The 48,636-nt window shown below is 67.4% G+C and carries 39 protein-coding genes and 2 pseudogenes; 25 read left to right on the top strand and 16 right to left on the bottom strand.

Translation table 11 applies throughout. The features are described 5' to 3' along the window. The 6 genes from recG to ubiA form a co-directional block, all read left to right on the top strand. A partial coding sequence (gene recG / locus BSIN_RS13850; RefSeq protein WP_256583794.1) for an ATP-dependent DNA helicase RecG occupies positions 1 to 2,316 on the top strand: 2,316 nt, incomplete at its 5' end. A 115-nt stretch (positions 2,317 to 2,431) separates the two neighbouring features. Continuing rightward, complete coding sequence (locus tag BSIN_RS13845; RefSeq protein WP_089340942.1) at positions 2,432 to 3,391, top strand: hydrogen peroxide-inducible genes activator; 960 nt, start codon at positions 2,432 to 2,434, stop codon at positions 3,389 to 3,391. 314 nt (positions 3,392 to 3,705) lie between these two features. Continuing rightward, the gene (locus tag BSIN_RS25835; protein WP_159935979.1) at positions 3,706 to 3,867 is read left to right on the top strand and encodes a hypothetical protein; all 162 of its coding nucleotides are present in this window, start codon (positions 3,706 to 3,708) and stop codon (positions 3,865 to 3,867) included. 147 nt (positions 3,868 to 4,014) lie between these two features. Further along, complete coding sequence (gene dpsA, locus BSIN_RS13835; protein ID WP_059516036.1) at positions 4,015 to 4,503, top strand: non-specific DNA-binding protein DpsA; 489 nt, start codon at positions 4,015 to 4,017, stop codon at positions 4,501 to 4,503. 142 nt (positions 4,504 to 4,645) lie between these two features. Then, positions 4,646 to 5,101 (top strand): winged helix-turn-helix transcriptional regulator, encoded by a 456-nt coding sequence (locus BSIN_RS13830; protein ID WP_059516038.1) that lies wholly within the window; start codon positions 4,646 to 4,648, stop codon positions 5,099 to 5,101. Positions 5,102 to 5,280: 179 nt separating this feature from the next. Then, entirely contained in the window at positions 5,281 to 6,144 is an 864-nt protein-coding gene (gene ubiA, locus BSIN_RS13825; protein WP_059516139.1) for a 4-hydroxybenzoate octaprenyltransferase, read from the top strand. Positions 6,145 to 6,187: 43 nt separating this feature from the next. On the opposite strand, the pseudogene BSIN_RS13820 reads toward ubiA, so the two are convergent. From BSIN_RS13820 to phnF, 3 genes and pseudogenes are all read right to left on the bottom strand, one after another. Further along, positions 6,188 to 6,334 (bottom strand): annotated as a pseudogene (locus BSIN_RS13820) (phosphonate metabolism protein/1,5-bisphosphokinase (PRPP-forming) PhnN); the annotation flags it as partial. A 1-nt stretch (position 6,335) separates the two neighbouring features. Then, positions 6,336 to 7,109 (bottom strand): DUF1045 domain-containing protein, encoded by a 774-nt coding sequence (locus BSIN_RS13815; protein ID WP_089340941.1) that lies wholly within the window; start codon positions 7,107 to 7,109, stop codon positions 6,336 to 6,338. After that, on the bottom strand, positions 7,099 to 7,875 hold the full coding sequence (gene phnF / locus BSIN_RS13810) for a phosphonate metabolism transcriptional regulator PhnF (protein WP_069233817.1): 777 nt from the start codon (positions 7,873 to 7,875) through the stop codon (positions 7,099 to 7,101). The genes BSIN_RS13815 and phnF overlap by 11 nt, the downstream gene beginning before the upstream one ends. Positions 7,876 to 8,087: 212 nt before the next feature. On the opposite strand from phnF, the gene phnG reads away from it, so the two are divergent. The 8 genes from phnG (at position 8,088) to BSIN_RS13770 (ending at position 15,042) form a co-directional block, all read left to right on the top strand. Beyond that, positions 8,088 to 8,570 (top strand): phosphonate C-P lyase system protein PhnG, encoded by a 483-nt coding sequence (phnG, locus tag BSIN_RS13805; protein ID WP_089340940.1) that lies wholly within the window; start codon positions 8,088 to 8,090, stop codon positions 8,568 to 8,570. A gap of 2 nt (positions 8,571 to 8,572) precedes the next feature. Then, a complete protein-coding gene (gene phnH, locus BSIN_RS13800) occupies positions 8,573 to 9,187 on the top strand; it encodes a phosphonate C-P lyase system protein PhnH (protein WP_089340939.1) in 615 nt (204 codons plus the stop codon). After that, positions 9,187 to 10,467: a carbon-phosphorus lyase complex subunit gene (locus BSIN_RS13795; protein ID WP_089340945.1), complete on the top strand. Its 1,281-nt coding sequence runs from the start codon at positions 9,187 to 9,189 to the stop codon at positions 10,465 to 10,467. The genes phnH and BSIN_RS13795 overlap by 1 nt, the downstream gene beginning before the upstream one ends. Beyond that, positions 10,464 to 11,468 (top strand): alpha-D-ribose 1-methylphosphonate 5-phosphate C-P-lyase PhnJ, encoded by a 1,005-nt coding sequence (locus tag BSIN_RS13790; protein WP_173678684.1) that lies wholly within the window; start codon positions 10,464 to 10,466, stop codon positions 11,466 to 11,468. The genes BSIN_RS13795 and BSIN_RS13790 overlap by 4 nt, the downstream gene beginning before the upstream one ends. Continuing rightward, complete coding sequence (gene phnK, locus BSIN_RS13785; RefSeq protein WP_089340937.1) at positions 11,465 to 12,235, top strand: phosphonate C-P lyase system protein PhnK; 771 nt, start codon at positions 11,465 to 11,467, stop codon at positions 12,233 to 12,235. Before BSIN_RS13790 ends, phnK begins: the two co-directional genes overlap by 4 nt. Further along, the gene (gene phnL, locus BSIN_RS13780) at positions 12,232 to 13,002 is read left to right on the top strand and encodes a phosphonate C-P lyase system protein PhnL (protein WP_089340936.1); all 771 of its coding nucleotides are present in this window, start codon (positions 12,232 to 12,234) and stop codon (positions 13,000 to 13,002) included. The genes phnK and phnL overlap by 4 nt, the downstream gene beginning before the upstream one ends. A 38-nt stretch (positions 13,003 to 13,040) precedes the next feature. Then, on the top strand, positions 13,041 to 14,174 hold the full coding sequence (locus tag BSIN_RS13775; RefSeq protein ID WP_089340944.1) for an alpha-D-ribose 1-methylphosphonate 5-triphosphate diphosphatase: 1,134 nt from the start codon (positions 13,041 to 13,043) through the stop codon (positions 14,172 to 14,174). Positions 14,175 to 14,505: 331 nt separating this feature from the next. After that, entirely contained in the window at positions 14,506 to 15,042 is a 537-nt protein-coding gene (locus BSIN_RS13770; protein WP_069233823.1) for an RNA-binding protein, read from the top strand. Between the two features lie 209 nt (positions 15,043 to 15,251). On the opposite strand, the gene proC is transcribed toward BSIN_RS13770, so the two are convergent. From proC to BSIN_RS13740, 6 genes are all read right to left on the bottom strand, one after another. Beyond that, entirely contained in the window at positions 15,252 to 16,064 is an 813-nt protein-coding gene (gene proC / locus BSIN_RS13765) for a pyrroline-5-carboxylate reductase (protein WP_089340935.1), read from the bottom strand. Positions 16,065 to 16,105: 41 nt separating this feature from the next. Then, positions 16,106 to 16,804: a YggS family pyridoxal phosphate-dependent enzyme gene (locus tag BSIN_RS13760; protein ID WP_089340934.1), complete on the bottom strand. Its 699-nt coding sequence runs from the start codon at positions 16,802 to 16,804 to the stop codon at positions 16,106 to 16,108. A 248-nt stretch (positions 16,805 to 17,052) separates the two neighbouring features. Next, positions 17,053 to 18,279 (bottom strand): glycolate oxidase subunit GlcF, encoded by a 1,227-nt coding sequence (glcF, locus tag BSIN_RS13755; RefSeq protein WP_059512936.1) that lies wholly within the window; start codon positions 18,277 to 18,279, stop codon positions 17,053 to 17,055. A gap of 7 nt (positions 18,280 to 18,286) precedes the next feature. Further along, on the bottom strand, positions 18,287 to 19,375 hold the full coding sequence (gene glcE, locus BSIN_RS13750; RefSeq protein ID WP_089340933.1) for a glycolate oxidase subunit GlcE: 1,089 nt from the start codon (positions 19,373 to 19,375) through the stop codon (positions 18,287 to 18,289). A 300-nt stretch (positions 19,376 to 19,675) separates the two neighbouring features. After that, the gene (locus BSIN_RS13745) at positions 19,676 to 21,169 is read right to left on the bottom strand and encodes an FAD-linked oxidase C-terminal domain-containing protein (RefSeq protein ID WP_069233827.1); all 1,494 of its coding nucleotides are present in this window, start codon (positions 21,167 to 21,169) and stop codon (positions 19,676 to 19,678) included. Positions 21,170 to 21,224: 55 nt separating this feature from the next. Further along, positions 21,225 to 22,634: an FAD-binding oxidoreductase gene (locus BSIN_RS13740; protein WP_089340932.1), complete on the bottom strand. Its 1,410-nt coding sequence runs from the start codon at positions 22,632 to 22,634 to the stop codon at positions 21,225 to 21,227. A 176-nt stretch (positions 22,635 to 22,810) separates the two neighbouring features. Here BSIN_RS13740 and BSIN_RS13735 point away from each other — a divergent pair, with 176 nt between their 5' ends. Both BSIN_RS13735 and hmpA read left to right on the top strand, forming a co-directional pair. After that, positions 22,811 to 23,362, top strand: coding sequence for a cob(I)yrinic acid a,c-diamide adenosyltransferase (locus BSIN_RS13735; RefSeq protein ID WP_089340931.1), 552 nt, complete (start codon positions 22,811 to 22,813; stop codon positions 23,360 to 23,362). A 138-nt stretch (positions 23,363 to 23,500) separates the two neighbouring features. Continuing rightward, positions 23,501 to 24,709: an NO-inducible flavohemoprotein gene (gene hmpA / locus BSIN_RS13730; protein ID WP_089340930.1), complete on the top strand. Its 1,209-nt coding sequence runs from the start codon at positions 23,501 to 23,503 to the stop codon at positions 24,707 to 24,709. A gap of 109 nt (positions 24,710 to 24,818) precedes the next feature. Here the strand turns inward: hmpA and aroG are convergent, their stop codons facing one another. The 5 genes and pseudogenes from aroG to BSIN_RS13705 form a co-directional block, all read right to left on the bottom strand. Then, positions 24,819 to 25,892, bottom strand: coding sequence for a 3-deoxy-7-phosphoheptulonate synthase AroG (aroG, locus tag BSIN_RS13725; protein WP_059512915.1), 1,074 nt, complete (start codon positions 25,890 to 25,892; stop codon positions 24,819 to 24,821). Positions 25,893 to 26,050: 158 nt separating this feature from the next. Beyond that, positions 26,051 to 26,281, bottom strand: a pseudogene (locus BSIN_RS26775) (hypothetical protein). Beyond that, a complete protein-coding gene (tldD, locus tag BSIN_RS13715; RefSeq protein WP_059569133.1) occupies positions 26,281 to 27,750 on the bottom strand; it encodes a metalloprotease TldD in 1,470 nt (489 codons plus the stop codon). Before tldD ends, BSIN_RS26775 begins: the two are co-directional and overlap by 1 nt. 93 nt (positions 27,751 to 27,843) lie before the next feature. Beyond that, positions 27,844 to 28,671, bottom strand: a complete 828-nt coding sequence (locus tag BSIN_RS13710; RefSeq protein ID WP_069233832.1) for a carbon-nitrogen hydrolase family protein — start codon at positions 28,669 to 28,671, stop codon at positions 27,844 to 27,846. Between the two features lie 61 nt (positions 28,672 to 28,732). Continuing rightward, entirely contained in the window at positions 28,733 to 32,944 is a 4,212-nt protein-coding gene (locus BSIN_RS13705) for a YhdP family protein (RefSeq protein ID WP_089340929.1), read from the bottom strand. Positions 32,945 to 33,086: 142 nt separating this feature from the next. Here BSIN_RS13705 and glnE point away from each other — a divergent pair, with 142 nt between their 5' ends. After that, positions 33,087 to 35,861 carry a bifunctional [glutamate--ammonia ligase]-adenylyl-L-tyrosine phosphorylase/[glutamate--ammonia-ligase] adenylyltransferase gene (gene glnE / locus BSIN_RS13700; protein ID WP_089340928.1) on the top strand — a complete coding sequence of 925 codons (2,775 nt, stop codon included), beginning with the start codon at positions 33,087 to 33,089 and terminating at the stop codon, positions 35,859 to 35,861. A 91-nt stretch (positions 35,862 to 35,952) separates the two neighbouring features. Here the strand turns inward: glnE and recN are convergent, their stop codons facing one another. Next, positions 35,953 to 37,602: a DNA repair protein RecN gene (gene recN / locus BSIN_RS13695; RefSeq protein ID WP_089340927.1), complete on the bottom strand. Its 1,650-nt coding sequence runs from the start codon at positions 37,600 to 37,602 to the stop codon at positions 35,953 to 35,955. Between the two features lie 25 nt (positions 37,603 to 37,627). After that, positions 37,628 to 38,548, bottom strand: coding sequence for an NAD kinase (locus tag BSIN_RS13690; RefSeq protein WP_059512895.1), 921 nt, complete (start codon positions 38,546 to 38,548; stop codon positions 37,628 to 37,630). A 136-nt stretch (positions 38,549 to 38,684) separates the two neighbouring features. Between BSIN_RS13690 and hrcA the strand changes: the two genes are divergently transcribed. From hrcA to BSIN_RS13650, 8 genes are all read left to right on the top strand, one after another. Beyond that, positions 38,685 to 39,707: a heat-inducible transcriptional repressor HrcA gene (gene hrcA, locus BSIN_RS13685; protein WP_059512940.1), complete on the top strand. Its 1,023-nt coding sequence runs from the start codon at positions 38,685 to 38,687 to the stop codon at positions 39,705 to 39,707. A 203-nt stretch (positions 39,708 to 39,910) separates the two neighbouring features. After that, a complete protein-coding gene (hemH, locus tag BSIN_RS13680) occupies positions 39,911 to 40,975 on the top strand; it encodes a ferrochelatase (RefSeq protein WP_173678682.1) in 1,065 nt (354 codons plus the stop codon). Positions 40,976 to 40,991: 16 nt separating this feature from the next. Next, positions 40,992 to 41,399 (top strand): RNA-binding S4 domain-containing protein, encoded by a 408-nt coding sequence (locus BSIN_RS13675; RefSeq protein WP_089340925.1) that lies wholly within the window; start codon positions 40,992 to 40,994, stop codon positions 41,397 to 41,399. Positions 41,400 to 41,920: 521 nt separating this feature from the next. Beyond that, entirely contained in the window at positions 41,921 to 42,538 is a 618-nt protein-coding gene (gene grpE / locus BSIN_RS13670) for a nucleotide exchange factor GrpE (protein WP_089340924.1), read from the top strand. Positions 42,539 to 42,556: 18 nt separating this feature from the next. Continuing rightward, a complete protein-coding gene (locus BSIN_RS13665; protein ID WP_089340923.1) occupies positions 42,557 to 42,961 on the top strand; it encodes a thioredoxin family protein in 405 nt (134 codons plus the stop codon). A 144-nt stretch (positions 42,962 to 43,105) separates the two neighbouring features. Then, positions 43,106 to 45,052 carry a molecular chaperone DnaK gene (dnaK, locus tag BSIN_RS13660; RefSeq protein ID WP_089340922.1) on the top strand — a complete coding sequence of 649 codons (1,947 nt, stop codon included), beginning with the start codon at positions 43,106 to 43,108 and terminating at the stop codon, positions 45,050 to 45,052. 148 nt (positions 45,053 to 45,200) lie between these two features. After that, positions 45,201 to 46,331, top strand: coding sequence for a molecular chaperone DnaJ (gene dnaJ, locus BSIN_RS13655; protein ID WP_059512885.1), 1,131 nt, complete (start codon positions 45,201 to 45,203; stop codon positions 46,329 to 46,331). A gap of 45 nt (positions 46,332 to 46,376) precedes the next feature. Continuing rightward, positions 46,377 to 48,554: a chorismate-binding protein gene (locus BSIN_RS13650; protein WP_089340921.1), complete on the top strand. Its 2,178-nt coding sequence runs from the start codon at positions 46,377 to 46,379 to the stop codon at positions 48,552 to 48,554. The last annotated feature ends 82 nt before the right edge of the window (positions 48,555 to 48,636 follow it).

Genomic DNA, 48,636 nt, shown 5'->3' with positions numbered 1-48,636 from the left:
GGCGGGCAGGGCGGCGCGGCAGACTCGCCCGCGACGCCGGGCCGCAGGCGGGCGGCCCAATCCGCATCGAAGCCGGCCGCGGCATCGCCGGCTTCGGCTTTACCCGTCGCCGCTGCTGGCGTCACCGACGACGGCGTCGCCAGCACCACCGTTGGCGTCACCGCTGCCACCACCGCCACTGACGCGTCCACCGCGTCCACCGCGTCCACCGCGAAAGCGGCCGCCAAAACCGCATCGAAACCGCTCAAGACCGCCGACAAGCTCGCGAAGCTCGGCCTCACGCGCTCGATCGACCTCGTGCTGCATCTGCCGATGCGCTACGAGGACGAAACGGCCCTCACGCCGATCGGCGAGTTGTTGCCTGGAGAAACCGCGCAGACCGAAGGCGTCGTGTTCGACAACGAAGTCACTTACCGGCCGCGCCGCCAACTCGTCGTGAAGCTGCGCGACGACGACGGCGCGCAGCTCGTGCTGCGCTTTCTGAACTTTTACGGCTCGCAGGCGAGCCAGATGGCGACCGGGCGCCGGCTGCGCGTGCGCGGCGACGTGCGCGGCGGCTTCTTCGGCCTGGAGATGGTGCATCCGGCGGTGAAGGTCGTCGATGCCGACACGCCGCTGCCGCAGGCGCTGACACCCGTTTATCCGAGCACGGCAGGCGTGTCGCAGGCGTATCTGCGCAAGGCGATCGACAACGCGCTCGAGCGCACGCCGTTGCCGGAAATCTTGCCGCCCGAGATCGAGCGCGAGTATCTGAGGCCGCTTGGCGTGCCGTCGCTCGCGAACGCCGTGAAAATCCTGCATCATCCGCGCGCCGATTCGGACGAAGCCGCGCTGATGGACGGCTCGCATCCCGCGTGGACCCGCATCAAGTTCGACGAACTGCTCGCGCAGCAGTTGTCGCTCAAGCGCGCGCACGAGGAGCGCCGCACGCGCGCCGCACCCTCGATGCCGCGTCGCGCGCGCGACGCTTCGACCCCGGATGCGGCGTCGCTGTCCGCGCGTCTGTACGCGACGCTGCCGTTCGCGCTGACGGCGGCGCAGGAGCGCGTCGTCGCCGAGATCGCGCGCGATCTGACCGAGCCGCACCCGATGCAGCGGCTGCTGCAAGGCGATGTCGGCAGCGGCAAGACGGTGGTCGCGGCGCTTGCCGCCGCGCAGGCGATCGACGCCGGCTATCAAGCCGCGCTGATGGCGCCGACCGAGATTCTCGCCGAGCAGCACGCGCGCAAGCTGCGCGGCTGGCTCGAGCCGCTCGGCGTGTCGGTCGCGTGGCTCGCGGGCAGCCTGAAGGCGAAGGACAAACGCGCGGCGATCGAGGCGGCCGCGCTCGGCACTGCGCAGCTCGTGATCGGCACGCACGCGATTATCCAGGATACGGTCGAGTTCGCGCGGCTCGGCCTCGTGATCGTCGACGAACAGCATCGCTTCGGCGTCGAGCAGCGGCTCGCGCTGCGTGCGAAGGCGGCCAATGCGGCAGACGGCGCGACGGGCTTCCAGCCGCATCAGCTGATGATGTCGGCCACGCCGATTCCGCGCACGCTCGCGATGACGTATTACGCGGATCTCGACGTGTCGACGATCGACGAACTGCCGCCCGGGCGCACGCCCGTTCTCACGCGGCTCGTCTCCGATGCGCGGCGCGACGAAGTGATCGGCCGCGTGCGCGAGGCGGCGCTCGCGGGGCGGCAGGTGTACTGGGTGTGTCCGCTGATCGAGGAGAGCGAGACGCTGCAGTTGCAAACGGCAGTCGAAACCTACGAAACGCTCGCCGCCGCGCTGCCCGAGTTGAAGGTGGGCCTGGTCCACGGCCGTCTGCCGCCCGCCGACAAGGCGGCCGTGATGGACGCGTTCTCGCGCAACGACGTGCAGCTGCTCGTCGCGACCACGGTGATCGAGGTCGGCGTCGACGTGCCGAACGCGTCGCTCATGGTCATCGAGCACGCGGAGCGCTTCGGGCTTGCGCAGTTGCATCAGTTGCGCGGGCGGGTCGGGCGCGGCACGGCGGCTTCGGTGTGCGTGCTGATGTACAGCGGGCCGCTGTCGATCGCGGGCCGCGCGCGGCTCAAGACGATGCGCGAGACGACCGACGGCTTCGAGATCGCCCGCCGCGATCTCGAGATCCGCGGGCCTGGCGAGTTTCTCGGCGCGCGCCAGTCGGGCGCGGCGATGCTGCGCTTTGCCGATCTGGAGCACGACGGCTGGCTGATCGAACCGGCGCGGGAAGTGGCGGCGCGGCTCATCGCGGGCTATCCGGACGTCGTCGCGCAGCATCTCGCGCGCTGGCTCGGCGCGCGCGAGCAGTATCTGAAAGCCTGAGCGCGCGGGCGAAGCGGCGCGATGCGGCAGCGTGTCTTATGCACAGAGGTTGGCGAATCGGCCCAATCGGTGTATAAATTTAATCTATCGTCACGAAACAATTGATTAACTCACGATGACGCTTACCGAATTGAAATACATCGTCGCGGTCGCCCGCGAACGGCATTTTGGCCGGGCTGCCGAAGCGTGCTTTGTCAGCCAGCCGACGTTGTCGGTGGCGATCAAGAAGCTCGAGGACGAATTGAACGTGCAAATCTTCGAGCGCGGCGCGAGCGAAGTGAGCGTGACGCCGGTTGGCGACCAGATCGTCACGCAGGCGCAGCGCGTGCTCGAACAGACGTTCGCGATCAAGGAAATCGCCAAGCAGGGCAAAGACCCGCTCGTCGGGCCGTTCAGGCTCGGCGTGATCTATACGATCGGGCCGTACCTGCTGCCGACGCTCGTCAAGCAGATGATCCGCAGCGTCCCGCAGATGCCGCTGATGCTGCAGGAGAACTACACGCTGAAGCTGCTCGAACTGTTGAAGCAGGGCGAGATCGATGCGGCGATCATGGCGTTGCCGTTTCCCGAGACGGGCCTGACGGTGCGGCCGTTGTACGACGAGCCGTTCGTCGTCGCGCTGCCGGCGGGGCACCCGTGGGAGAAGCGCCGCAAGATCGACCCGGCCGATCTGAAGCAGGAGACGATGCTGCTGCTCGGCAGCGGCCATTGCTTTCGCGACCACGTGCTCGGCGTGTGTCCGGAGCTGATGCACTTCTCGCAGACGGCCGACGGTATCCAGAAGACCTTCGAGGGCTCGTCGCTCGAAACGATCCGCCACATGGTGGCAAGCGGCGTGGGGATCACGGTGTTGCCGCGGATGTCGGTCGCGCAGCTCGGCCCTCATGGCAGCGGCGCGGACGCCGATCTGTTGTCCTATGTGCCGTTCGACGAACCGGTTCCTGACCGGCGCGTCGTGCTCGCGTGGCGCAAGAGTTTCACGCGGATGCCGGCGATCGACGCGATCAGCGATGCGATCAGCGCGTGCGCGTTGCCCGGCGTGGCAAAGCTCGACATTCCGGCGACGGTCAACTGAGCGCCGTTATAGCGGCCGGCGAACCGGGGCGTGCCCCGGTTTAGTTTTGTCTATTAAATAGATAAATTTAATCAAAACAAAAAATCGATAGATAAATATAAAATCAGTCCGTAGGCTGTCCGGGCCGACGGGCGCTGACGCGCCGCGGCCGAAGCCGCTCGGCATGCGCTTAGGCCGTTGCCGACACACCGGCGCGGCCGAGGTCGGATTTGCCGCTCTCGCGACTCGCCGCGGCGGCGCAGGCAGCCGGATCGAACGATGCGCGCCGGCATGCGCCAACGCGGGACATCGTTCCGTATGCGAAGGAGATGAATATGAACCCATCGACGCTCGACTGGCGGGCAGTAGTCCGTCGCCCGCCTGCGATTCAATCCCGTGCGCTTGCCGCCGCCGTGGTGCGCCGCCTGATCGGTTTCGCGATTGCGGGCAGCGGCGCGGCCGCATTGATCGCGCAGCTCGCCCGGCATTTCGGCTGACGCCCGCCACGCCGGTTTTGCGCAATGGCGCGGGACCGGTTCTACGTTAAACTCGGCGGGACAGCGTGCTTCAGGCGCGCGGCGCGCTCGAGCCGCCGCTGCCGCGTGCCGTGCCGGTTCCATTCACATCGACAAGGAGTCAGCGATATGGTCAAGAAAGGAAACGCTACCCAGATCAACATCGGCATCAGCGACAAGGATCGCAAGAAGATCGCGGAAGGGCTCTCGCGCCTGCTCGCCGATACCTACACGCTGTATCTGAAGACGCACAATTTCCACTGGAACGTAACCGGCCCGATGTTCAACACGCTGCATCTGATGTTCGAGGAGCAGTACAACGAACTATGGCTTGCCGTCGATCTCGTCGCCGAGCGGATTCGCACGCTCGGCGTCGTCGCGCCCGGCACGTATCGCGAGTTCGCGAAGCTGTCGTCGATTCCGGAGGCTGACGGAGTGCCGGCCGCCGACGAGATGATCCGCCAGCTCGTCGAAGGGCATGAGGCCGTGGTGCGCACCGCGCGTGCAATCTTCCCGGCCGCCGAGGCCGCGAGCGACGAGCCGACCGCCGATCTGCTGACTCAACGCCTGCAGACGCATGAAAAGACCGCGTGGATGCTGCGTTCGCTGCTTGCGTGACAGCCGGCCGGGGTTGAGTGCGCGAGCCCGCTTTCGATCGATTCGGTGCGGTCGTTGCCCGGCAAAGTTTTAGAATGCAACACATCGATCACGATGCGCGCGGCCCGGTGCCGCGTATTTCGGTCCCCATTTCTTCGACAGCATGGCCCGACGTAAAGATATGAGTGCCGACGCGTGCCCCGTCGCGCGCGCGGTGGACGCGATCGGCGACCGTTGGTCGCTGATGATCGTGCGTGACGCGTTCGACGGCATGCGCCGCTTCGGCGAATTCCAGCGCAATCTCGGCATCGCCCGCAACATGCTGGCCGACCGGCTGAAGATGCTGGTCGACGAGGGCGTGCTCGAATCGGCGCCTGCGTCCGACGGCTCCGCGTATCAGGAATACGTGCTGACGGACAAGGGGCGGGCGCTTTTTCCGGTGGTTGTCGCATTGCGGCAATGGGGCGAATCGCATCTGTACGGGGCCCATGAGACGCATTCGCAGCTTGTCGACCGGCGCAGCGGCCGGCCGGTCGCGGTGATGACGCCACGCACGCAAGGCGGCCGCGTGCTGCGGCCGGAGGATGCGATCGTCGATCACGAGGCGGCGGCGCGTTAGCCGGCGGGGCGGTTTCGCGCGTGCCGCCGAGCGTCAGCCGCCACGCGCGGGTTCGCTTTTGAGCTTCGCCTATCCTGGCGCGTCCATCCGGCTGCGCCGGCAGCCGCGTTTTTGCGGCAAATCCCGCCCGGTTCTACAATGCCGGAGTTATGTTCGACAGCGCCCCGCGCGCTTGCCCGATGCTTGCCCGTTTTCCCCTTTATTTGCGGCTGATCCGGATGGACAAGCCGATCGGCAGCCTGTTGCTGCTGTGGCCGACGCTCAACGCGCTGTGGATCGCGTCGGACGGCCGCCCGTCGCCATCGCTCGTCGTGATCTTCGTGATCGGTACGATCCTGATGCGCTCGGCCGGCTGCGCGATCAACGATTATGCTGACCGCGATTTCGATCGCCACGTGAAGCGCACCGCCGAGCGGCCGCTCACGTCGGGCAAGATCCATGCATGGGAAGCCGTGGCGATCGCCGTGGGCCTGGCACTCGTATCGTTCCTGCTGATCCTGCCGCTCAATGCGCTGACGAAAGAGCTATCGGTCGTGGCCGTGTTCGTGGCGGCGACCTATCCGTTCATGAAGCGTTTCTTCGCGATTCCGCAGGCTTATCTCGGCATCGCGTTCGGCTTCGGTATTCCGATGGCGTTCGCGGCCGTGCTGGACGAGGTGCCGGCCATCGCGTGGGTGATGCTGGCCGCGAACGTGTTCTGGGCGGTCGCATATGACACGGCTTACGCGATGGTCGATCGCGACGACGACATCAAGATCGGCATGCGCACGTCGGCGATCACGTTCGGCCGCTTCGACGTGCTGGCGATCATGCTGTGCTATGCGGCGATGCTCGGCATCTACGCGTGGCTCGGCGCTGCGCTGCGCCTGGGGGCGTTCTACTGGGCGGGGTGGGCGGCGGCGGCCGGCTGCGCGGCCTATCACTACACGCTGATCAAGGACCGCGAGCGGATGTCGTGCTTCGCGGCGTTCAGGCACAACAACTGGCTGGGCGGCGCGCTGTTCGCCGGGATTGCCGCGCATTACGCGGCGGCCGCGCTGTGACGGCCGGCCTCGTCTGACGCACTCGCCGGCGCCGCGCGGCGCGTCAGGCTAGGCTGCGCAACAGCTCGATCAGCGCGGTGCCGGCAGCCTCGAGCGGGCCGGAATTGTCGATCGCCGTGAGCGCGGTGCCGGCCGGCACCGTCCATTCGACGCTGCGCGCGAGCCGCGCGTCGATCTCGTCGGCCGTTCGCTCATGCTTGTGTCTCGTCGCGACCGGCAGCCGGTTCGGGCTGCCCGCCGAACGGCACGCGCTTGTACAGCACGAACGGCGCGCCCGGCTCAGGCTCGACGAACAGCGCGGCGTGATCGACGGGCAACGGCCCGAGCGGCGCGGCCGCCGCGCGCCACCAGTCGATCAGCGCGTCGCGCTCGGCGGGGTCGGCGAGCGAATCGGACAGGGTCATATGAAACCGGTATTCGTCGAGCACGTAAGGATATCCCCAGGCGTCCAGCAGCGCGCGCTGGCGCGCGCTCAGCGGCGCGGCGCGGCGTTTTTCGCGCTCCGCATCGGATGGCGGGCGGCGCAGCGGCGCGAACGCATGGAGCGCGCTCGCCGCGAGTGCTCGCAGCTTCGCGTCGCCGTGTTCGGTCGCGGGCCGCAGCGCGACGAACGAGCCGAGCGCCGCGATGTCGACTGCGACGCAGAACGGCGCGCAGTCGCGCGCCCAGCGGGCGGCCGCGGCGACGAGACCGTCGGGCGTGACGCCGGTTCGCAACGCGAATGGCGCGACGAGCGTTGCGTGCCAGCCATAGCGGCGCGGCGCGAGCGTCAGCGCCTCGACGCGCCGCGCGAGCGCGGTCGGTTGCGGCGGCGTGAGCGCCGTGCCGTCCTCGGGGTCGCGGCCGAGCCATGCGCAGCCTGCTTGCCACCATGCGGATGTGCGCGGCGGCGCATAGTAGATCGCAAAGCGCGCGTGTTCGGACCATGCGCGAGCGTGCGCATGGCCGGCGGGCTCAACGCGCATGGCCGGGCGCCGTGTCGTTTTCGACCAGCAATTGCACGCGGTCCGCGGCGAAATAGGTCGTGCCGTATTTGATCGGCGTGCCGTCGAGATCGACGTCGACGTTTTCGACCCACAGCACGGGCTGCTGCTTGTTGACGTTCAGACGCCGCGCGATCGACGCGTCGGGCAGCACGCTGCCGATGCGGCTCCATTTGCGCAGATAGTCGGTGACGCCGTATTCGGCGAGCGCGTCGGTGATGCGCTCGTGCCGATCGAGCACGGCGGGCAGCTCCGCGAAGCGGGCGGCCGGGTAGACGCTTTTCGCGTAGGTGAGCGCGACGCCATCCGCTTCGTGTATCGACTCGATCCGGTACACGTAAGCGGCCGCGCGCAGGCCGAGCGCGCGCGCGGCCGCTGGATCGGCCTTCACGCGCTCGGCCGACAGCATGCGGCCGGTTGCCGATTGGTGATGGCGGTTCAGGTTCTCGGTAAAGCGCGTGCGGCGGCCGATCGTGTAATCGATCGCACCCGGCTGGACGAACGTGCCGCGGCCCTGTTCGACGCTGACGAGCCCGGATGCGGCCAGGCCGAGCATCGCGCGCCGCACCGTATGCCGGTTGACGTCGAAACGCTTCGCAAGCTCGCCCTCGCTCGGCAGCCGTCCGTTTTCGCCGAAGCCGTTCGCGGCGATTTCCGCGGCGAGAATCTGCTCGATCTGCCGCCAGACCGAGACGCCGCTGCCGCGCTCGAGCGGCGAATCCTGGACGGAAGGGTCGGCGGATGTCATGGTGCTGTCATTCCTTTGCGTTCCAATTACTGTCTTCGCCGCATTGTAGTGCGCGGCCGACGGCAATTCGATGAATCATGCCGGCTAATTTGCATCGCCTCGTTTTACATCAAGACGTCTAGACGTTTAGACAAATAGATGGTTAAATCAGGCAACCGATTCGCCGACATCAAGCATTGATGCATTGAGCAGCCGATCACGACGGAGCTTCGATGACGACATCCTCCGCTTCTCCTTCGTTCGCCGCGCGGCGCGATTGGCTCGCGTTGCTGGCGGGCATGCCCCGCGACGAACTCGAGCGCTCGCTCGAGCAGGCGCTTGCCGGTGCGCCGGCGCCTGGATACGACTGGCTGCGCCCGCCCGAGACCGGGCTTGCGATGGTGCGCGGCCGCATCGGTGGCACGGGCGATCCGTTCAATCTCGGCGAGGCGAGCGTCACGCGCGCGGTGCTGCGGCTCGCGCACGACGGCGCGCCCATGGTGCTCGGCATCGCGTATCAGTTGGGCCGCGACAAGCGCCGCGCGGAACTGGCCGCGCTTGCCGATGCGCTGCTGCAATTGCCGGCGTACCGCGCGCGCGTCGAAGCGCAGGTGATTGCGCCATATCGCGCGCGGCTGGCTCAACGGCGCGCAGCCCGCGCGCGCGACGCCGCGGCCACGCGCGTCGAATTTTTCACGATGGTGCGGGGCGATTGAAGATGGCCGATATGCCGATTTCCCTGACCGACGTTGCGCCGGGTTTCGCCGATCCGGTGCACGACACGCAGCGTGCGTTCCGTGCGCTGCTCGACGCGCTCGCGCGACCAGGTACGACGGGCCGCATCGCGCCCGCGCGCGCCGATGCGTCGCGGCCGGTACGCGCGGCGCCTGCGGCATTCGCGGCATTGCTCGCACTGTGCGATTACTCGACGCCGGTTTTTCTCGGCACGCCGGACGCCGCACTCGCGTCGGCCCTGCGCTTTCATACCGGCGCGCCGATCATCGACGATCCATACGCCGCGCAGTTCGCGTATATCGACGATCCCGCCGCGCTGCTGCCGCTGCATCGCTTTTCGAGCGGTGTCGCGCAGGCGCCCGAGCAGGCGGTCACCCTGTTCGTGCGCGCTGCGTCGCTGACGGGCGGCACGCCGCTGACGCTGCGCGGACCAGGCATCCGGCATGCGTGCACGATCGCGCCCGCAGGCCTGCCTGCCGCGTTCTGGCGCGAGCGCGCCGAATTCGCGCCGCATTTTCCTTGTGGCATCGATTGTTATCTCGTGTGCGGCGACACGTGCATCGGCCTGCCGCGCACGACGCACGTGGAGGCGCACTGATGTATGTCGCGGTGAAAGGCGGCGAACGTGCGATCGAGGCATCGTGGCGTTTGCTGGACAAAGCGCGGCGCGGCGATCCGGCGGTGCCGGAGCTGAGCGTCACGCAGATTCGCGAGCAGCAGCGTCTTGCGGTCGCGCGCGTGATGACGGAAGGCGCGCTGTACGACGAAACGCTGGCGGCGCTCGCGATCAAGCAGGCGGCGGGCGATCTCGTCGAGGCGATATTTCTGCTGCGCGCGTACCGCACGACGCTGCCGCGCTTCGGCTATACGTTGCCGATCGATACGGGCGCGATGCGGCTCGACCGACGGATTTCCGCCACGTTCAAGGACGTGCCGGGCGGACAGCTGCTCGGCCCGACTTATGACTACACGCAACGCTTGCTCGACTTCGCGCTGCTCGCCGAATACGCCGAATACGCCGAATACGCCGAACACGCCGAACACGCCGAACACGCCGAACACGCCGAACACGCCGAACACGCCGAACACGCCGAACACGCCGAACACGCCGAACACGCCGAGACGCCCGCGCCCGGCGCACGAACGGCATGCGCTGAAACCCCGCAGTCGCTCGGCGTCACGCAGCCGGCGCCGCGCATCGTCACGCTGCTGAACGACGAGGGGCTGATCGAGCAGGAGCGGCCGACGCCCGGCGCGCCGGAGCCGGGCGATCTGTCGCGCGAGCCGCTCGCGTTTCCCGCGGATCGCGCCACGCGGTTGCAGAATCTCGCGCGTGGCGACGAAGGCTTCCTGCTGGCGATGGGCTATGCGACGCAGCGAGGCTATGGCAACACGCATCCGTTTGCGGGCGAGCTGCGCTATGGGACAGTCGCCGTCGAGATGCCGCTCGACGAATTGGGTGGCGAGGCGATCGAAATCGGCGAGATCGACGTGACCGAATGCCAGATGATCAATCAATTCGCAGGCGGCGACGGCGAACCGCCGCGCTTCACGCAGGGCTACGGCCTCGCGTTCGGTCACGCCGAGCGCAAGGCGATCGCGATGGCGCTGATCGATCGCGCGCTGCGCGCGCCCGAGCTTGGCGAAGGCGTGACGCAGCCGCCGCAGGATCAGGAGTTCGTGCTGGCGCATAGCGATAACGTCGAAGCGTCCGGCTTCGTCCAGCATCTGAAGCTGCCGCACTATGTCGATTTTCAGTCCGAGCTGGAGCTCGTGCGCCGGATGCGTGCGCAACATGCGACGCATGCGGCGCGTGCGAACGGAAATGAACCGCACGCCGCCGCGCCGCGTGCGGCGCAGGAGGACTCATCGCGATGAACGCACCTGATCCGGCTTGCACGGGCATGTCGAACACGATGAACGCGGCACACGACGCAGGCGCGGACGCCGCCTCCGGCTACAACTTCGCGTACCTCGACGAACAGACCAAGCGAATGATCCGCCGCGCGCTGCTCAAGGCCGTCGCGGTGCCCGGTTATCAAGTGCCGTTCGCATCGCGCGAGATGCCGCTGCCGTTCGGCTGGGGCACGGGCGGCATCCAGGTGACGGCCGCGCTGATCGGCACGGGCGATACACTGAAAGTCATCGATCAGGGCTGCGACGCGACGACGAACGCGGTCAACATCCGCCGCTTCTTCGCGCGCTGCGCGGGCGTGGCGACGACAACCAGAACGGCCGACGCGTCGATCATCCAGACGCGTCACCGCATACCGGAAACGCCGTTGACCGAGCGGCAGATCCTGGTCTACCAAGTGCCGATGCCCGAGCCGCTCTTCAGGCTCGAGCCGCGCACGACCGAGTGCGCGAAGCTGCACGCGTTCGCCGATTACGGGCTGATGCATGTGCGGCTGTACGAAGACCTCGTGCGCCACGGCCGCATCGCGACGACATACAACTATCCGGTGATCGTCAACGACCGCTATCTGATGTCGCCGTCGCCGATTCCGAAATTCGACAACCCCAAGCTGCACATGAACCCTGCGCTGCAACTGTTCGGCGCGGGGCGCGAGCGGCGCATCTACGCGATCGCGCCGTATACGAAAGTCGTGAGTCTCGATTTCGACGATCATCCGTTCGAAATCCAACGCTGGGACGCCGCATGCGCGCTGTGCGGCTCGCGCGAAAGCTTTCTCGACGAAATGATCGTCGACGATCACGGCACGCGCCGTTTCGTCTGCTCGGACAGCGACTACTGCGAAAGCCGGCGTGGCGGCGATGCGGCGCAATCCGTCGACGCCGGCGCTGGCGGCATCGGCGGTGCCGATAAGCGGCCGCCGCCGCGCGCCGGCATCGGGCAGCCGGCCGGAGATACAGCATGACGCCGCTATTGAGCGCGCGCGGTCTGACGAAACGTTTTGGTGGACGCAACGGTTTCGTGAACGCGAGCTTCGAACTGTGTCCGGGCGAGGTGCTGTGCATCGTCGGCGAATCGGGATCGGGCAAGACGACGCTGCTGAACGTGCTGTCGCTGCGAACCGCCGCGGATGCGGGCACGCTGCATTACACGGGCCGCGACGGTGCGCGCGTCGATCTGTTCGCGCTCGCCGAGCCGCAGCGGCGGCATCTGATGCGCACCGAGTGGGGCTTCGTCACGCAGAATCCGCGCGACGGGCTGCGCGCCGACGTCTCGGCCGGCGCGAACATCGGCGAGCCGCTGATGGCGCTCGGCGCACGCCATTACGGGCGGCTGCGCGCGAGCGCCGCCGATTGGATGGCGCGCGTCGAGCTGCAAGCGCAGCGCCTCGACGATCTGCCGTCGACGTTCTCGGGCGGCATGCAGCAGCGTTTGCAGATCGCACGCAATCTCGTGACGCAGCCGCGCCTCGTGTTCATGGACGAGCCGACGGCGGGCCTGGACGTATCGGTGCAGGCGAGGCTGCTCGACTTGCTGCGCACGCTGACGTCGACATTGTCGCTGTCGATGCTGATCGTCACGCACGACATCGGCGTCGCGCGGCTGCTCGCGCATCGGCTGATGGTGATGCAGCGCGGCGAGATCGTCGAAGCGGGGCTGACCGATCAGGTGCTCGACGATCCGCAACATCCTTATACGCAGATGCTCGTCTCGTCCGTGTTACCGGTATGAGGTTCGCCATGCCAATGATCGAATCGTTTGCGCCCGCGCGCGCATTCGCCGGCAATGCCGCGCTGATGTTGCACGCACACGGCGTGTCCAAGATTTTTACGCTGCACGGGCAGGGCGGCATGACGATCGACGCGCTGTCACAAGTGTCGATCGACGTCTGCGCAGGCGAATGCGTCGCGCTGACGGGGCCGTCCGGCGCGGGCAAGAGCACGCTGCTGCGATGCATGTACGGCAATTATCTGGCGAGCGCCGGGGCGATCGCGGTGCGCACGGGGCCGCGCGCGGGCGATCATGTGGTGCTGACTCACGTTGGCGCGCACGACGTGATCCGCTTGCGGCGCGACGTGATCGGCTACGTCAGCCAATTCCTGCGGGCGATTCCGCGCGTGCCCGCGCTCGCGCTGGTGGCCGCGCCGCTCATTGCGCGCGGCGTGGCCGAGCGCGACGCGGCCGAGCGCGCGGCGAGCGTGCTCGCGCGCCTGAACGTGCCCGAGCGTCTATGGCCGCTTGCGCCCGCGACGTTCTCCGGCGGCGAGCAGCAGCGCGTGAACATCGCGCGCGGGCTGATTGCCGAGCAGCCGATCCTGTTGCTCGACGAACCCACCGCGTCGCTCGATGCCGACAATCGCGACGTCGTCGCCGAGCTGATCGTCGACGCGCGGCGGCGCGGCACCGCGATCGTCGGCATCTTCCACGACGACGCGATGCGCGAGCGGGTCGCGACGCGTTGTTTCGAATTGCGTGCGCCGTCGCGGCGCGCGGCGTGATGTTCCGTCATCAAACGATGCTTCCATCGGAGCGAGCGATGTTGATTACCAATGCGCGTGTCGTCACGCGCGACGACGTCTTCGTCGGCACCGTGCAGCTCGCGGGCGGCGCGATTCGCGCGGTGTCGCGCGGTACGACCGCCGCGCGCGACGCGCAAGACTGGGGCGGCGATTATCTGTTGCCGGGGCTCGTCGAGATGCACACGGACAATCTCGAAAAACATCTCGCGCCGCGCCCGGGCGTGTATTGGGATATCGATGCGGCCTTCGTCACGCACGACGCGCAGATCGCGGCGGCGGGAATCACGACCGTATTCGACGCGCTCGCGATCGGCACGCGGTTGAACGTCGGCGTGCGCGGCCGCGACGTGCAAACGCGCTGCGCGGAAGCGATCGAGCGTTTTGCGAGCGACGCTCTGCTGCGCGCCGAGCACTTCCTGCATTTGCGTTGCGAAGTGGCGACCGGCGATGTCGTCGACGTGTTCGACGCGTTGGCGCAGCACCCGCGCCTGCGGCTCGCATCGGTGATGGATCACACGCCGGGGCAGCGACAGTGGCAGGACCCGCAGCAATGGCGCCGCTATCAGGAGCGGCACAAGACGTGGACGGACGAGGAAGCCGCGACGGCGCTCGCCGAGCTTGCCGACGAGCAGCAGCGTTACGCCGACGCTCACCGGCGCGCGATCGTCGCGCGTTGTCAGGCGCTCGGCGTGCCCGTCGCGAGTCACGACGACACGCTCGTTGAGCATGTCGAGCAGGCCGCGGCCGAAGGGATCGCGCTTGCCGAGTTTCCGACCACGTTCGCCGCGGCCGAGGCGGCGCGCGCGCGGGGCATCGCGACGATCATGGGCGCGCCGAATCTGGTGCGCGGCGGCTCGCACTCGGGCAACGTGTCGGCGCTGGCGCTCGCGCAGGCCGGGCTGCTCGACATCCTGTCGTCGGATTACGTGCCGTCGAGCCTGTTGAGCGCGGCGTTCGACCTCACGTACAAGGCCGGCTGGAGCTTGCCGCGCGCGATCGCGACGGTGTCGCTCGAGCCGGCGCGCAAGACGGGGCTGACCGATCGCGGCGAGATCGCGCCGGGGCTGCGCGCGGATTTCGTGCGCGTCGCGATGCAGCGCACGTTGCCGGTGCCTCGCGCCACGTATGTCGCCGGGCAGCGGGTGGCATGAGCGCGGGCGGGTTCGGCGTCGGATATGGCTGCGCACGCGCATGGGACAGGAAACCCGACGCGGCTCCGTCGCGCCACTGGCCCGGTTCCGCGCGGCGCGGCTTGCTGTTCACGCTTTGCGCGCGGCGTGGCACACGCGTCGTTGATGACGGCCTGTTAGCCGTGCCTACGCGCGAACGGCCGCGTGCGCGTCGCGCCGTGCCCGCGCCACGGGGGGTTGTGCGGCGTCGCGCCACATTATCCCGCGCCGCCGGTGAGCGCGCTTTCACAACCGGCGAGTATGCGCGTCCTTCTACGGTAGCTCTATGTGACTATCGGACGGAGGACACAAGATGGCCGTTATCGAATACGTGCTGGACTATTACGCCCTGCTTGAAAGCATGATTCCGGAGCGCGCGGGCGAATCGACCAGCATTCCAGACGAAATCGTGAGTGAGCCCGGCATCTACGTGGTGATAAACGGGAATGAGGCTTACGTCGGCGTGTCGAAAGACGTCAGGAAACGGTTTCAGCAGCGGCAGGGCGCTTGTTTCGAGCTGTGTATTCCGCGCGACGCGCTCCGGGGCGCGCAGGTTTATATCGGATCAGTGCGATACCACAATCACGGGGCGACGGCATGGGAATACGAGCAGCGCTATAACGGCAACCGCACCACCATTTTTCTCGACGGCCATCCGTACGATTACGAGCACATGTTGATCCGGGCGTTCCCGGAGATGCACCCCGACACCCAGATGACGAACAGCAGAAAAACCCATTCCGTCAGGAACCGGGGAAGGCATCCGATCGAAATCAAATTCGTGCCGTTTCCGGATACCGAATCCGAAGAAAACAAGTCGTATAGGCTCAAAGCCGGCGGAAAGCTTTGATAAACGGCTGTCACACGCATCGAATGTGGCGGGCAATCGCCTTCAGCGCCGGCGCGCGACGCGTATCGACGGTCTTGGCCCGTACTGGATGAGTAACGGAGCGGCGATTACGTGTCGCACCGGTGAACTGCGGGGGGGCGCCGCGAGCCAAGCGTCTGAGCGCGCGGCTCGCGGCATGCGCATCGCATCCCGCCGGCGCTGCCGACGCATCACGCGCCGCCGAGTTCGTCTCCCATCTCCTTTGCGCGCGCATTCGCGGCGAGCACGCCGCGCACGATCGCCTGCTTGACGTCCTGCGCGTCGAACGATGCGAGTGCGGCGGCCGTCGTGCCGCCCTTCGAGGTCACGCGTTCACGCAACACGCTCGCCGGCTCGCCGGACTGCGCGGCAAGCTGCGCCGCGCCCGTGAACGTCGCGACGGCGAGTGCGCGGCCTTGCTCGTCGTTCATTCCGAGCTGGCGCGCCGCTTCCTGCAGCGCTTCGATGAAGTAGAACACGTAGGCCGGGCCGCTGCCCGAAATCGCGGTGACCGCGTCGAGTCGCGCTTCGTCGTCGAACCATATCGTCTCGCCGACCGCGCCGAGCACCTTCGAGGCGAGTTCGCGCCCCGCCGCGTCGACGCCCGGTAGCGCGGCGAGTCCCGTCACGCCCATGCCGACGAGCGCCGGCGTATTCGGCATCGTGCGCACCACGCGCGCATAGCCGCCCAGCCAGCGCGACAGGTCCGCGCCGCGAATGCCGGCCGCGATGCTGATGACCAACTGCGTCGACAGGTGCGGCGCGAGCGCGGCCGCGACGTCCTTGAGCACTTGCGGCTTGACCGCGAGCACGATCGCGTCGTAGCCGGCGAGCGCGGCGTCGATTGCGGCGGCCGTGCGCACGCCGAATTGGGCTTGCGCGCGCTGGCGCGCGTCTTCGTTGACGTCCACTGCAAGCAGGTCGGGCGCCACGGCGCCGCGTTTGACGAGTCCGCCGATCAGCGCAGCAGCCATATTGCCGCCGCCGATGAATGCAATTTTCATGATGATGGAGCCGGTAACAGAAAGAAAAAAAGGCGGCGGATTCAGTGCGAGTAGTCGCGCGTACCGAAGATCGCCGTGCCGATCCGCACGATCGTCGCGCCTTCGGCGACCGCGGCTTCGAGATCGGCCGACATGCCCATCGACAGCGTATCGAGTGCGAACCCGTCCGCGCGCAGCCGCTCGAACAGCGCACGCAGCGCGCGATGCGGCGCGCGCTGCGCGTCGGAATCGCCGGCGGGCTCGGGAATCGCCATCAGGCCGCGCAGCCGCAGCGCGGGCAGCGTGGTGACCGCGCGCGCGAGCGCGGCCGCATCGTCGGGCGGCACGCCGCTTTTCGACGCCTCGCCGCTGATATTCACCTGCACGCACACGTTGAGCGGCGGCAGGTGCGCGGGCCGCTGCTCCGCGAGGCGCTGGGCGATCTTCAGCCGGTCGATCGTATGCACCCAGTCGAAGCGCTCGGCGACGGCGCGCGTCTTGTTCGATTGCAGCGGCCCGATGAAATGCCATTCGAGCGCGGCGCGCAAATCGGCGAGCGCGTCGATCTTGTCGATCGATTCCTGCACGTAGTTCTCGCCGAATGCGCGCTGGCCGGCGGCATGCGCGGCGCGCACGGCGTCGGCGGGGAATGTCTTCGACACGGCGACGAGCGTGACCGAATCCGGCTCACGGCCGGCCGCGCGCGCGGCGCTGTCGATGCGGCGATGAACGGAGGCGAGACGGGAGGCGAGATCGGACATGGCAGAACGAACGGAACGTGGCGCGCGCCGGGCAGCGTGCCGAGGCGCGCGGGGAATGCGGGAATTATACGGACATGCGGGCGCAGCGGGCCGACGCGCGGCGGCGATTGCCGGATGCGCATGTCGGCGGCGATCAGATGATCGATACTGCGTGCGAATGACGAATGACGAATGACGAATGACGAATGACGAATGACGAATGACGAATGACGAATGACGAATGACGAATGACGAGTTTCCGCCCGCGCTCATTCATGCAGCAGCGTATCCACGAGTTGCACCCAATGCACGACAGGCACCTGCGTACCGCTTTGCAAATGCGCGATACAGCCGATGTTCGCCGATACGATCATTTGCGGCTCGGTTGCCTGCAGCTTCGCGATTTTCTGTTTGCGCAGCTTGTAAGCGAGCGACGGTTGCGTGAGCGAGTAGGTGCCGGCCGAGCCGCAGCATAGATGACTGTCGGCGGGCAAATGGACTTCGATGCCCAGGGACTCGAGCAGACGTTCGACGTGCCCGCGCAATTGCTGGCCATGCTGCAACGTGCAGGGCGGATGGTAGGCGACGGTGTGGATGCCGCGCCGCCGCGCGAGCGCGGCCAGTTCGGGCTCGAAGTTGCCGAGCAGCTCGGAAAGATCCTTCGTCAGCTCGACGATGCGGCGCGCCTTGTCGGCATACGCCGGGTCGCCGCGCAGCAGGTGCGCGTATTCGAGCACCGTCGCGCCGCACCCCGACGCGTTCATGACGATCGCCTCGACGCCGCGCTCGACGTGCGGCCACCATGCGTCGATATTGCGGCGCGCGTCGTGCAGCGCTTCGTCGTGAAAGCCCAGATGCAGCCGGATCGCGCCGCAGCAGCCAGCCTCGGGCGCGATGACGGTTTCAATGCCGAGCGCGTCGAGCACGCGCGCGGTCGCGATATTGATGTTCGGCATCATCGACGGCTGTACGCAGCCGGCGAGCATCAACACCTTGCGCGCGTGCGGCGCGCTCGGCCACGCGAGCAGGCGTGCGCGCGGCGGCACCTTGTCGCGCAGCCGCCTGGGCAGCAGCGGCCGCACGTGCTGGCCGAGCCGCATCATCGGCGCGAACACTGCCGCGTTCGGCACGAAGCTCGCGAGCGCGCGCCGCAGCAGCCGTTGCGACAGCGTGCGGGGCACCTTCGTCTCGACGATCTTGCGGCCGATCTCGACGAGCCGGCCGTACTGCACGCCCGACGGGCAGGTCGTCTCGCAGCTGCGGCACGTGAGGCAGCGGTCCAGGTGCTGCTGCGTGCTGCGCGTGACGCTCGCGCCTTCGAGCATCTGCTTGATCAGGTAGATGCGTCCGCGCGGGCCGTCGAGTTCGTCGCCGAGCATTTGATAGGTCGGGCAGGTTGCGGTGCAGAAGCCGCAGTGCACGCATTTGCGCAGTATCGCATCGGCATCGTCGCCATCGGGCGTGTCGCGGATGAACTCGGCGAGATTCGTCTGCATGCCGGCCTCAGAGATCGGAATAGAGCCGGCCGCGGTTGAATACGCGCGCCGGATCGAATGCAGCCTTCAGGCCGCGATGGATTTTCATCAGCGGCGCGGGCAGCGGCGTAAAGGTGCCCGCGCTGCGGTCGTAGCTGCCGCTCGAGCGGAACAGCGTCGCGTGGCCGCCTGCCTGTTTCGCGCTCATGCGCACCGTCTGCGCGTCGGCGTCGGTGATCCACCAGCGCTGCGCGCCGCCCCATTCCATCATTTGCAAGCCGGGCAGGTGCAGCGGCTCGGTGATCGACGGCAGCGACAAGCGCCATAGCGCATGGCCGGGCGCGAGCGACGCGAAGAACGGATCGCTCTGCTCGCGCACCCCTTCCCAGAAACGCTCGGCCTCGACCGCGTCCACCGCTTCGCCGCCAAGCGCGGTTTTCGCACTCTTGACCGCGGCTTGCGCGCCGGACAGACGCAGCACCAGCGTGTCGTAGCGCCACGCGCTCGCGGACAGCGGAAACGGGCGGCCAGCCCATTCGTTGAGCTTACGAACCGCGTCGGTCGCGTTCATGTCGAACTTCAGCGTGACTTCGGTGGCGGGCAGCGGCAACACCTTGATCGACACCTCGAGCATCAGGCCGAGCGTGCCGAGCGCGCCCGCCATCAGCCGCGATACGTCATAGCCCGCGACGTTCTTCACCACTTGCCCGCCGAATCGCAGCACGTCGCCGCGCCCGTCGAGCAGCGTGACGCCGAGCATGAAATCGCGCGGCGCGCCGGTGCTCGCGCGGCGCGGGCCGGCGAGGCCCGTCGCGATCGCGCCGCCGATCGTCGCGCCGCGGCCGAAGTGGGGCGGCTCGAACGGCAGCATTTGGCCGCATTCGCCGAGCGCCGCTTCGATCTCGCAAAGCGGCGTGCCCGTGCGCGCGGTGACGACAAGTTCGGCGGGGTCATACGACACGATGCCTTGGTATGCGCGGGTGTCGAGAATCTCGCCGTCGAGCGCCTGGCCATACCAATCCTTCGTGCCGCCGCCGCGGATTCGCAGCGCCTGGCGGTTTGCCGCGGCCTCGCGGATGCGCGCCGCCCAGTCGGCGACGATATCGTCCTGTTCCATCGCGTATCGGTGCGTTGATCGTTCGGTCGATTCTACCGGGCTGTTGCGATCGTACAGTTGGGCGAACCCCTTAGAAACTTCCCCGTTGCATCCGGCGCAAAGGCTTGCGGCGGCCAGCCGGCTGCCGGCCGACTGCCGGCCGGGCAAGCGGCAAGCGGCAAGCCGGGAAGCCGGGAAGCCGGGCAAGCGGCAAGCCGGGAAGCCGGGAAGCCGGGCAAGCGGCAAGCCGGGAAGCCGGGCAAGCGGCAAGCCGGGAAGCCGGGCCAGCCACGCAAGACCGGCAGCCACGCGCGCGCGCCGTCAAAAGCGCGGCAGCTCGGGATGCGGCAACAGCCCGCCGCGCACGTGCTGCCGCCCGTATTCCGCGCAGCGCGCGCGGATCGGAATGCCTTTGTCGGGATTGAGCAGGCCGGGTGGATCGAACGCGCGCTTGACCGCGAAGAACGCGTCGCGTTCCGCTTGCGAGAACTGCACGCACATCGCGTTCAGTTTCTCGACGCCGACGCCGTGCTCGCCCGTCACCGTGCCGCCCAGCTCGACGCAGGTCTCCAGGATGTCCGCGCCGAACGCCTCCGCGCGGTGCAGCTCGCCGGGGTCGTTCGCGTTGAACAGAATCAGCGGATGCATGTTGCCGTCGCCCGCGTGGAACACGTTGATGCAACGCAGCCCGTAGCGCGCTTCCATCTGCTCGATGCGCGCGAGCAGCGGCCCGATCGCGCGGCGCGGCACCGTGCCGTCCATGCAGTAATAGTCGGGCGAGATGCGGCCCGCGGCCGGAAACGCGTTTTTGCGGCCGGACCAGAAGCGCAGCCGCTCGCGCTCGCCACGCGACACCTGGATGCGCGTCGCGCCGTGCTCGCGCAGCACGGCGGTCATTTGCATGATTTCCTCGGCCACTTCCTCGGGCGTGCCGTCCGATTCGCATAGCAGGATCGCGGCGGCGTCCAGATCGTAGCCGGCTTGCGTGAACGCCTCGACTGCCTGCGTCGCGGGCTTGTCCATCATTTCGAGGCCGGCCGGCACGATGCCGGACGCGATGATCGCCGCCACCGCGTCGCCGCCCTTGACGACGTCGTCGAAGCTCGCCATCACGAGCTGCGCGGTTTGAGGTTTCGGGATCAGCTTGACCGTGACCTCGGTGACGATGACGAACATGCCTTCGCTGCCGATGGTCACGGCGAGCAGATCGAACCCTGGCGTGTCGAGCGCGAGCGAGCCGAATTCGACGATTTCGCCGTCGATCGTCACGCCGCGCACGCGCATCACGTTATGCACGGTGAGCCCGTACTTCAGACAATGGACGCCGCCCGAATTCTCCGCGACATTGCCGCCGATCGTGCAGGCGATCTGCGACGACGGATCGGGCGCGTAATAAAGCCCATATTGCGCGGCGGCCTCGGAGATCGCGAGATTGCGCACGCCGGGCTGCACGGTTGCCGTGCGCGCATACGAATCGACTTCGATAATCTTCGTGAGCCGCGCGAGCGACAGCACGACGCCGAGCGTGATCGGCAGCGCGCCGCCGGACAGGCTGGTGCCCGCGCCGCGCGGCACGATCGGCACGTCGAGCCGGTGGCAGATCTGCACGATGCGCTGCACCTGCGATTCGGTTTCCGGCAGCGCGACGGCGAGCGGCAGCCGCCGGTAGGCGGACATGCCGTCGCATTCGTATGCGGCGGTGTCCTCGTCGCGGTACAGCAGGCAATGGGTCGGCAGCACGGCCATCAGCGCCTGCACGACTTCGCGCTGGCGCTGCGTGCGCAACTCGGCCGACAGCGCGTCGGGGGCGTTCATGTCTGCTCCTTGGTATCGGACGACGGCATCGGGCGGCGGCTTGCGTTCGTTGTCGTCATGCGTCGTCCATCGTGAAGATCTTGCCGGGATTCATCAGGTTGCGCGGATCGAGTGCGCGCTTGATCGCGCGCATCGCATCGAGCGCACATTCGCCATGCTCGGCGGCAAGAAACCGCATCTTGTGCAGCCCGACGCCGTGCTCGCCCGTACAGGTGCCCCCCAAGCGCAGCGCGCGCGCGACGAGCCTGTCGTTCAGCGCCTCCGCCTCGGCGAACTCTTCGGGCTTGTCCGGATCGGTGAGCATCAGCACGTGGAAGTTGCCGTCGCCGACATGGCCGACGATCGGGCACAGCAGCGACGAAGCGTTCAGATCGGCCTCGATTTGCTCGACGCACGCGGCAAGTTGCGAGATCGGCACGCACACGTCGGTCGTCACCGCGCGGCAGCCGGGCTTGAGTTGCAGCATCGAGAAGTAGGCGTGGTGACGCGCGGACCAGAGGCGCGTGCGGTCCTCGGGGCGCGTTGCCCATTCGAAGTCCGAGCCGGCATGCTGCGCGGCGAGCGCCTCGACTTGCTGCGCCTGCTCGCGCACGCCCGCCTCGGTGCCGTGGAATTCGAAGAAGAGCGTCGGCGCTTCGGCCAGCGTGAGATGCGCGGCACGATTGATCGCGCGGATCGCGAGCGCGTCGACGAACTCGACGCGCGCGATCGGCACGCCGATCTGGATCGTTTCGATCACGGTGCGCACCGCCGCGCCCATCGACGGGAACGCGCAGACTGCCGCCGAAATCGCTTCGGGCTGCGGATGCAGCCGCACCGTGACGTCGACGATGACGCCGAGCGTGCCCTCCGAGCCGACGAACAGCCGCGTCAGATCGTAGCCCGCCGCCGATTTGCGCGCGCGCGTGCCGGTTTTCACGACACGGCCGTCCGCGAGCACCGCGCTCAAGCCCAACACGTTCTCGCGCATCGTGCCGTAGCGCACGGCGTTCGTGCCGGATGCGCGCGTCGCGGTCATGCCGCCGAGGCTGGCATCCGCACCGGGATCGATCGGGAAGAACAGGCCCGTATCGCGCAGCGCGGCATTCAGCGCATTGCGCGTGACGCCGGGCTCGACGGTCGCGGTGAGGTCTTCCGCGTCAATCGACAGCACACGGTTCATCCCGGACAAATCGACCGACACGCCGCCGCGCACGGCAAGCAGATGGCCTTCGAGCGACGAGCCGGCGCCGTAGGGAATCAGCGGTACGTCATGGCGCGCGCAGAGCAGCACGGCGTCGCGCACGTCGTCGAGCGTTTGCGCGAATACCACGGCGTCGGGCCATTGCGGATCGAATGGCGATTCGTCGCGGCCGTGGTGGGCGCGCACCGCGGCGCCCGTCGACATCCGCGTGCCGAAGCGCGCGGCGAGCGCGTCGATGAAGCCGGCCGGCAGCGCGCGTTGAGGCGGCTCGAGGTGGTTCACATGCGTCTCCGGTGCGAGTTGTTTGTTGTATCGACGTTTCGTCGAGTCCGCGGTGAGGCAGGTTGGGGCGGCCGGATCATTCTACGCTCGAAAGCGCGCGTCCCGCCGCGAGCGCGGCTGCGATAATAGGGATTTCACCGACGCGGCGCGGACCGCCGCGGATCATGGAGATATGCATGGGTAACCGCTTGAGCAAGATCGCGACGCGCACGGGCGACGACGGCACGACGGGCCTCGGCGACGGCAGCCGCGTGCGCAAGGACGGCGCGCGGATCGCGGCGATCGGCGACGTCGACGAATTGAACTCGCACCTGGGCATGCTGCTTGCCGAGCCGCTGCCGGATGAGATCCGCGCGGCGCTCGCGTCGATCCAGCACGATCTGTTCGATCTGGGCGGCGAGCTGTGCATACCTGGGCACACGGCGATCACCGATGTGCATCTCGCGCGCATCGACGCGTGGCTTGCGCATTACAACGCGCAACTGCCGCCGCTCAAGGAGTTCATCCTGCCGGGCGGCGCGCGCAGCGCGGCGCTCGCGCACGTGTGCCGGACGGTGTGCCGGCGCGCGGAGCGCTCCATCGTCGCACTCGGCGCGCATGAGGCGCTTGGCGCCGCGCCGTGCCGTTACGTGAACCGCTTGTCGGATCTGCTGTTCGTGCTGGCGCGCGTGCTGAACCGCGCGGCGGGCGGCGCCGACGTGTTGTGGGACCGCACGCGCGCCCAGTGAGCGCGGCGGCACGAAGCCGCCGCGAGCATCGCTCAATCTTCCGATCAATGGTGTTATATTGCAGTGCGACAATTTGACCGTCGATGTCGCGCCTTTAAAAATGTAAATTTAAAGCATCTTTTTAGGGAGAACACTTCGATGACACAACTCACCGCTGATCAAATGGCGCGTGTGAAAGCGACCGCTCCGGTTCTCGCGCAACACGGCGTGACGATCACCAAACACTTCTACAGCCGGATGTTCGGGCGCCATCCGGAGTTGAAGCATGTGTTCAACCAGACTCATCAGAAAACCGGCAACCAGCCCGAGACGCTCGCGAAAGCGGTCTACGCGTATGCGGCGCACATCGACGATCTCGGCGCGCTGAGCGGCGCGGTGTCGCGGATCGCGAACAAGCACGCGAGCCTGAACATCCGGCCGGAGCAGTATCCGATCGTCGGCGAGAACCTGCTCGCGTCGATCGTCGAAGTGCTCGGCGACGCGGTCGATGCTGACACGCTCGAAGCATGGCGCGTCGCATACGGCCAGCTCGCGCAGATCCTGATCGGCGCGGAGGCGAATCTGTACGCGGGCGCGGCGTGGAGCGGCTTTCGGCCGTTCCGGGTGGTGCGCAAGGTGCGCGAAAGCGACGAGATCACGTCGTTCTATCTGACGCCCGCCGACGGCGGCGCGGCGCCGTCGTTCGAGCCGGGCCAGTACGTGACGGTGAAGCGTTTCGTCGGCGATCTCGGGGTGGATCAGCCGCGCCAGTACAGCTTGTCCGATGCGCCGCACGGCAAATGGCTGCGCATCTCGGTCAAGCGCGAGGCCGGCCACGCAGATGCCGTGCCGGCCGGCAAGGTCTCGACGCTGCTGCATGACGGCGTCGAGGAGGGCGCGACCGTCGAGGTCACCGCGCCGATGGGCGATTTCACGCTCAAGCGCGAGGCCGGCACGCCGGTCGTGCTGATCTCGGGCGGCGTCGGCATCACGCCGATGGTGTCGATGGCGTCGACGTTGATTGCCGATGGCAGCCCGCGCGACATCCGCTTCATTCACGCATGCCGCTCGGGCGCGGTGCATGCGTTCCGCGATTGGCTGAACGACGTGGCGCGTGAGCATGCGAACGTCAAGCGCACGGTGCTCTACGAGCAGGTCGGCCCTGACGATCGCGCGGGCGTCGATCATGATGTGCAGGGGCGGCTCACGCCGGAGCGCATTGCGCAATATGCGCTCGCGCCGGATGCCGACTACTACGTATGCGGCCCGGTGGCGTTCATGAAGGCGCAGTGCGACGCGCTCGTCGCGCTCGGCGTCGCGCCGCAGCGCGTGCATACGGAAATCTTCGGCTCAGGCGTGCTTTCGTGACACGCTGACGGCCGATTGCCGGTCAACGCCAAGCCGCAAAAGCCCGGCTTGCCCTGAGCCGGGCAGGACAAGCCCGGCGTCGTGCGCGCCGGGCCGGCTCGCGGCGCGGTCAGTTTCCACTGCCGCGCGCCACTCGCCGCGCCTTTACCGCCGCGGCGAGCCCTTCGAGCACCTTCACGCTGTCGTCCCAGTTGATGCATGCATCGGTGATGCTTTGGCCGTAGGTGAGCGCGCAGCCTTCCTTCAGATCCTGCCGCCCCTCGACGAGGTGCGATTCGACCATCACGCCGACGATCCGCTCGTCACCCGCGGCGAGCTGGCGGCCGATGTCCGCGCATACCGGAATCTGATTCTCGTGCTTCTTCGAACTGTTCGCATGGCTCGCATCGATCATCAGGCGCGCGGCGAGACCGGCGCGGCCGATGTCCGTGCACGCGGCGTTCACGCTGTCGGCGTCGTAGTTCGGCGTTTTGCCGCCGCGCAGGATCACGTGGCAGTCCTCGTTGCCGGCCGTCGACACGATCGCCGAATGGCCGCCCTTCGTCACCGACAGGAAATGGTGCGGCTGCGACGCGGCCTTGATCGCGTCGACCGCGATCTTCACGTTGCCGTCGGTGCCGTTCTTGAAGCCCACCGGGCACGACAGTCCCGATGCGAGTTCGCGGTGCACCTGCGACTCGGTCGTGCGCGCGCCGATCGCGCCCCACGAGACCAGATCGGCGATGTATTGCGGACTGATCATGTCGAGGTATTCGGTGCCGGCCGGCAGGCCGAGTGCGTTGATCTGAAGCAGCAGCTCGCGCGCGATACGCAGGCCGTCGTTGATCTTGAAGCTGTTGTCGAGATGCGGATCGTTGATGAGCCCCTTCCAGCCGACCGTCGTGCGCGGCTTCTCGAAGTACACGCGCATCACGATCTCGAGTTCGTTCTTGAAGCGTTCGCGCTCGCCGACGAGCCGGTTCGCGTATTCGAGCGCCGCTTTCGTATCGTGGATCGAACACGGGCCGATGACGACGATCAGGCGATCGTCCATTCCGTGCAGAATCCGGTGCATCGCTTGGCGAGCGTTGTAGATGAGTTCCGACACGGCTTCCCCGAGTGCGAATTCGCGGATCAGGTGCGCGGGCGGAATCAGCTCTTTCAGCTCTCGGATGCGGACGTCGTCGGTATTGTGCGGGGGCATGCTTGGGTTCTCCAGTTCTAGGCGCCGCCCGGTGCAGGCTGGTGCGGCTCGCGAGTCAAATCAATGCGTCAAATCGGATACGGGAAAGCGGCGGGGCGAAAAAAAACCGCCGGGTTCGCCGGCGGTTTTTCGGAATTTCGGTTGCGCTTCGTGCGCCATCACCCCTCTCGATCCGCCAGCGGCCTGAGATACCAAAAAAAGTAAAAATAAAACTTGGCGGACATGGCGAATGTGCGGTGCTGTAACGAGACAAGCGCGAAATAAGCGATAGACGATTTATACCCGGTCGCAACGCGACTGGCAATCCCGCGCCGTCAAAAATGCGGACAATCCGCGCGCTGCCCTGCATTCGTGCGAATTGTCCGCGCGCCGATGCGGCAACGCCGCATTACGACGCGGTGCCGCCCACCGTCATGTTATCGAGACGCAGCGTCGGCTGGCCGACGCCGACGGGCACGCTCTGGCCTTCCTTGCCGCAGACGCCCACGCCGGTATCGAGCTTCATGTCGTTGCCGATCATGCTCACGTATTTCAGCGATTCCGGGCCGCTGCCGATCAGCGTCGCGCCTTTTACCGGATACGTGATCTTGCCGTTCTCGATCATGTACGCCTCGGATGCGGAGAACACGAACTTGCCGTTCGTGATGTCGACCTGGCCGCCGCCGAAATTCACCGCGTACAGCCCATGCTTGACCGACGCGATGATCTCCTGCGGATCTTTGTCGCCGTTGAGCATGTAGGTGTTCGTCATGCGCGGCATCGGCAGCGCCGCATACGATTCGCGCCGCGCATTGCCGGTGACGGGCATTTTCATTAGGCGCGCGTTCAGCGTGTCCTGGATGTAGCCCTTCAGGATGCCGTCCTCGATCAGCGTCGTGCACTGCGTGGGGTTGCCTTCGTCGTCGATGTTCAGCGAGCCGCGGCGGTTCGGCAGCGTGCCGTCGTCGACGACCGTCACGCCCTTCGCCGCGACCTGCTCGCCGATGCGGCCGGCGAACGCCGACGAACCCTTGCGGTTGAAGTCGCCCTCCAGGCCGTGGCCGATCGCCTCGTGCAGCAGCACGCCGGGCCAGCCGGGGCCGAGCACGACGGTCATCGCGCCGGCGGGCGCGGGGCGCGCGTCGAGATTCACAAGTGCGGCGTGCACCGCATCGTCGACGTAGCGGGCGAGCACGTCGTCGGTGAAATAGCCGTAGTCGAAGCGGCCGCCGCCGCCGCCCGTGCCGATCTCGCGGCGGCCGTTGTGCTCGGCGATCACGGTGACGGACACCCGCACGAGCGGGCGGATGTCGGCGGCAAGCGCGCCGTCGCTGCGCGCGACGAGCACGACGTCGTATTCGCCCGCGAGGCCCGCCATTACCTGCTTGATGCGCGGGTCGCGGCTGCGCGCCATTTGCTCGACACGCTCGAGCAGCTTCACTTTCGCGGTCGCGTCGAGCGACGCGAGCGGGTCGGCGGGCAGATACAGGTCGCGGCCCGAGACACCCGTGAGCGACGCGGCCGCGCGAATCTTGCGCTTGCCGCCGCCTGCCGCGGCGATTGCCTTCGTCGCGGCGGCCGCCTGGCCGATCGCGTCCGGCGACAGGTCGTCCGAGTAGGCGAACGCGGTGCGCTCGCCCGCGACCGCGCGCACGCCGACGCCCTGGTCGATACTGAAGCTGCCCGATTTGACGATGCCTTCCTCGAGGCTCCACGCTTCGCTGCGGGTCGCCTGAAAATACAGGTCCGCATAGTCGACACGGTGCGTGAAGATATCGGCGAGCGTGCGCGTGAGCAGCGCTTCGTCGAGGCCATACGGCGTGAGCAGGGTGTCCTTCGCGAGCGCGAGATTGCGGATGCCAGGTTCGATGATGTTCATGCGGATTCGGGGATTGTCGGAATCTGAAACGGTTGTCGGACGTTTTCGGTTATGAATGAGCGGGCGCGGCGGCTTTTCACCGGTTGCAGCCGCTTACGCAAGCACCCGGTGCCGCCACGCGGGCAGGCTTTGCCGCACCTCGGCGATCCGCGCCGGATCGACGTCGCCCGCGACGACGCCCGCGCCTTCGTCGCGCACCGCGACGATCTCGCCCCATGGATCGATCAGCATGCTATGGCCCCATGTGCGGCGGCCATTTTCATGCACGCCGCCTTGCGCGGCGGCAAGCACATAGCATTGGTTCTCGACCGCGCGGGCGCGCAGCAGCGTCTCCCAGTGCGCGCGGCCCGTGGTGTACGTGAATGCCGACGGCACGACGATCAGCGCGCAATCGCCCATTTGCCGGTAAAGCTCCGGGAAGCGCAGATCGTAACAGACCGACAGCCCGACCCGGCCAAACGGCGCATCGAATGTGCGCACCGCGCTGCCGGGGCGGATCGTGCGCGCTTCGTCGAACGATTCGTTGCCTTTGTCGAAACTGAACAGATGGATCTTGTCGTAGCGGGCCGTTTCGCGGCCCTGCGGATCGAACACGAGCGTCGTGTTCAGCACGCGCGCGGGCTCGGGCGCTTTCAGCGGCAGCGTGCCGCCGATCACCCAGACGCCGTGTTCGCGCGCGGCATCGGCGAGAAAGCGCTGCAACGGGCCGTCGCCGTAAGGCTCGGCATGCGCGAGCTTGTCGGTGTCGCGCATGCCCATCAGGCAGAAATATTCGGGCAGCAGCACGAGCTGCGCGCCCGCCGCGGCCGCACTGGCGATCAGCCGGCCGGCGTCGGCCTGATTGCGCGCCGGATCGGGCGTGCTGACCATCTGCAGCGCGGCGACGCGAAACGGCTTGTTGGACGAATGGCTGTCGGTCATGGTGAATTCAGCGGCACAAAATAGGGTGCGAGCCGGGACGCCAGCGCGCCTATCGCGTACATCAACGGCGGGCTTCGGGCGTGTCGTCCATCTTAACCCGTTCGCCGCGCGTGCGCTCGATGTGCGGATGCGCCCACGAGCCGGTGATCGCATAGTCGATCGCGAACGCGTGCGCGAGCGTCTCCGACAGCGCGAGGTTCGCGGCCAGCACGCCGAGGCCGAGCAGCGGGTTGACGATGGCCGCGCCGATCGCCGCCGCGCTCGCGCTGATCTTCGGCGCGACGTGCGCGTCGAGTTGCTGCGTTTCGTTCGCGAGATCGACCGAGCCTTTCACCGTGACCTTCGCGGGTGCCGCCGTCATCTGGAAATCCTGCGTGCGCGCGATGCCGTTGGCGATCTGCCCGGTGCCGGTGATTTTCTCGAACGGCAGCCCCTTGCCGATGACGTCGCGAAAGTCGAGCGTCAGGAAGCGCGCGAGGCCTTGCAGGCTCAGCACGCCGAGCAGCTTCGCCGCGCCCGGATCGACCTTCAGGATCTGGCCGTGCTCGAGATCGAGCGACAGGTGGCCGCCGAGCGTCGGATAGTCGATCGACGTGGGGCCGCCGCGCCAGCCGACTTTGCCCGACAGCGTGCCGCGCCCGTTCTTCACGGTGCGCGGCAGGCCGACGCGCTCGAGCAGCTCGCCCGCGTCGTCGATCGCGAGCGTGAAGTCGAACACCGTGCGGCGTGGCGCGTCGTCTTCGTCCACGCCGCGCGCGAGCGAGCGGCGCGACGTGCGCCAGTTCGCCGTTGCGGTGAGCTTCGCGGCCGGGTTCTTGAGTTCGAGCTTGTCGAGCTGCCAGACCGGGATGCCGTTTTCGTCGACGTTGCGCGCGTCGACTTCGAGCCGTCCAATGTCGTGGCCGTGCGCCACCACCTGGTCGACGATGACGTCGATCGCGGGCATCGCGCGGTTCGCCGGCGTGGGCAGGTCAATCGCGCGGCCGACGAGATCGTGCTCGGCGCTATCCGGGATCACGAGTTTCGCGAGCCGCGCGCTCAGCACGCCCGCGCCCGTCGGGCCGCCGCCCGGCGCCCACGACAGATAGCCGGATACCTGATTCGATGCGATATTGGCCTGCCATAGCTCATCGACGTGCGATGCGCCGACGATCACGTTTTCCCAATTGCGCTTGAGCAGCTTCAGCGTATCGAGGTGGAACGCGAAGCGCTTCGGCGCGAAGCTCGCGAGATCGATGGCGGGCGGCCGCGCCTGCATTGCCGGCTCTGGCGCGGCCGCCGGCGCGCGCAGCGACTGCGCGAACGCGAGCCACGCGTCGGCGTCGAGTTCGCGCATGTCGAGCGCGGCGCTCACGCCTTCCTGCGGCATGTCGGGCATCCGGTTCATCCCGAGCGTGCCGCGTACCGCGCGTATGGCCGAGCCGGGCTTCACGTCGAGCAGATAGGCCGCGGCGATCGGGCCGAGCGTGAAGCTCGCGCGCTCGAGCGTTTGGCCGCCCGGCTGCGGCTCGGGCGCGAACGTGAAGTGCAGCGGCATCGGTGTGCCGGCCGGCTTGGCGAGCGGCGCGGGAAAATTCAGCGCGATGCCCGTCAAGTCCGAGCGCGCGTCGATTTCGGGCAGCCCGCCCTTCGCGCCGCGCACCGCGAGCCGGTAAGGCGCTTCGCCCACGACGCGTTCGAGCGCGGCGGCGGCCGCGCCGCGTAGGTTCAGGTTCATGCCGCGCGCGGTATCCACCGACGCGCGGCCGTCGATGTCGAACGCATAGCGGCCGTTTTCCGCGAGCGAGCCGCGCGCGCGCAGCTCGCCGCCCGCAAAGCGCGCGGTGAGCCCGTCGACCGACGCGGTGCGCTGCGTGAAGCGCACGTTGCCGCGCAGTTGCGAGAGGCTCGGCACGCCGTCGGCTTCGAGCGTGTTGCCGTCGAAGCCGAGCGTGCCCTCGACGCCCACGTGCGGATGCGATACGTGCTGCGGAATGTCGAGCTTGAGCGCGAGCGTCGCCGGGCCTTGCGCGCGCACCCGCTCGCCGAGGTGTCCGGTGATGCCGGCAAGCGCGCTGTGATTCGCGTAATCGAGCAGATCGGCGAGCGGGCCGCGCCCGCGCCCTTCAATGACGAGCGGCGAGCGGGCCGGATTGCCCAGATCGTCGATGCGGCCGGTCGCGCCGGTGAGCGCGAATCCTTTGTAGCGCGCGCGGGCGATGTCAACGCGCAGCTTGTTCTGCTTGAGTTCGAACCGGCCGTCGATGCCGTCGAATGCCGGCCAGACGTTCGGCGTGCCGTTTTGGAGCACCCGCGGCGGCTGAGGGGTCGGCTCGAAGCGGCCGCCCGAAAATGGCGCGACGATATGGAATACGCCCGCGTTCGGGTCGTGCTCATAGGGAAATTCGTCGAGCGGGCCCTTGGCGACGATCGTCGCGCCTTTGTTGATCTGCCCGGCCTGCAACGCATGGCCGAGGTACTGGCGCAGATTTTCGGACAGGCTCGTCGGCAGGTAGCGCGCAATGTGCGCGATGGCCGCGCGCTCGAAGTTCGCCGTCAGATCGAGCGAGCCGCGGCCGTGACCGGGGTTCGCGTAGCGGCCGGCGACCGAGATCGCGGCGTCGGCGTTCTCGACGCGCAATTCGGGCACCGCGACGTCGACTTGCGCATGTTGCCCGCCGGCGGCCGCCGGCGTGACGGTCCAGCTTGCGCGGCCGCGCAGCCGGTCGAACGTCAGGCGCGGATCGTCGAACACTCCCGGCACGGTGACGGCCGCGTCCACGCAATCCACGCTGACCGAGCCGCCTTGCTCGTTGGCGTCGACATGCCCCCACAGATTCTCGACGCCCGGAATCCCGACGCGCGGATGGCCGTGCGCCGACAACCCCGGCGGCGGCTCCTGCGCCTCGATGCTGATGCCCTGCAGATCTCCCTGGAACCGGTAGCGGATGATCGGCGCGGTGCCGCTTTGCCGCTCCTGATCGACGAGCGCGGCGGTCTCGGGCTTGGCGCGCTCGACTTCCAGCGCGTAGTTGGCGACGAGCCCGCGCGGATCGAAGCGCACGAGTTCGTTGCGCAGCCGCGCGGGCAGCGGCAGCCCGCGGACGAACTCGGACAGGATGCCGAAGTCCACGCGATCGCCCGACACTGACAGCAACTGGCCCTCGTCGACGTTCGGCACGCGATAGCGCGCGCTCAGCGTGTGCAGCGAGAGCGCGCGCGACAGCGGCGTGCCGTCCGGCAGCGCAGGCTGGCTGAGTTCGGCGTGAAGCCGCGACAGATGCAGCGTGTAGTCGCGCTTCGGGTCGATCGCGAGATCCCAGCCGAAGCGCGCGATCGGGATGTCCAGGCGCGGCTGGGTCGGGCGCACGCGCAGCGCGACGTCGTAGCCGTGCAATTCGCCGCTCGCGGTTTGCAGGTGGCCGTTGCCGAAGCGCGCCCAGATCTTGTTGTCGATCAGGCCCGCGTAGGCGGTGAGCCGGATGTCCGCATAGCGGGAAAGCGTGGGCAGATCGACCGGGCCCGTCGACAGATAGGCGTCGCCCGTCCAGTTCGACGGCTTGCCGACCGGCGCAAGCGGCTTGTGCGTGAAGCGCGCGCGAAAATCCAGCGGGCCGCGCAGCAGCGTGCCGTTCGCGGGGGCCTGCAATGCGAGCCGGTGGATGAGTCCGTCGTTGAGCACTGCGATGCGAATGCCGTTGAGCGCAAGCTCCGGCGCGTCGTGCTGCGCGTCGCGCCAGCGCAGCGTGCCGCCGCGCAGCACGATCGCCTCCTGCTTGAGCAGCCACGCGCTGAACGTATCGTCGGCATGGGTTTTCGTCGTCGTCGGAACGGCGACGCCCGCGATGAACAGCGTGCCGTCGGCCGAGCGCTCTGCGAGCAGATCGGGCGCGTCAACGACGAGGCTCGACAGCGTCGGCGCGAGTTGCGCAAGCGAGCGCCACGACAGCGCCGCGCTTGCGTGCGGCACCGACAGCGCGAGCTTGCCGTGCCGGTCGCGAATCGTCAGGCTGGTGATGTCGACGCCGGGTTGCATTCCCGACCAGTGCGGCGCGAGCCGGCCTATCCTGAGTTCGGCATGCAGCTTTTCCGATACGAAGCTTTCAATCCGCGGACGGAACTCGTCGATGCGCGGCAGCAGCAGGTAGCGCAGCCCGAGAAACAGTGCGGCCGCGATGAAGTAGACCGCGATCGCGATCGCCAGCACGCCCTTGAACACGCGACGCAGGACCGGGTGATCGTGCTGCGGAGGTCCGGCTACGGGCGTTGAGGCGGAATCCTGGCGGTCGGACATGCGGCGAAGGAGGGGCGATGTGGTAGCTTTAGGTCGCTTGCTGACTAACGTCCAACTGTATCACACGGGTTACCCCCGGGCGGGCCTCGACGGCCGCCTGTGTGGGCTGTCCAGCCTTTCTCAGCGCAATGCGCGCCCGACGATGACCGACGCCTCCGCTTTGCTGTCCCTTTCGTATTCGCATTATCTGGCGCGCGCGGCAGCGGCGCGGCCCGCGCTCGCCGAGCGGATCGCCGCATGGGCGGCCGCGCCCGTCACGCGCGCGGCGCTCGACGCGCGCTTTGCCGAGCTGCTCGCCGAAGGCGGCGCGCCGCCGGCCGAGGAATCGTTGAGGCGCGCGCTGCGGCAGCTGCGCATCGAGGCGTTCGGCGCGCTCGCCGAGCGCGATCTGGCCGGCCGCGCCGACGTTGCCGAAGTGACTGGCACGATGACCGATCTGGCCGAACTGGCGATCCAGCGTTCGCTCGCGCTGCTGTCCACGGAACTCGGCGCACTGTTCGGCGAGCCTCGCGGCCCGGCGGGCGAGCCGCTCGTGCTCGGCGTGGTCGGGATGGGCAAGCTCGGCGGCCGCGAACTCAACGTGTCGTCCGACATCGACCTGATCTTCATCTACGAGGACGACGGCGAGACGGCGGGCGGCAGCCGCGCGCCGATTTCCACGCACGAGTTTTTCACGCGGCTCGGCCGGCGGCTGATCGGCGTGCTGTCCGAGGTGACCGCCGACGGCTACGTGTTTCGCGTCGATATGCGGTTGCGCCCGAACGGCGATTCCGGCCCGCTCGTATGCAGCCTCGGCATGCTCGAGGAATATTTTTATGTGCAGGGCCGCGAGTGGGAACGCTATGCGTGGATCAAGGGCCGGCTCGTGTCCGAGCAGCACAGCGACGCGGCGCAACGTCTCGCGCGGCAGCTCGACGCGATCGTCAAGCCGTTCGTCTATCGGCGCTATCTCGATTTCGGCGTGATCGGCGCGATCCGCTCGCTGCACGAGCAGATCCGCGACGAGGCGCGGCGGCGCGCGACGATGCGCCCGGACAAGGCCGACGACATCAAGCTCGGCCGCGGCGGCATCCGCGAGATCGAATTCAGCGCGCAGGTGTTCCAGTTGATACGCGGCGGGCAGGACGCCGGCTTCCGGGTGCGACCGACGCTCGCGGTGCTGCGTCACGCGAGCGCGCGCGGGCTGATCGGCGACGACGTGCGCGCCGGGCTCACCGACGCGTATCTGTTTCTGCGCACGCTCGAGCACCGGCTGCAATACCGCAACGACGCGCAGACTCACGCGATGCCCGTCGATCCCGACGAGCGCGCGGCGCTGGCCGCGTCGCTCGGGTTTGCCGATTACGCGGCGCTCACGGCGGCGCTCGAGCGCCACCGCGCATTCGTCGAGGCTCAGTTCGATCAGGTGTTCGCCGACAAGGCGGCCGACGGCCGAGGCCGCGCCGGCGCCGGCGAAGCGGGCCGAATCTGGAGCGCCGCGCTCGGCGACGACAGCGCCGACGACGCGCTCGCCGCGCGCCTGGGCGGGCTCGGTTTCGCCGATCCGGCGGCGATGCTCGCGCGGCTCAAGGCAATCTGGCGCTCGTCGCGCTATGCCGGCCTGCCGGAGACGAGCCGGGTGCGCTTCGAGCGCGTCGCGCAGCGCGCGCTCGAAGCCGCGCCGCGCATCGACGCCGCGCACCGCGACGAAACCGTCGCGCGCTTTTTCGACCTGCTCGAGACGGTCGGCCGCCGCGGCGCGTATCTCGCGCTGCTGACCGAGTACCCGGCGGCGCTCGAACGCGTGCTGTCGGTGCTCGGCGCGACGCGCTGGGGCGGCAGCTACCTGATCCGCCATCCGCAACTGCTCGACGAGCTGCTCGACGACGAGGCGATCGACAGCCCGTTCGACTGGCAGGCGTTCAAGGGCGCGCTGCGCGCGCGGCTTGCCGCCGCCGACGGCGCGGAGCAGCAGATGGACCTGCTGCGTCACGCTCAGCATGCCGAAGTGTTCCGGATTCTGCTGATCGACCTGGCGGGCAAGCTGTCGGTCGAGCATGTGAGCGACCGCCTGTCGGAGCTTGCCGATGCGGTGCTCGACGTGACGATCGAAGTCGTCTGGTCGCAACTCGCGAAGCGCCACCGCGATACGCCGCGCTTCGCGGCGATCGCATACGGCAAGCTCGGCGGCAAGGAGCTGGGCTACGCGTCGGATCTCGACCTGATTTTCCTGTATGACGACCCGGACGAGCGCGCGGCCGACGTCTACACGACGTTCGCGCGGCGTCTGATTACGTGGCTCACCACCGCGACGGGCGCGGGCACGCTGTTCGACATCGATCTGCGGTTGCGGCCGAACGGCGAGGCGGGCCTGCTCGTCACCGATCTGGACGCGTTCCGGCGCTATCAATTGCGCGAGGGCGACGCGGCGAACACTGCATGGGTATGGGAGCATCAGGCGCTCACGCGCGCGCGCCACAGCGCGGGCGACGCCGCGATCGGCGCGGCGTTCGAGGCGATCCGCGTGCAGGTGCTGACGATGCCGCGCGATGCGGCGGTGCTCGCGCGGGAGATTGTCGGAATGCGCGACAAGGTGCTCGCCGGGCACCCGAACACCAGCGCGCTATTCGATCTGAAGCACGATCGAGGCGGGATGGTCGACGTCGAGTTCATCGTCCAGTATTGGGTGCTGCTGCACGCGGCGCGGCACCCGGGGATGATCCGCAATACCGGCAATATCGCGCTGCTGCGCGAGGTCGCGCGCTTCGGGCTGATGAGCGAGGCGGAGGCCGAGACGGTCGGCGCCGCGTACCGGACTTACCGGCGGCTGCAACACCGGCTGCGGCTCGACGGGATGGAGAAGGCGCGGGTCGAGCCGCAGCGGGTTGCCGACGAGTGCGCGGCGGTGGCCGCGCTGTGGGCGCGGGTGTTCGGGTAGGGCGCGCGACGCGCGGCGGCTCGAACGCGCGGCGGTCCGCAAGCGCTGGCGCGGCGGCGGGCGCTGCCGGTTGGCCGCCACCAGCCCCGTATCACGCGGTCAGCATTTCCTTCGCGTGCCGGCGCGTGGTTGCGGTGATTTCGAGGCCGCCCAGCATTCGCGCGACTTCCTCGATCCGGCTTGCTTTATCGAGCGCGACGACGCTCGAGACGGTGCCGCCCCGCGCATCCTGTGCCTTCGCGACCTGGAAGTGCTGATCGCCGCGCGCGGCGACCTGCGGCAGATGCGTGACGCACAGCACTTGCCGCATGCGCCCGAGCTGGTGCAAAAGCCGCCCGACCACCTCGGCGACGCCGCCGCCGATGCCCGTGTCGACTTCGTCGAAGATCAGTGTCGGCGTCGGGCTTGCCGCGCTCGCGATCACCGCGAGCGCGAGGCTGATGCGCGCGAGTTCGCCGCCCGATGCGACCTTCGCGAGCGGCCGCAGCGGCACGCCCGGATGGCCCGCGACACGGAATTCGATCTGCTCGAGGCCGTGCGCGCCGCCTTGTTCGAGCGGCACCAGCGCGACCTCGAAGCTGCCGCCGGCCATCGACAGTTCCTGCATCCCCGCCGTCACTGCCGCGCCGAGCGCCTTGGCGGCCGCCTTGCGCGCTTTCGACAGCCGCTTCGCGTCGACGAGGTATGCGTCCTTCGCGCGCTCGGCGGCCGCGTGCAGCGCGGTGAGGTCGGCGGCGGCGTCGAGTTCGGCGAGTTGCGCGCGGCGCGCGGCATGCTCGTCGTGCAGTGTCTCGGGTGGCAGCCGGAATTTGCGGGCGGTGGAGTGCAACGCGTCCAGACGCGTTTCGACTTGCGCGAGCCTGTCCGGATCGAGATCGAGCCGCTGCGCGCAATGCGACAGCGAATACGACGCTTCCTGCAACTGGATTTCGGCCGGTTCGAGCGACGCAAGCACGTCGTTGAGCGCCGGATCGTATTCGGCGAGGCTTCTGAGCTTCGATACGATCGCGCGCAGTTGCGTGAGCATCGCGCCGTCGGATTCGGAAATCGCGGCGAGCGCGCCCTGCACGCCGTCGATCAGGTTCGCCGAATGCGTGAGCCGCTTGTGCTCGGCGCTGATCTCGTCCCATTCGCCCGGCAACGGCGCGAGCTTGTCGAGTTCGGCGAGCTGCCACGCGAGCTTTTCGCGTTCGAGCTGACGCTCGCGCTCGTGCGACAGCGCGGCTTCGATCGCGGCGCTCGCGTCGCGCCACGCGCGAAAACGGCGCGCGACGGCCGCCGCGTCGTCGGCGAGCCCCGCATGCGTGTCGAACAATTCGCGCTGCGCGTCCGCGCGCATCAGCAATTGGTGCGCATGCTGGCCATGAATGTCGACGAGCATTTCGCCCACTTCGCGCAGTTGCGCGAGCGTCGCGCTCGTGCCGTTGATGAACGCGCGCGAGCGGCCGTTCGCGTCGATCACGCGCCGCAGCATCACCGTGTCGTCGGCGTCGAACGCGTGTTCGTCGAGCCAGCGCGCGACGCGCTCGTGCGGCGTGAATTCCGCGCTGATGTCGGCGCGGCTGCTGCCGGTGCGCACGACGCTCGCGTCGGCGCGCTCGCCGAGCGCGAGTGCGAGCGCATCGATCAGGATGGATTTGCCGGCGCCCGTTTCGCCTGAGAAGACGGTGAAGCCGGTGTCGAATTCGAGGTCGAGCGCGGCGACGATGACGAAGTCGCGGATCGAGAGATGGCGGAGCATGGGTGTTGGGCGGCGAAGGAGAACGTCAGGAAGCGGGATCGTCGTCTGCTTCGGTCGACGGATGTTCGTTCCAGTGCAGCTTCTTACGCAGCGTCGCATAGTAGCTGTAGCCGACCGGGTGCAGGAACGGCACCATGTATTTGGAGCGGCGCACCTCGATCGTGTCGTTCAGCTCGAGCGCGGTGAACGATTGCATGTCGAAGTTCACGTTCACGTCGCGGCCGCTGACGATCCGGATGGCGATCTTCGAATCGTCCGGCAGCACGATCGGCCGGTTCGACAGCGCGTGCGGCGCGATCGGCACGAGCACGATGCCTTGCAATTGCGGATGCAGGATCGGCCCCGACGACGACAGCGCATACGCGGTCGAGCCGGTCGGGGTGGCGACGATCAAGCCGTCGGAGCGCTGGTTGTACATGAAGCGGCCGTCGACCGACACGCGCAGCTCGGCCATCCCGGAAAAGCCGCTGCGATTGACGACCACGTCGTTGAACGCGAGCGCGTGGTAGATCGGCTCGCCGTCGCGCACGATCCGCGCTTCGAGCAGCGTGCGCTCCTCACGTTCGTAGCTGCCAGCGAGCATGGCCGGCACGACGTCCTTCATGTCGGACGCCGGGATATCGGTGATGAAGCCGAGGCGGCCGTGGTTGATGCCGATGAGCGGCGTTTTATACGGCGCGAGCTGGCGGCCGATGCCGAGCATCGTGCCGTCGCCGCCGAGCACCACCGCGACGTCGGCGCGCGCGCCGATCTCGGCGGGCGTGAGCGCCGGGTAGCCGGCCGCATGGCCGGCGGCGCCGATCGCCTGCGCGGTGTCCGCCTCGAACACGACTTCGAAGCCGCGCTTGGCGATGCACGCGGCAAGCGTCGTCAGCGGCTCGACGATGCCCGGCGTGTTGCTGCGCCCGACGAGCGCGACGGTGTGGAATTGATGGCCGATTTTCATGCCGGCATTACACCATAGCTCGATGACGAAAAGAACCGCCCGGCGCGCCGGGCGCGGCAAAACGGCTGCTGCGCCCGGCGCGCGGCAAGCGCCGCAGACTCGCCGTTATCGCCCGGTTGCGCTAGAATTTTCCATCATGTTAGATCCGCGCGCCCGAACCCTCCTCAAGACCCTGATCGAACGGTATATCGCCGACGGTCAGCCGGTCGGGTCACGCACGTTGTCTCGTTATTCCGGGCTCGAGCTGAGCCCGGCGACGATCCGCAACGTGATGTCCGACCTGGAGGAACTCGGCCTCGTGTCCAGCCCCCACACGTCGGCGGGCCGTGTGCCGACGCCGCGCGGCTATCGCCTGTTCGTCGATACGATGCTCACGGTCGAATCGACGATCGACGCGGAGGCCGTCACGCGGCACGTGCAGACGACGCTGCAGGCGGGCGAGCCGCAGCAGCGGGTGGTCGCGGCGGCGGCGAGCGTGCTGTCGAGCCTGTCGCAGTTCGCCGGCGTCGTGCTGACGCCGCGCCGCAGCCACGTGTTCAAGCAGATCGAGTTCCTGCGGCTGTCCGACAAGCGGATTCTTCTGATCATCGTGACGCCTGAAGGCGACGTGCAGAACCGGATCATGGCGACGCAGCGCGATTACGCGCCATCGCAGCTCACCGAGGCGTCGAACTACATCAATACGCACTTTGCCGGGCTGTCGTTCGACGAGGTGCGCGTCCGGTTGCGCGAGGAAATCGACGAGCTGCGCGGCGACATGACGGCGCTGATGCACGCAGCCGTCACGGCGGGCACGGAGGCGTCCGACGACGAGGACGCCGTGCTGATTTCCGGCGAGCGCAACCTGCTCGAAGTCGCCGATCTGTCTTCCGACATGGCGCGGCTGCGCAAGTTGTTCGACGTGTTCGACCAGAAGACGAGCTTGCTGCAGTTGCTCGATGTGTCGAGCCATGCGCAAGGCGTGCAGATCTTCATCGGCGGCGAATCGACGCTCGTGCCGATCGACGAGATGAGTGTCGTGACCGCGCCATACGAGGTGAACGGCAAGATCGTCGGCACGCTCGGCGTGATCGGACCCACACGGATGGCCTACAACCGCGTGATTCCGATCGTCGACATCACGGCCCGCCTGCTGTCGATGACGCTCAGCCAGCAGTAACCGGTTTCGTCCGGCATTTCGTCCGTCATTCATTTATTTCCCCGGCTTTCTTTGCCTGCGGCGCGCGCCCGAATGCCGCGCCTGCCGGTTAATCGTGCCGGCGCGCCGGTTGCCGCGCAATCGGCCAAACGGCCGGCTGGCCCGGGTGGAGCGTCCCGTTATAATGAATGACGTTCGATTCGGTGCCCCTGGCACGCTCATTCATGCGTTTTGACCTCGAACCACCGTCGCATGCCGCGGCCGCGCAGCGCGTCGCGGTGTTGCTGATCAATCTCGGCACGCCGGACGAGCCGACGCCGCGCGCGGTGCGCCGCTACCTCGCGCAGTTCCTGTCCGATCCGCGGGTCGTCGAGATTCCGCAGGCGCTCTGGCAGATTGTCCTGCGCGCGCTGATTCTGCCGCTGCGCGGCCGCTCGTCGGCGAAGAAGTATGCAGCCGTCTGGCTGCCCGAGGGTTCGCCGCTGCGCGTCTATACCGAGCGCCAGGTCGATGCCGTGCGGCCCCTTTTTGCGGCCAACGGCTACCGGGTGAGGGTCGATTACGCGATGCGCTACGGCGCGCCCGGTATTGCCGATGTGCTCGGGCAATTGAAGCGCGCCGGTGTCGAGCGGGTGCTGCTGATGCCGATGTATCCGCAATATTCGGCATCGACGACGGCGACCGCGTTCGACGCCGCATTCGCCGCGTTTAGGAGGATGCGCAACCAGCCGGAAGTGCGCACGGTACGCCACTACGCGGACCATCCAGCGTATATTCACGCGCTTGCCGAACAGGTCCGCCAGTATTGGGCGGCGCATGGGCGGCCGGCGTTCGATTCAGGCGACAAACTCGTGCTGAGCTTCCATGGCGTGCCCAAGCGCACGCTCGATCTCGGCGATCCGTACCACGACCAGTGCCAGCAGACGGCCGCGCTGCTGATGGCCGCACTTGGGCTGACGACGTTCGAGTGCCGGGTCACGTTTCAGTCCCGTTTCGGCAATGCGGAATGGCTGCAGCCGTACACGGCGCCGACGCTCAAGGAACTGGGCGCGGCCGGCGTGCGTCGCGCGGACGTGTTCTGCCCCGGATTTACCGCCGATTGCCTCGAGACGATCGAGGAGATCGGGATAGAAGGGCGCGATGAGTTTCTGCATGGCGGCGGCCACGAATTTCATCGGATTCCGTGCCTGAATACGTCGCCCGCTTGGATTGCCGCGCTCGGCGAGATCGCGGCTGAAAACCTGCAAGGTTGGCCGGTGCGCGTGGCGGTGCCGGAAGCCATCGCCTGATCGCCGGATACACGCGATGAATTTCAAGATTTCGACCGAACCCGGCGCGCGGCTGCGTATCGACAAATGGTTGTGGGCCGCGCGCTTTTTCAAGACCCGGTCGCTCGCGGCCGACGCAGTCGATAAAGGGCGCGTGAAGATCGGCGGTTTGCCCGTCAAACCCGCGAAGGAGGTGCGCGTAGGCGACCGGGTCGATGTGACGATCGAAAGCGTTATCTGGCAGGTCGACGTGCTCGGGGTATGCGATGTGCGCGGGCCGGCGAGCGTCGCGCAGTCGCTCTATGCGGAAACCGACGCGGGGCGGGAAAAGCGGCTGGCGGAACTCGACCGGCGCAGGCATTTCCGCGAACCGGCGGCGGAACTGCATGGGCGGCCGACGAAGCGGGACCGCCGGATCATCGACAAACTTTCGAGTGAGAGCTGAGAAGCTGCTCGAATGTCGCGAGCGCGCCGCCGTATTCGGTCGTGTGCTCGGTGACGGCTCCCGAAAGGCAAATGGTCGTCGTGCCGGCGACGAGTACCAGCGCGACTGCCGAGATAGCGAAGGTCAGCTTCACGGTACTCCCCCTCGAGAAGACGGGTGAAAGGGCCTGGGAATGGGCGCAGGCGTTTGTCAGAGCGGGGGATGCACACGTCGAAATCGCGCATCGAAACGCCTGTTCGAAGTGTAGTTCAGCGCACCCGCGCGATCCAGAGGGCGGCCGGTAAGGGTTGTTACAGCACGTTTCGATCTGCGCCAGCCGGGAAGGCGGCGCCCGGGGCGCGCGCTGCCGGCGTGGCGCAAGTCCGTCGGGCGGGACGCGATTCTTACGGATCGCCTCTTGAAATCGCCGGGTGGAGCCCCATTTCGCACCGGGATAGTGCGGTATCTCGGCCGACAGCGCGGTTTCGCGCGAGGTCGGTGCGCCGCTTGGGATTTAACCTCTAACCGACTTTCGAAGCGACATGGAAAACACGCAAGACAATCCGACTGGCCAAACGATTGACGAAAACGGTCGCGAGGCCCGGGCCGCGGAGCCGGCGGCCCAAGCTGGACAGGCCGCGGCGCCGGCTGAGCAGGCCGCCGCCCCGGCCGACGCGTCGAAGGCAGCCTCCTCGGCAGGCACTTCGGGCGACGGCGCGGCGCTTGCCGATGCGCAAGCGAAGCTCGCTGAGCTGCAGGAGAGTTTTTTGCGCGCGAAGGCGGAAACCGAAAACGTGCGCCGCCGTTCGCAGGAGGATGTTGCGAAAGCGCACAAGTTCGCGATAGAGGGCTTTGCGGAAAACCTGCTGCCGGTGCTCGACAGCCTCGAGGCGGCGCTCAACGATACCTCCGGCGATCTGGCGAAGGTTCGCGAAGGCGTCGAGTTGACGCTGCGCCAGTTGCAAAGCGCGCTCGAGAAAGGGCGTGTGGTTGCGCTCAATCCGGTTGGCGAGAAGTTCGATCCGCATCTGCACCAGGCGATTTCGATGGTGCCGGCCGACCAGGAGCCGAACACGGTCGTCGCCGTGTTGCAAAAGGGCTACACGATCGCTGAGCGGGTGTTGCGCCCCGCGCTCGTGACGGTAGCGCAGCCGAAGTAACGGCGAGGCGGCACGGCATTGGCGCAGATCGGCATCGATTCGGCGGCTTTCGCGGCATTCGACATGCAGGCGCTCGACGCCGGGCACTTCGACGCGGGGCTCGCGGCCGCGGGTGACCGGCTTGCCGTGGTGTTCTTCTGGGGTGTTGACTGCTTCAACTGCGAAATCGCGAAAAAGGCGATGCTCGCGAACCCGGACGCGATCCGCGCGCTCGGCCTCAAGTGGTTTCACTGCAACATCTATGAGCACCGCGAACTTGGGCGGCGCTTCGGATTGCACGGCGTGCCGACGTGGTTTTTCTTTTACCGCGGCAGGCGGCTTGGCCGGGCGACCGGCTGGCACGGGCTCGCGCAGTTCGAGGCGGCCGTGGCCGCCGCGCGCGCGAAGGCTGCCGCTGCGCAAACCGGCCGCGGCGCCGATTGAAAAAATTTAATGGCCACGTCTGTTTTGGGGTCTTGAAAACGACACAGCCGCACCTATTTCGGGTGCAGAGCCGAATTGAGCGCGGCGCAACGGGTGGAAAACCGGCGCGCCGCAGCAAACAGAGATTATTGGAGATTAGGAAAAATGGGAAAGATCATCGGTATTGACCTCGGCACCACGAACTCGTGCGTCGCGATCATGGAAGGCAACCAGGTCAAGGTCATCGAGAACTCGGAAGGCGCGCGCACCACGCCGTCGATCATTGCATACATGGACGACAACGAAGTGCTCGTCGGCGCGCCGGCCAAGCGTCAGTCGGTGACGAACCCGAAGAACACGCTGTTCGCGGTGAAGCGCCTGATCGGCCGCCGTTTCGAAGAGAAGGAAGTGCAGAAGGACATCGGCCTGATGCCCTACTCGATCATCAAGGCCGACAACGGCGACGCGTGGGTCGAGGCGCACGGCCAGAAGCTCGCGCCGCCGCAAGTGTCGGCCGAAGTGCTGCGCAAGATGAAGAAGACGGCCGAGGATTACCTGGGCGAACCCGTCACGGAAGCCGTGATCACGGTGCCCGCGTACTTCAACGATAGTCAGCGCCAGGCGACCAAGGACGCCGGCCGCATTGCCGGCCTCGAGGTCAAGCGGATCATCAACGAACCGACCGCCGCCGCGCTCGCATTCGGCCTTGACAAGGCCGAGAAGGGCGACCGCAAGATCGCGGTGTACGACCTCGGCGGCGGCACGTTCGATGTGTCGATCATCGAGATCGCGGACGTCGACGGTGAAAAGCAGTTCGAAGTGTTGTCGACCAACGGCGATACGTTCCTGGGCGGCGAGGATTTCGACCAGCGCATCATCGACTACATCATCGGCGAGTTCAAGAAGGAGCAGGGCGTCGATCTGTCGAAGGACGTGCTCGCGCTGCAACGTCTGAAGGAAGCGGCCGAGAAGGCGAAGATCGAGCTGTCTTCGGGCCAGCAGACCGAAATCAACCTGCCGTACATCACGGCCGACGCGTCGGGTCCGAAGCACCTGAACCTGAAGATCACGCGTGCGAAGCTCGAGGCGCTCGTCGAGGATCTGGTCGAGCGCACGATCGAGCCGTGCCGGACCGCGATCAAGGATGCGGGCGTCAAGGTGTCGGATATCGACGATGTGATCCTGGTCGGCGGCCAAACCCGCATGCCGAAGGTGATGGAAAAGGTCAAGGAGTTTTTCGGCAAGGAGCCGCGCCGTGACGTGAACCCGGACGAAGCCGTCGCCGTCGGTGCGGCGATCCAGGGTCAGGTGCTGTCGGGCGATCGTAAGGATGTGCTGCTGCTCGACGTGACTCCGCTGTCGCTCGGCATCGAGACGCTGGGTGGCGTGATGACCAAGATGATCAACAAGAACACCACGATCCCGACCAAGCACGCGCAAGTGTATTCGACCGCGGACGACAACCAGAGCGCGGTGACGATCAAGGTGTACCAGGGTGAGCGCGAAATGGCGGCCGGCAACAAGCTGCTCGGCGAGTTCAACCTGGAAGGCATTCCGCCCGCTCCGCGCGGCGTGCCGCAGATCGAAGTGACCTTCGACATCGACGCGAACGGCATTTTGCATGTCGGCGCGAAGGACAAGGCCACCGGCAAGGAAAACAAGATCACGATCAAGGCGAACTCGGGTCTGTCCGAAGCCGAGATCGACCAGATGATCAAGGACGCGGAGGCGAACGCGGCGGAGGATCACAAGCTGCGTGAGCTTGCCGATGCGCGCAACCAGGGCGACGCGCTCGTCCACAGCACGAAGAAGGCGCTCACCGAGTACGGCGACAAGCTGGAGGCGGGCGAGAAGGAGAAGATCGAGGCGGCGCTCAAGGAGCTCGAGGACGTGCTGAAGAACACGTCGAGTGACAAGGCGGCGATCGATGCGAAGATCGAGGCGGTTGCGACGGCTTCGCAGAAGCTCGGCGAAAAGATGTACGCCGACATGCAAGCGCAGGCGGGCGCGGCTGGCGCATCGGGGGCATCGGGGACAGCGGCGGCCGACAGCGGCGCGCAGGCGGCCGACGACGTTGTCGACGCCGACTTCAAGGAAGTGAAGAAGGACTGAGGCCGGGCCGAGATCGGGCTGCGCCGCGTATCATCGATGCGCGGCGCAGCCTTCCCGGGTCCGTTTCTTCGCTCCGGATAGGCGGATCATTCTTGCGCCTGGCGAGCCTCGCGGCTCTCCGGGCACATTTGTTTTATGGCGAACCGATATGGCGAAACGGGATTACTACGAGGTTCTGGGCGTCGCGAAGAATGCGAGCGACGACGAAATCAAGAAGGCATATCGCAAGCTCGCGATGAAGTACCACCCCGACCGCAATCCTGACAGCAAGGATGCGGAAGAGCGTTTCAAGGAGGCGAAGGAAGCCTATGAAATGCTGTCGGACGGCCAGAAACGCGCGGCGTATGATCAGTATGGCCACGCGGGCGTCGATCCGAACATGGGGGGAGCCGGCGCGCAAGGGTTCGGCGGTTTCGCCGATGCGTTCGGCGATATTTTCGGCGACATCTTCGGCCAAGCGGCGGGCGGCGCACGCAGCCGCGGCGGCCCGCAGGTGTATCGCGGCGCGGATTTGCGCTACAGCATGGAGATCACGCTCGAGCAGGCGGCGCACGGCTACGATACGCAGATCCGCGTGCCGAACTGGACGTCGTGCGGCGTTTGTCATGGCTCGGGTGCGAAGCCCGGCACGAAGCCCGAAACCTGCCCGACCTGTCACGGGCAGGGCACGGTGCGCATGTCGCAAGGCTTTTTCAGCATCCAGCAGACCTGCCCGAAGTGCCACGGCACCGGCACCTACATTCCGGAGCCGTGCACGAACTGCCACGGCTCGGGCAAGGTGAAGGAAACCAAGACGCTCGAAGTGAAGATTCCGCCGGGCATCGACGATGGGATGCGGATCCGCTCGGCCGGCAATGGCGAGCCGGGCATCAACGGGGGGCCGTCGGGCGACCTGTACGTCGAAATCCACATCAAGCCGCATTCGGTGTTCGAGCGCGACGGCGACGATCTGCATTGCCAGATGCCGATTCCGTTCACGACGGCGGCGCTTGGCGGCGAGATCGAAGTGCCGACGCTTGCCGGCCGCGCGAGCTTCACGGTGCCGGAAGGCACGCAGTCGGGCAAGACGTTCCGTCTGCGGGGCAAGGGCATCAAGGGGCTGCGCTCGAGCATCGCGGGCGATCTGTATGTGCACGTGCAGGTTGAGACGCCCGTGAAGCTGACCGATCAGCAGCGCGATCTGCTCAAGCAGTTCGAGAAGTCGCTCGCGGAGGGCGGCTCGCGTCACAGCCCGCAAAGCAAGAGCTGGTTCGACCGCGTGAAGAGCTTCTTCGAGTGACGCCCGGCACGGCGCAGCTGGTTTTCAGGTTTCAGGCAGCACAGGATGACTGACCAAGCGGGCGCGGTTTTCGCGCTCTTCGACGATTGCGACTCGACCGCGGCAGCGCGGTCGAGTCGTTTGTATGCCGGCTTTTCGCATCAGCGCGTCGCGACCGATCCGGCCCAGCTCGACGCACTGTGCGCGGCGGTCGCCGCCGATGCGCGGCGGGGACTGCACCCGGTCGTGATCGGCGATTACGAGTTCGGACGCGATCTGCAGCTTGGGCCGAAATTCGCAGCGACATCCGCGGCAAAGGGCGGCGGCGCGCTGCGGTTTCTGCTGTTCTCCACTTGCACGAAGCTGTCGCGCGGCGAAGTCGACGCATGGCTTGCCGAGCGCGACGGCGGGCTCGCCGAGCCGTCGGTCGCGGGTATCGCGCGTATGCGCGCAAGCGTGACGCGCGAGGCATTCGATGCGGCGATCGCCGCGATCCACGAGGCGCTGCGCGCGGGCGATTCGTATCAGGTCAATTACACCTATCGGCTTCATTTCGACACGTTCGGCGCGCCGCTCGCGCTATACCGCCGCTTGCGCGCGCGTCAGCCGGTGCGCCACGGTGCGCTGATCGCGTTGCCGGGCGGCGCGTGGATCGTGTCGTGCTCGCCGGAGCTTTTTGTCGAGAAGACGGGGACGCGGCTGCGCGCGCGGCCCATGAAAGGCACTGCGCCGCGTTCGTCCGATTCCCGTCTGGACGCGGCGGCGGCCGAGTTTTTGGCGAGCGACGCCAAGAATCGCGCTGAGAATCTGATGATCGTCGATCTGTTGCGCAACGATCTGGCGCGCATTGCGCGTACCGGATCGGTGACGGTGCCCCGGCGTTTTTCGATCGAGCCCTATGCGTCGGTGTGGCAGATGACGTCGACGGTCGAAGCGGAGTTGGTCGAGCGCGCGACATTTGCCGACGTGTTGCGCGCGCTTTTTCCGTGCGGCTCGATCACGGGCGCGCCGAAGCACAAGACGATGCAGTTGATCGATGCGCTCGAGACGACGCCGCGCGGGCTCTATACGGGCTTGCTCGGTTGGTTGGATGCGCCGCGGGAAGCGTTGCCGGCGCACGCTTCGCACGCGTTTGCCTCAGCGGGCGCCGGCGCCGCGCAGAATGTTTCGGCAGACGTGCCGCGCGAATGCCCGCCGGGGGACTCGCCGGCGCAGGATGACGCTCGCTCGGCCGGTGGGCGGCCGCGTGTTGCGATACGGGGCGAGGTGCCGTCGAGCGCCGGCGCGGCTTCGAGCGCGGCTGCGGCCGATTTGCGGTCCGAGGTGTGGCCCGGTTCGCGAGCCGCCGTCGACGCTCAAAGCGCTCAAACGACTTTCCGCACCGAGGACGCATTACGCGATGCGTGCGGCGATTTTTGTTTGTCGGTCGCGATCCGCACGCTGACGCTCGAGCCGGCGGCAGGCGGCGGGCGGCGGGGCACGATGGGCGTCGGCGGCGGGATCGTGCTCGACAGCATAGCGGCAGACGAATATACGGAATGCGCGGTGAAGGCGCGTTTCCTGACGGGCGTCGATCCCGGCTTCCGGTTGTTCGAGACCACGTATGCGACGCGCGACGCCGGCGTGCGTCATTTCGAACGCCATCTTGCGCGCTTGCGCGCGAGCGCCGGCGCGTTCGATTTCGTGTTCGACGAAGCGCTCGTCCGACATCGTATCGGCGAGCGCTGTGCGCAGCTTGCCGATGGCGAGCACCGTATGCGGATCGCGCTGGCGAAGGACGGCGCGCTCGATATCGTCACCGCGCCGCTCGCGCCGCTCGCGCCGCTCGCGGGCGAGACACTCGACGTGCTGCTCGCGTGCGAGCACGGCTTCGCGCCGGTGCGCTCGGACGATCCGTTGCTCGCGCACAAGACGACGCGCCGCGTCGATTTCGACCGTGCGTGGCAGGCCGCCGACGCGCAACGCGCGTTCGACATGCTGTTCTTCAACGAGCGCGGCGAACTGACGGAAGGCGGGCGCTCGAACGTGTTTGTGAAGCTCGCGGGGCGCTGGTTTACGCCGCCATTGTCATCGGGGCTGCTGCCGGGCGTGATGCGCGGCGCGCTGCTCGACGATGAGCGGCTCGCGGCCGCTGAACGAATCCTGACACTCGACGACCTGCTGCAAGCGGAAGCGCTGATGCTCGCGAATGCGCTGCGCGGCGCGCTGTCCGCGAAACTCGTGCGGGCGGGCGAGCCGGGATGACGGTAAGTGCCGGCGAGGGGTAACGCGGGGACCGTGCCGCTTGCGCTCGGCGCTTGACGATCGATAATGGAAGCCGCAAGCC

This window comes from Burkholderia singularis (genome assembly GCF_900176645.1).
In the GTDB taxonomy this organism is placed as follows: domain Bacteria; phylum Pseudomonadota; class Gammaproteobacteria; order Burkholderiales; family Burkholderiaceae; genus Burkholderia; species Burkholderia singularis.
Note: the sequence above shows the minus strand (reverse complement) of the source record. Positions and strands in the feature narration are given on the sequence as shown.

Excerpts from the sequence above, each read along its gene's own strand:
- BSIN_RS13760 (WP_089340934.1), bottom strand. The coding sequence starts at position 16,804 with ATGTCCGATCTCGCCTCCCGTCTCGCCTCCGTTCATCGCCGCATCGAC.
- BSIN_RS13650 (WP_089340921.1), top strand. The coding sequence starts at position 46,377 with ATGACTGACCAAGCGGGCGCGGTTTTCGCGCTCTTCGACGATTGCGAC.
- dpsA (WP_059516036.1), top strand. The coding sequence starts at position 4,015 with ATGGTCAAGAAAGGAAACGCTACCCAGATCAACATCGGCATCAGCGAC.
- phnK (WP_089340937.1), top strand. The coding sequence starts at position 11,465 with ATGACGCCGCTATTGAGCGCGCGCGGTCTGACGAAACGTTTTGGTGGA.
- hmpA (WP_089340930.1), top strand. The coding sequence starts at position 23,501 with ATGACACAACTCACCGCTGATCAAATGGCGCGTGTGAAAGCGACCGCT.
- BSIN_RS13775 (WP_089340944.1), top strand. The coding sequence starts at position 13,041 with ATGTTGATTACCAATGCGCGTGTCGTCACGCGCGACGACGTCTTCGTC.
- BSIN_RS13705 (WP_089340929.1), bottom strand. The coding sequence starts at position 32,944 with ATGTCCGACCGCCAGGATTCCGCCTCAACGCCCGTAGCCGGACCTCCG.
- tldD (WP_059569133.1), bottom strand. The coding sequence starts at position 27,750 with ATGAACATCATCGAACCTGGCATCCGCAATCTCGCGCTCGCGAAGGAC.
- phnL (WP_089340936.1), top strand. The coding sequence starts at position 12,232 with ATGAGGTTCGCCATGCCAATGATCGAATCGTTTGCGCCCGCGCGCGCA.
- BSIN_RS13690 (WP_059512895.1), bottom strand. The coding sequence starts at position 38,548 with ATGAAAATCGGCCATCAATTCCACACCGTCGCGCTCGTCGGGCGCAGC.
- hemH (WP_173678682.1), top strand. The coding sequence starts at position 39,911 with ATGCGTTTTGACCTCGAACCACCGTCGCATGCCGCGGCCGCGCAGCGC.
- BSIN_RS13710 (WP_069233832.1), bottom strand. The coding sequence starts at position 28,671 with ATGACCGACAGCCATTCGTCCAACAAGCCGTTTCGCGTCGCCGCGCTG.
- BSIN_RS13790 (WP_173678684.1), top strand. The coding sequence starts at position 10,464 with ATGAACGCACCTGATCCGGCTTGCACGGGCATGTCGAACACGATGAAC.
- recN (WP_089340927.1), bottom strand. The coding sequence starts at position 37,602 with ATGCTCCGCCATCTCTCGATCCGCGACTTCGTCATCGTCGCCGCGCTC.
- glnE (WP_089340928.1), top strand. The coding sequence starts at position 33,087 with ATGACCGACGCCTCCGCTTTGCTGTCCCTTTCGTATTCGCATTATCTG.
- phnH (WP_089340939.1), top strand. The coding sequence starts at position 8,573 with ATGGCCGATATGCCGATTTCCCTGACCGACGTTGCGCCGGGTTTCGCC.
- phnG (WP_089340940.1), top strand. The coding sequence starts at position 8,088 with ATGACGACATCCTCCGCTTCTCCTTCGTTCGCCGCGCGGCGCGATTGG.
- ubiA (WP_059516139.1), top strand. The coding sequence starts at position 5,281 with ATGCTTGCCCGTTTTCCCCTTTATTTGCGGCTGATCCGGATGGACAAG.
- grpE (WP_089340924.1), top strand. The coding sequence starts at position 41,921 with ATGGAAAACACGCAAGACAATCCGACTGGCCAAACGATTGACGAAAAC.
- BSIN_RS13815 (WP_089340941.1), bottom strand. The coding sequence starts at position 7,109 with ATGCGCGTTGAGCCCGCCGGCCATGCGCACGCTCGCGCATGGTCCGAA.
- proC (WP_089340935.1), bottom strand. The coding sequence starts at position 16,064 with ATGAAAATTGCATTCATCGGCGGCGGCAATATGGCTGCTGCGCTGATC.
- BSIN_RS13795 (WP_089340945.1), top strand. The coding sequence starts at position 9,187 with ATGTATGTCGCGGTGAAAGGCGGCGAACGTGCGATCGAGGCATCGTGG.
- BSIN_RS25835 (WP_159935979.1), top strand. The coding sequence starts at position 3,706 with ATGAACCCATCGACGCTCGACTGGCGGGCAGTAGTCCGTCGCCCGCCT.
- phnF (WP_069233817.1), bottom strand. The coding sequence starts at position 7,875 with ATGACATCCGCCGACCCTTCCGTCCAGGATTCGCCGCTCGAGCGCGGC.
- BSIN_RS13745 (WP_069233827.1), bottom strand. The coding sequence starts at position 21,169 with ATGAACGCCCCCGACGCGCTGTCGGCCGAGTTGCGCACGCAGCGCCAG.
- aroG (WP_059512915.1), bottom strand. The coding sequence starts at position 25,892 with ATGCCCCCGCACAATACCGACGACGTCCGCATCCGAGAGCTGAAAGAG.
- glcF (WP_059512936.1), bottom strand. The coding sequence starts at position 18,279 with ATGCAGACGAATCTCGCCGAGTTCATCCGCGACACGCCCGATGGCGAC.
- BSIN_RS13845 (WP_089340942.1), top strand. The coding sequence starts at position 2,432 with ATGACGCTTACCGAATTGAAATACATCGTCGCGGTCGCCCGCGAACGG.
- BSIN_RS13830 (WP_059516038.1), top strand. The coding sequence starts at position 4,646 with ATGGCCCGACGTAAAGATATGAGTGCCGACGCGTGCCCCGTCGCGCGC.
- BSIN_RS13770 (WP_069233823.1), top strand. The coding sequence starts at position 14,506 with ATGGCCGTTATCGAATACGTGCTGGACTATTACGCCCTGCTTGAAAGC.
- dnaK (WP_089340922.1), top strand. The coding sequence starts at position 43,106 with ATGGGAAAGATCATCGGTATTGACCTCGGCACCACGAACTCGTGCGTC.
- BSIN_RS13735 (WP_089340931.1), top strand. The coding sequence starts at position 22,811 with ATGGGTAACCGCTTGAGCAAGATCGCGACGCGCACGGGCGACGACGGC.
- dnaJ (WP_059512885.1), top strand. The coding sequence starts at position 45,201 with ATGGCGAAACGGGATTACTACGAGGTTCTGGGCGTCGCGAAGAATGCG.
- hrcA (WP_059512940.1), top strand. The coding sequence starts at position 38,685 with ATGTTAGATCCGCGCGCCCGAACCCTCCTCAAGACCCTGATCGAACGG.
- BSIN_RS13675 (WP_089340925.1), top strand. The coding sequence starts at position 40,992 with ATGAATTTCAAGATTTCGACCGAACCCGGCGCGCGGCTGCGTATCGAC.
- glcE (WP_089340933.1), bottom strand. The coding sequence starts at position 19,375 with ATGGAACAGGACGATATCGTCGCCGACTGGGCGGCGCGCATCCGCGAG.